General features: G+C 69.6%; 50 protein-coding genes (1 of these 50 only partly in view). 30 read left to right on the top strand and 20 right to left on the bottom strand.

Translation table 11 applies throughout. From position 1 onward, the window contains the following. Positions 1-758, bottom strand: partial view of a phosphoribosylaminoimidazolesuccinocarboxamide synthase gene (locus F6A08_RS16385; protein WP_151460045.1) — the 5' portion only. The gene continues 121 nt to the left of window position 1, outside the view; the window shows 758 of its 879 coding nt (coding positions 1-758); the start codon lies at positions 756-758; the stop codon falls past the left edge of the window. Here F6A08_RS16385 and F6A08_RS16380 point away from each other — a divergent pair. From F6A08_RS16380 to F6A08_RS16355, 6 genes are all read left to right on the top strand, one after another. Next, complete coding sequence (locus F6A08_RS16380; protein WP_225855872.1) at positions 736-1023, top strand: GNAT family N-acetyltransferase; 288 nt, start codon at positions 736-738, stop codon at positions 1021-1023. The two genes, F6A08_RS16385 and F6A08_RS16380, sit on opposite strands and share 23 nt — an antisense overlap. A gap of 175 nt (positions 1024-1198) precedes the next feature. Then, positions 1199-1846: a PadR family transcriptional regulator gene (locus F6A08_RS16375; protein WP_420846045.1), complete on the top strand. Its 648-nt coding sequence runs from the start codon at positions 1199-1201 to the stop codon at positions 1844-1846. After that, positions 1843-3423, top strand: coding sequence for an MFS transporter (locus F6A08_RS16370; RefSeq protein WP_225855871.1), 1581 nt, complete (start codon positions 1843-1845; stop codon positions 3421-3423). The genes F6A08_RS16375 and F6A08_RS16370 overlap by 4 nt, the downstream gene beginning before the upstream one ends. 125 nt (positions 3424-3548) lie before the next feature. Further along, positions 3549-4088: a GNAT family N-acetyltransferase gene (locus F6A08_RS16365; protein ID WP_151460044.1), complete on the top strand. Its 540-nt coding sequence runs from the start codon at positions 3549-3551 to the stop codon at positions 4086-4088. A 135-nt stretch (positions 4089-4223) separates the two neighbouring features. Beyond that, on the top strand, positions 4224-5708 hold the full coding sequence (locus F6A08_RS16360; RefSeq protein ID WP_151460043.1) for an amino acid ABC transporter substrate-binding protein/permease: 1485 nt from the start codon (positions 4224-4226) through the stop codon (positions 5706-5708). Further along, entirely contained in the window at positions 5705-6433 is a 729-nt protein-coding gene (locus F6A08_RS16355; protein WP_017204278.1) for an amino acid ABC transporter ATP-binding protein, read from the top strand. Before F6A08_RS16360 ends, F6A08_RS16355 begins: the two co-directional genes overlap by 4 nt. Positions 6434-6666: 233 nt before the next feature. On the opposite strand, the gene purD is transcribed toward F6A08_RS16355, so the two are convergent. Further along, positions 6667-7944: a phosphoribosylamine--glycine ligase gene (gene purD, locus F6A08_RS16350; protein ID WP_151460042.1), complete on the bottom strand. Its 1278-nt coding sequence runs from the start codon at positions 7942-7944 to the stop codon at positions 6667-6669. 46 nt (positions 7945-7990) lie between these two features. Next, positions 7991-8665 (bottom strand): NUDIX hydrolase, encoded by a 675-nt coding sequence (locus F6A08_RS16345; protein ID WP_151460041.1) that lies wholly within the window; start codon positions 8663-8665, stop codon positions 7991-7993. Positions 8666-8715: 50 nt separating this feature from the next. Here F6A08_RS16345 and F6A08_RS16340 point away from each other — a divergent pair, with 50 nt between their 5' ends. Then, positions 8716-9084, top strand: coding sequence for a sterol carrier family protein (locus F6A08_RS16340; RefSeq protein ID WP_151460040.1), 369 nt, complete (start codon positions 8716-8718; stop codon positions 9082-9084). A gap of 18 nt (positions 9085-9102) precedes the next feature. On the opposite strand, the gene F6A08_RS16335 is transcribed toward F6A08_RS16340, so the two are convergent. Then, complete coding sequence (locus F6A08_RS16335; protein WP_151460039.1) at positions 9103-9471, bottom strand: VOC family protein; 369 nt, start codon at positions 9469-9471, stop codon at positions 9103-9105. Positions 9472-9534: 63 nt separating this feature from the next. Here F6A08_RS16335 and F6A08_RS16330 point away from each other — a divergent pair, with 63 nt between their 5' ends. After that, a complete protein-coding gene (locus tag F6A08_RS16330; RefSeq protein ID WP_151460038.1) occupies positions 9535-9987 on the top strand; it encodes a MarR family winged helix-turn-helix transcriptional regulator in 453 nt (150 codons plus the stop codon). A 25-nt stretch (positions 9988-10012) separates the two neighbouring features. Here the strand turns inward: F6A08_RS16330 and F6A08_RS16325 are convergent, their stop codons facing one another. From F6A08_RS16325 to F6A08_RS16315, 3 genes are read right to left on the bottom strand one after another with little or no spacing between them, the layout of a single operon-like run. Further along, a complete protein-coding gene (locus F6A08_RS16325) occupies positions 10013-10786 on the bottom strand; it encodes a heme ABC transporter ATP-binding protein (RefSeq protein WP_151460037.1) in 774 nt (257 codons plus the stop codon). Then, positions 10783-11856: a FecCD family ABC transporter permease gene (locus F6A08_RS16320; protein ID WP_151460036.1), complete on the bottom strand. Its 1074-nt coding sequence runs from the start codon at positions 11854-11856 to the stop codon at positions 10783-10785. The genes F6A08_RS16325 and F6A08_RS16320 overlap by 4 nt, the downstream gene beginning before the upstream one ends. After that, on the bottom strand, positions 11853-12965 hold the full coding sequence (locus F6A08_RS16315; protein WP_151460035.1) for a heme/hemin ABC transporter substrate-binding protein: 1113 nt from the start codon (positions 12963-12965) through the stop codon (positions 11853-11855). Before F6A08_RS16315 ends, F6A08_RS16320 begins: the two co-directional genes overlap by 4 nt. A 156-nt stretch (positions 12966-13121) precedes the next feature. Here F6A08_RS16315 and F6A08_RS17720 point away from each other — a divergent pair, with 156 nt between their 5' ends. Both F6A08_RS17720 and F6A08_RS16295 read left to right on the top strand, forming a co-directional pair. After that, positions 13122-16619: an HtaA domain-containing protein gene (locus tag F6A08_RS17720; protein WP_192576801.1), complete on the top strand. Its 3498-nt coding sequence runs from the start codon at positions 13122-13124 to the stop codon at positions 16617-16619. 280 nt (positions 16620-16899) lie between these two features. Then, positions 16900-17211 carry a potassium transporter Trk gene (locus F6A08_RS16295; protein WP_151460034.1) on the top strand — a complete coding sequence of 104 codons (312 nt, stop codon included), beginning with the start codon at positions 16900-16902 and terminating at the stop codon, positions 17209-17211. Positions 17212-17335: 124 nt separating this feature from the next. On the opposite strand, the gene F6A08_RS16290 is transcribed toward F6A08_RS16295, so the two are convergent. Next, a complete protein-coding gene (locus F6A08_RS16290) occupies positions 17336-17941 on the bottom strand; it encodes a hypothetical protein (RefSeq protein WP_017204287.1) in 606 nt (201 codons plus the stop codon). Between the two features lie 86 nt (positions 17942-18027). Here F6A08_RS16290 and purM point away from each other — a divergent pair, with 86 nt between their 5' ends. Genes purM through F6A08_RS16275 form a run of 3 tightly spaced genes read left to right on the top strand, consistent with a single transcriptional unit; the run spans position 18028 to position 22019 of the window. Continuing rightward, on the top strand, positions 18028-19215 hold the full coding sequence (gene purM, locus F6A08_RS16285; RefSeq protein ID WP_192576800.1) for a phosphoribosylformylglycinamidine cyclo-ligase: 1188 nt from the start codon (positions 18028-18030) through the stop codon (positions 19213-19215). 6 nt (positions 19216-19221) lie between these two features. After that, positions 19222-20694, top strand: coding sequence for an amidophosphoribosyltransferase (purF, locus tag F6A08_RS16280; RefSeq protein ID WP_017204288.1), 1473 nt, complete (start codon positions 19222-19224; stop codon positions 20692-20694). After that, positions 20694-22019, top strand: coding sequence for an MFS transporter (locus F6A08_RS16275; protein WP_124894730.1), 1326 nt, complete (start codon positions 20694-20696; stop codon positions 22017-22019). The genes purF and F6A08_RS16275 overlap by 1 nt, the downstream gene beginning before the upstream one ends. 6 nt (positions 22020-22025) lie before the next feature. On the opposite strand, the gene F6A08_RS16270 is transcribed toward F6A08_RS16275, so the two are convergent. Then, on the bottom strand, positions 22026-23060 hold the full coding sequence (locus tag F6A08_RS16270) for a LacI family DNA-binding transcriptional regulator (RefSeq protein ID WP_017204290.1): 1035 nt from the start codon (positions 23058-23060) through the stop codon (positions 22026-22028). A 94-nt stretch (positions 23061-23154) separates the two neighbouring features. Here F6A08_RS16270 and F6A08_RS16265 point away from each other — a divergent pair, with 94 nt between their 5' ends. Both F6A08_RS16265 and F6A08_RS16260 read left to right on the top strand, forming a co-directional pair. Continuing rightward, positions 23155-24966 carry a glycoside hydrolase family 35 protein gene (locus tag F6A08_RS16265; protein ID WP_151460032.1) on the top strand — a complete coding sequence of 604 codons (1812 nt, stop codon included), beginning with the start codon at positions 23155-23157 and terminating at the stop codon, positions 24964-24966. 227 nt (positions 24967-25193) lie between these two features. Continuing rightward, the gene (locus tag F6A08_RS16260; RefSeq protein WP_151460031.1) at positions 25194-30395 is read left to right on the top strand and encodes an endo-alpha-N-acetylgalactosaminidase family protein; all 5202 of its coding nucleotides are present in this window, start codon (positions 25194-25196) and stop codon (positions 30393-30395) included. 255 nt (positions 30396-30650) lie between these two features. Here the strand turns inward: F6A08_RS16260 and F6A08_RS16255 are convergent, their stop codons facing one another. From F6A08_RS16255 to F6A08_RS16240, 4 genes are all read right to left on the bottom strand, one after another. Further along, positions 30651-31574, bottom strand: coding sequence for a carbohydrate ABC transporter permease (locus F6A08_RS16255; protein WP_017204293.1), 924 nt, complete (start codon positions 31572-31574; stop codon positions 30651-30653). After that, positions 31571-32545, bottom strand: a complete 975-nt coding sequence (locus F6A08_RS16250; protein WP_124894733.1) for a carbohydrate ABC transporter permease — start codon at positions 32543-32545, stop codon at positions 31571-31573. The genes F6A08_RS16255 and F6A08_RS16250 overlap by 4 nt, the downstream gene beginning before the upstream one ends. Positions 32546-32635: 90 nt before the next feature. Next, positions 32636-33949, bottom strand: a complete 1314-nt coding sequence (locus F6A08_RS16245) for an ABC transporter substrate-binding protein (RefSeq protein ID WP_017204295.1) — start codon at positions 33947-33949, stop codon at positions 32636-32638. 336 nt (positions 33950-34285) lie between these two features. After that, positions 34286-34471, bottom strand: coding sequence for a DUF3073 domain-containing protein (locus F6A08_RS16240; protein WP_017204296.1), 186 nt, complete (start codon positions 34469-34471; stop codon positions 34286-34288). Positions 34472-34622: 151 nt separating this feature from the next. On the opposite strand from F6A08_RS16240, the gene F6A08_RS16235 reads away from it, so the two are divergent. Further along, positions 34623-35165: a universal stress protein gene (locus F6A08_RS16235; RefSeq protein ID WP_017204297.1), complete on the top strand. Its 543-nt coding sequence runs from the start codon at positions 34623-34625 to the stop codon at positions 35163-35165. An 82-nt stretch (positions 35166-35247) separates the two neighbouring features. Here F6A08_RS16235 and F6A08_RS16230 read toward each other — a convergent pair whose 3' ends face one another. Beyond that, positions 35248-35874: a PadR family transcriptional regulator gene (locus F6A08_RS16230; protein ID WP_017204298.1), complete on the bottom strand. Its 627-nt coding sequence runs from the start codon at positions 35872-35874 to the stop codon at positions 35248-35250. Beyond that, a complete protein-coding gene (locus tag F6A08_RS16225) occupies positions 35871-36710 on the bottom strand; it encodes a DUF4097 family beta strand repeat-containing protein (RefSeq protein ID WP_124894735.1) in 840 nt (279 codons plus the stop codon). The genes F6A08_RS16230 and F6A08_RS16225 overlap by 4 nt, the downstream gene beginning before the upstream one ends. Before the next feature lie 234 nt (positions 36711-36944). Between F6A08_RS16225 and F6A08_RS16220 the strand changes: the two genes are divergently transcribed. The 3 genes from F6A08_RS16220 (at position 36945) to F6A08_RS16210 (ending at position 39085) form a co-directional block, all read left to right on the top strand. Next, positions 36945-37766 (top strand): MerR family transcriptional regulator, encoded by an 822-nt coding sequence (locus F6A08_RS16220; RefSeq protein WP_151460030.1) that lies wholly within the window; start codon positions 36945-36947, stop codon positions 37764-37766. A gap of 142 nt (positions 37767-37908) precedes the next feature. Then, the gene (locus F6A08_RS16215; protein WP_151460029.1) at positions 37909-38280 is read left to right on the top strand and encodes a hypothetical protein; all 372 of its coding nucleotides are present in this window, start codon (positions 37909-37911) and stop codon (positions 38278-38280) included. 4 nt (positions 38281-38284) lie between these two features. Further along, entirely contained in the window at positions 38285-39085 is an 801-nt protein-coding gene (locus tag F6A08_RS16210) for a nitroreductase family protein (RefSeq protein ID WP_151460028.1), read from the top strand. Between the two features lie 17 nt (positions 39086-39102). Here the strand turns inward: F6A08_RS16210 and F6A08_RS16205 are convergent, their stop codons facing one another. Beyond that, positions 39103-40629 carry an FAD-dependent oxidoreductase gene (locus tag F6A08_RS16205; protein WP_151460027.1) on the bottom strand — a complete coding sequence of 509 codons (1527 nt, stop codon included), beginning with the start codon at positions 40627-40629 and terminating at the stop codon, positions 39103-39105. Between the two features lie 86 nt (positions 40630-40715). Here F6A08_RS16205 and F6A08_RS16200 point away from each other — a divergent pair, with 86 nt between their 5' ends. From F6A08_RS16200 to F6A08_RS16170, 7 genes are all read left to right on the top strand, one after another. Then, positions 40716-41090, top strand: a complete 375-nt coding sequence (locus F6A08_RS16200; protein WP_225855870.1) for a fluoride efflux transporter FluC — start codon at positions 40716-40718, stop codon at positions 41088-41090. Then, positions 41087-41446: a fluoride efflux transporter FluC gene (locus tag F6A08_RS16195; protein ID WP_151460025.1), complete on the top strand. Its 360-nt coding sequence runs from the start codon at positions 41087-41089 to the stop codon at positions 41444-41446. Before F6A08_RS16200 ends, F6A08_RS16195 begins: the two co-directional genes overlap by 4 nt. Positions 41447-41557: 111 nt before the next feature. Further along, positions 41558-42826: an ABC transporter substrate-binding protein gene (locus F6A08_RS16190; RefSeq protein ID WP_151460024.1), complete on the top strand. Its 1269-nt coding sequence runs from the start codon at positions 41558-41560 to the stop codon at positions 42824-42826. A gap of 4 nt (positions 42827-42830) precedes the next feature. Continuing rightward, positions 42831-43790 (top strand): carbohydrate ABC transporter permease, encoded by a 960-nt coding sequence (locus F6A08_RS16185; protein ID WP_151460023.1) that lies wholly within the window; start codon positions 42831-42833, stop codon positions 43788-43790. Continuing rightward, positions 43783-44670 carry a carbohydrate ABC transporter permease gene (locus tag F6A08_RS16180; protein WP_017204308.1) on the top strand — a complete coding sequence of 296 codons (888 nt, stop codon included), beginning with the start codon at positions 43783-43785 and terminating at the stop codon, positions 44668-44670. Before F6A08_RS16185 ends, F6A08_RS16180 begins: the two co-directional genes overlap by 8 nt. A gap of 3 nt (positions 44671-44673) precedes the next feature. Next, complete coding sequence (locus F6A08_RS16175; RefSeq protein ID WP_151460022.1) at positions 44674-45729, top strand: LacI family DNA-binding transcriptional regulator; 1056 nt, start codon at positions 44674-44676, stop codon at positions 45727-45729. Positions 45730-45770: 41 nt separating this feature from the next. Beyond that, a complete protein-coding gene (locus tag F6A08_RS16170) occupies positions 45771-46952 on the top strand; it encodes a Gfo/Idh/MocA family protein (RefSeq protein ID WP_192576799.1) in 1182 nt (393 codons plus the stop codon). Between the two features lie 47 nt (positions 46953-46999). On the opposite strand, the gene F6A08_RS16165 is transcribed toward F6A08_RS16170, so the two are convergent. Continuing rightward, complete coding sequence (locus F6A08_RS16165) at positions 47000-47251, bottom strand: hypothetical protein (RefSeq protein WP_151460021.1); 252 nt, start codon at positions 47249-47251, stop codon at positions 47000-47002. Positions 47252-47406: 155 nt separating this feature from the next. On the opposite strand from F6A08_RS16165, the gene F6A08_RS16160 reads away from it, so the two are divergent. Both F6A08_RS16160 and F6A08_RS16155 read left to right on the top strand, forming a co-directional pair. Continuing rightward, positions 47407-47994, top strand: coding sequence for a TetR/AcrR family transcriptional regulator (locus F6A08_RS16160; RefSeq protein WP_124894745.1), 588 nt, complete (start codon positions 47407-47409; stop codon positions 47992-47994). A gap of 16 nt (positions 47995-48010) precedes the next feature. Then, complete coding sequence (locus F6A08_RS16155) at positions 48011-51211, top strand: efflux RND transporter permease subunit (protein WP_151460020.1); 3201 nt, start codon at positions 48011-48013, stop codon at positions 51209-51211. A gap of 131 nt (positions 51212-51342) precedes the next feature. On the opposite strand, the gene F6A08_RS16150 is transcribed toward F6A08_RS16155, so the two are convergent. Further along, positions 51343-52239 (bottom strand): aldose 1-epimerase family protein, encoded by an 897-nt coding sequence (locus F6A08_RS16150; RefSeq protein ID WP_151460019.1) that lies wholly within the window; start codon positions 52237-52239, stop codon positions 51343-51345. 284 nt (positions 52240-52523) lie between these two features. Here F6A08_RS16150 and F6A08_RS16145 point away from each other — a divergent pair, with 284 nt between their 5' ends. Further along, a complete protein-coding gene (locus tag F6A08_RS16145; RefSeq protein ID WP_124894747.1) occupies positions 52524-54755 on the top strand; it encodes a DEAD/DEAH box helicase in 2232 nt (743 codons plus the stop codon). Between the two features lie 169 nt (positions 54756-54924). Here F6A08_RS16145 and F6A08_RS16140 read toward each other — a convergent pair whose 3' ends face one another. Continuing rightward, complete coding sequence (locus F6A08_RS16140) at positions 54925-55464, bottom strand: YaeQ family protein (protein WP_151460018.1); 540 nt, start codon at positions 55462-55464, stop codon at positions 54925-54927. Positions 55465-55506: 42 nt separating this feature from the next. Next, entirely contained in the window at positions 55507-56598 is a 1092-nt protein-coding gene (locus F6A08_RS16135) for an Rv2578c family radical SAM protein (protein ID WP_151460017.1), read from the bottom strand. A 74-nt stretch (positions 56599-56672) separates the two neighbouring features. Here F6A08_RS16135 and F6A08_RS16130 point away from each other — a divergent pair, with 74 nt between their 5' ends. Continuing rightward, on the top strand, positions 56673-57602 hold the full coding sequence (locus F6A08_RS16130; protein WP_151460016.1) for a M15 family metallopeptidase: 930 nt from the start codon (positions 56673-56675) through the stop codon (positions 57600-57602). The last annotated feature ends 69 nt before the right edge of the window (positions 57603-57671 follow it).

The following is a 57671-nucleotide window of genomic DNA, read 5'->3' as shown; positions in this document are numbered from 1 at the left end:
ATCTGCTTGTCGAAGCTCGCCATCCGCTCGCCGGGAGTCGTGCCGGTGCGCCAGGCCTCGGCATCCCAGTAGCGGGACGAATCGCTCGTGAGCACCTCGTCGGCCAGGCGCAGGGTTCCGTCGGCGTCCGTGCCGAACTCGAACTTGGTGTCGGCGAGGATCAGGCCCTTCTCCTCGGCGATGGCTGCGGCCTTGGCGTAGATCGCGAGGGAGGCGTCGCGCAGCTCGGCCGCGCGCTCGGCGCCGACGAGCTCGACGACACGGTCGAACGTGATGTTCTCGTCGTGCTCGCCCATCGGCGCCTTGTAGGCCGGGGTGAACAGGGGCTCGGGCAGCCGGTCGCCGTTGTTCAGTCCGGCGGGCAGCGGGATTCCGCACACCGTCCCGCTCTCCTGGTACTCGACCCATCCGGAGCCGGTGATGTAGCCGCGCACGACGCACTCGATCGGCAGCATCTCCAGCGACTGCGCGAGCATGGCGCGGTCGGCGACGACGTCGGGCAGCTCCCCCTCGGCGACGTGGTTCGGGAAGTCGGAGAGCTGCGTGAACCACCAGCGGCTGAGCCGCGTGAGCAGCGCCCCCTTGTCGGTGATGCCGGGCTCGAGCACGAAGTCGAAGGCGCTCACGCGGTCGGACGCCACGACGAGGATGCGCGTGTCTGCGGGATCCTCCGAGGCGTACAGGTCGCGGACCTTGCCGGAGTAGAGGTGTCGCCACCCGGGGATGCTCTGTGCCGTGCCTTCGGAAGGAGTGCTCACCCGCCCATTATCCCGGTTCCGGGCGGTCGCGCCCGCCGAGATGTCCGTCGCCCCCGCGCCGTCGGGCGAGCTGATCGGCAACGGCGGTTGCACGCTGCTGGGTGGCGAGGTGTGGAACCTCGGGTACCGGCTGTCGGCCGATCATCACGGCAACGGCTACGCCACCGAGCTCGCCTCGGCCGCGGTCGAACGCGCGCACGCGGTCGACCCCGCCCGTCCGGTGATCGCGTATCTCGTCGAGCACAATCGCGCCTCGGCCGAGTAGCCGAGAAGGCGGGGCTCGCTCTCGTGCATCGGACCGCGGACGCGGGCAATCCCGATCCGTCGGTCCAGTTCCTCTTCTCTGCGGACCGTCCGCTCACCGGAGCGCAGCTCGCGGCTGCAGCCGGATAGGCCGCTGCGGGGTCTGGCCTGTCGTCGGAAAAGAGCGTATAGTCCACATGGACTATTTGAGGTGGAACATGAAGAAGGATGCCGTCGATCGGCTCACTCCCATGGGAGTGATGGTTCTCGCGCTGCTGCGAGAAGGCGACATGCACCCTTACGAGATGGTGCGGCTCATGCGTGCCCGGCACGATGATCGGCTGATCACGATCACCAACGGGACGCTCTATCACACGGTCTCCCGCCTGCATCGGGCCGGACTGATCGAGGAGCTGGGGATCGATCGCGAGGGCAACCGACCCGAACGCACGACCTACACGTTGGCCGACGCAGGACGCGACGCCGTGGTCGCCTGGGTGCGACGCGAACTGCCGCGCATCGACCGCCCCGCCGACTTCCGGATCGCGCTCGCCGAGGCGCACAACCTCGAGCGCGACGAGACCGTCGACCTGCTGCGCGCCCGGAGGAGCGCACTCGTCGAGGATCATGCCCGCCACCGTGACGGTCTCCGCGGGGCGCGGGAGAAGAGCGTGCCGGAGCAGGTCCTCGTCGAGATCGAGCGGCAGGAGGCCCTCCTGCACGCCGAGCTCCGCTGGCTCGACTCCCTTCTCGACCGTCTCGAAGCCCAAGCCGTGCCGTGGGGTCCCACGGCATTCCCGAACTCAGACCGCTACCGCGCTCAGCGAAAGGCCGCACAGCAATGACCGATTCCCCTCGCGACGGAGACCGCCCGCCGGTGTCCGCGCCCTCGACCTCCGGTCCGTCGACCGGCACCTACTCCGTCGGGCACAAGCCCACCAGTCCCTGGCCCGCCCTCTGGGCGCTGGTCATCGGCTTCTTCATGATCCTCGTCGACACGACGATCGTCTCGGTCGCGAACCCGGCCATCAAGGCGGCGCTCGACCCGAACACCAACAACCTCGACAACGTCGTGTGGGTCACGAGCGCCTACCTGCTCGCCTACGCCGTGCCGCTGCTGATCACCGGACGCCTGGGCGACCGCTTCGGGCCGAAGAACATCTACCTGATCGGGCTCGCGGTCTTCACGCTCGCCTCGCTCTGGTGCGGTCTGTCCGATTCGCTCGGCATGCTGATCGCCGCCCGCGCCGTGCAGGGCCTGGGTGCCGCCTTCATGACGCCGCAGACGATGGCCGTGATCACGCGCACCTTCCCGCCCGAGCGTCGGGGCGCTGCGATGGGCCTCTGGGGTGCGACGGCCGGTGTCGCGACCCTGGTCGGTCCGCTCGTCGGCGGACTGCTCGTCGACGGCTTCGGCTGGGAGTGGATCTTCTTCGTGAACATCCCGGTCGGCATCGTCGCGTTCGTGCTCGCCTGGCGCCTGGTGCCGAAGCTCGCGACGCACCCGCACCGCTTCGACGTCGTGGGCGTGATCCTGAGCGCCGTGGCCCTGTTCCTCATCGTGTTCGGGCTGCAGGAGGGCGAGAAGTACGACTGGGGTGTGATCTGGGGTCCCGTCTCCGTGTGGAGCCTGATCATCGTCGGTCTCGTTGTGCTCGGGCTGTTCATCTTCCAGCAGGCGAAGACCCGCAGTGAACCTCTCGTCCCGCTCGAGCTCTTCCGTGATCGGAACTTCTCCGGGGCGAACGTCGCGATCGCCGCGGTCGGCTTCACGGTGACGAGCATGTCGCTGCCGATGATGTTCTTCCTGCAGACGGCCCGTGGACTCACCCCCACGCAGGCGGCGCTGCTCCTCATCCCGATGGCCGTGCTGTCCGGCGTCCTGGCTCCCGTCGCCGGAAAGATCCTGGATCGCGTCGACCCGCGCATCATCCTGATCCCGGGTCTGCTCTGCGTCGCCGGTGCGCTGGTCTGGTACTCGGCCCTGATCAACATGGAGACCGAGATCTGGATGTTCCTGCTGCCGTCCGCGCTGATGGGAATCGGCAACGCGGGCATGTGGGGTCCGCTGGCCACGACGGCGACCCGCAAGCTGCCGCCGCGTCAGGCGGGCGCGGGCGCGGGCATCTACAACACGACACGGACGATCGGATCCGTCATCGGCTCGGCCTCCATTGCCGCGTTCATGCAGTCGCGGCTCGAGGCGAACCTGCCGGGGCTGTCCGACGCGCCGGCAGGCATCGGCGGAGGTTCGCTGCCCCCGCAGGTGGCCGATGGGTTCGCGGCCGGTATGGCGCAGTCGATCCTGCTGCCCGCGTGCGTGATCCTGGTCGCCCTGATCGCCTCGCTGTTCCTCGGCCGGTACGACAGGGCGGATGCTTCGGCTCCGGACGCGCGCGCCGTGCAGCCGTCCGCCGAGTAGTCGCTCGGCATCACGTCGCAGATCCGCACCGGGTCGCAGGGAATCTCCGGATCCGCTGCGACCTCGGTGCGGATCTGCGCCGTCGCGGTTTGCGGACGGGCCCGGGCATCTGGTCTGCTGAGGCGATGACGATCGCACTCACCCGACCGACCATCGACCTCCTCGACTCCTGGGCCTCCGCCGTGGGCGAGTTCGAGGGCGGACATGTGGATGGCGGCGGTCTGGAGGAGGGCTTCGTCCCCGACCGGGCTGCGGGCGAGGCGTTCGTCGCGCGGGCCGAGCTGTATGCGACGCCCGGTGCGGAACTTCCCGATGGTCACGTCCCCTGCGACTACTTCTGGATCACCGACGACGATCAGGTGGTGGGCTTCCTCTCCTTCCGTCGCGAGCTCAACGACTTTCTGCGCCGGTTCGGCGGACACATCGGCTATTCCGTGATCCCGTCCCGCCGACGCGAGGGGATCGTGCGCGAGGCTCTCCGCCTCGCCCTGCGCCGCGCCGCGGCCGAGGGGTACGACCGTGTGCTGCTCACGTGCGACGACGACAACGTCGGGTCCATCCGCACGATCGAGGGCGCTGGAGGCGTGCTCGAGGATGTGAGCGACGCCCCGGAGCCCGGGCAGCCGCAGGTGCGTCGGTACTGGATCGAGCTCGCCGACAGCTGATCTCGAAGGCTCCGGAAGGCCGGGATCCGCACGGCCACGGGCCTCACCGGAATTCCGGTCGTCCGTCCGCGCAGGGTTAGGGTGGATGGTCGGCGACCGCCGGGTCGCCCCTTTTCGAACCACGAGGAGCTCGACGTGAGCCGAAATCCATCCTCCGCGCCCGGCCGCCTGCGCCGCCTGACCCGCACCGTCGGTGCGACCGCGCTCGCGGCCTTCGTCGCCGTCGGCGCCGTGCTCGCCGGGGTCGCGCCGGCCAACGCCGCGGACGACGGCGAGAAGTACGTGATCGGCACCGACACCACGTTCGCACCCTTCGAGTTCACGAACGCGGACGGCGATCTCGTCGGCATCGACATGGACCTGCTCCGCGCGATCGCGAAGGATCAGGGCTTCGAGGTCGAGATCCGCCAGCTCGGGTTCGACGCCGCCGTGCAGGCGCTGCAGTCGAACCAGGTCGACGCGGTGATGGCGGGGATGTCGATCACCGACGCTCGTCAGCAGACCTTCGACTTCAGTGACCCGTACTTCACGAGCGGCGTGCAGCTGGGCGTGCTGGAGTCCAGCGACATCGAGTCCCTGGACGACCTCGACGGCAAGACCGTCGCCGTCAAGACGGGAACGCAGGGGCAGACCTTCGCCGAGGAGAACGCCGACGAGTACGGCTTCCGCGTCACGCCCTACCAGGACACGACCGACATGGTCGACGCCGTGAAGGCCGGCCAGGCCGTCGGCTACTTCGAGGACTTCCCGGTGCTCGCCTACGGCATCCAGCAGGGGTCGGGCTTCCGTCTCGTCGGCGAGCCCGCGCTCGGCGGCGAGTACGGCTTCGCGGTCAACAAGGGCGAGAACGCCGAGCTCCTGGAGATGTTCAACGCCGGCCTCGCCGACCTGCAGGACTCCGGCGAGTACGACGAGATCGTGGACACCTACCTCGCGTCGGGTGACGACGCGCAGGAGGCGCAGCCCACCGACATCATCTCCGTCGCGGTGACCTACTGGCCCGCGCTCATGCAGGGTCTGTGGCTCACGATCCTCGCCACGATCGTCGCGGTGATCGCGGCGTTCATCCTCGGCGTCATCTTCGGGTTCGGGCGCATCTCCAAGATCGCGCCGTTCCGCTGGATCGCGACCGCCTACGTCTACGTCTTCCGCGGGACGCCGATCCTGATCCAGGCCTTCTTCGTGTTCTTCGCGATCCCGCAGCTGATCCCCGACCTCAAGTTCGACCCGTTCGTGGCCGGTGCGATCACCCTGTCGCTGAACACCGGTGCGTACATGACGGAGATCATCCGCGGCGGTATCCAGGCGGTCGACCCCGGCCAGGCGGAGGCGTCGCGCTCACTGGGCCTGAGCCACTGGAAGACCATGCAGAAGGTCGTGCTCCCGCAGGCGTTCCGCATCATGGTGCCGTCGTTCGTGAACCAGGGCATCATCACCCTCAAGGACACCTCGCTGATCAGCGTCATCGGCCTCGCCGAACTCACCTTCGTGTCGCGCCAGATCATCGCCTCGACGTACCTGTCGGCCCAGGTGCTGACGGTCGTCGCCATCATCTACTTCGTCGTGATCACGCTGCTGACGCTGCTCGCGAATCGCCTGGAGAGGACGTTCAACGCATGAGCAAGATCGAGGTCAGAGACCTGCACAAGTCCTTCGGCGACAACGAGGTGCTCAAGGGCATCGACCTCGCGGTGGCGGACGGGGAGGTCGTCGCGGTGATCGGCCCGTCCGGTTCGGGCAAGTCGACCCTCCTGCGGTGCCTGAACAAGCTGGAAGAGCCCACGTCCGGACACGTCATCATCGACGGCGTCGACCTCACCGACAAGAGCGTCAAGCTCGACGAGGTCCGCCAGCGCATCGGCATGGTGTTCCAGCACTTCAACCTGTTCCCGCACATGACCGTGCTGGAGAACATCACGCTCGCCCCCGTCGAGTGCGGGAAGCTGTCGAAGGCGCAGGCGCGCGAACGGGCGCTGTCGCTCCTGGAGCGGGTGGGGCTGTCGGAGAAGGCCGATGCCAAGCCGGCGTCGCTCTCCGGCGGACAGAAGCAGCGCGTGGCGATCGCCAGGGCGCTGGCGATGGATCCCGAGATCATGCTGTTCGACGAGGCGACGAGCGCTCTCGACCCGGAGATGGTCGGCGAGGTGCTGCAGGTCATCCGCGACCTGGCCGATGGCGGCATGACGATGGTGCTCGTGACGCACGAAATGGGCTTCGCCCGTGAGGTGTCCGATCGGACCGTCTTCATGGACGGCGGCGTCGTCGTCGAAGAGGCCGCCCCCGCCGAGCTCTTCGGATCCCCCAAGAACGAGCGGTTGCAGGACTTCCTCTCCAAGGTCCTCTGACCCGGCGCGCACAACTTCGGAGCTGCACAACTTCGGAGCCGCACGACTTCGGAGATCCGACGCGACACGCCGACGATCCGTTCGGTCTGACGGCGTGTCGGCTGCGATCTCCGAAGTTGTGCCAGCGGTCTGCCGGCGGACGGCTGCGATCTCCGAAGTTGTGCCGGCGATGTGCCAGCGGTCTGCCGGCGGACGCGCTCGGCGGCGGTGGTGCGGCTGTGCCGGAGGGCGGGTTACTCGGCGACGCGGGCGGCGATGTCGGTGCGGTAGTGGGAGCCGTCGAGGCGGATGCGGCCGATCGCCTCGTAGGCGCGGTCGCGCGCGGTGCGGAAGTCCGCGGCCACGGCCACCACGTTCAGCACGCGGCCGCCCGTCGCGATGAGCGATCCGCCCGGGGCATCGGGGCTCGCGGTCGCCGCGTGGACGAGGCGGACGCCCTCGACGGACGCGGCATCCTCCAGGCCCTCGATCGGACGACCGGTCTGCGGCGACTCGGGGTAGCCTTCGCTCGCCAGCACGACCGTGATCGCGACGTCGTCGCTGAACACCGGGTCCGGCTGGTCCTCGAGCGTGCCTGATGCCGCGGCGAACAGCAGCTGCGACAGGGGCGTGACCAGTCGGGGGAGGACGATCTGCGTCTCGGGGTCGCCGAAGCGGGCGTTGAACTCAATCACGCGCACGCCGGCCGGGGTCAGGATCAGCCCGGCGTAGAGGAGTCCGATGAACGGGGTGCCCTCGGCGTCGAGCTGGCGCACCACGGGAAGAGCGACGTCGCGGGTGACCTCCTCGACGAAGGCCTGCTCGCTGCCGAACTGCTCGGCGAGCCAGGGCAGCGGGGAGTAGGCGCCCATGCCGCCGGTGTTCGGCCCGGCGTCGCTGTCGAGGGCGCGCTTGAAGTCCTGCGCGGGGCTGAGCGCGCGCACGGTGTCGCCGTCGCTCAGGAAGAACAGCGAGACCTCGGGGCCGGAGAGGAACTCCTCGATCAGCACCGGACCCGCGGGAAGGTACTGCTCGGCGTGGGCCAGCGCCTCGGCGCGGTCGGAGGTGACGATCACGCCCTTGCCTGCGGCCAGACCGTCGGCCTTGACCACGAAAGGGGCACCCAGCTGATCGAAGGCGGCGTCGACCTCTGCGGTGGTCGCGGCACGCACGGCGCGCCCGGTCGGAACCCCGGCGGCATCCATGACCCGCTTGGCGAAGGACTTCGAGCCCTCCAGCTGCGCGGCCGCCTTGCCCGGTCCGAACACCGGGATACCGCGCACACGCAGGGCATCGGCGACTCCCGCGACGAGCGGAGCCTCCGGGCCGATCACGACCAGGTCGATCGCGTGCTCGTGCGCGAAGGCGGTGACCGCGGCCCCGTCGAGAGGGTCGAGCGAGACGGGGGTGGCATCCTGCGCGATGCCGGCGTTGCCCGGAGCGACGAAGATCTCGTGCTCCGTCTGCTCTGCCCGCAGGGCGAGGATGATCGCGTGCTCACGGGCACCGGAACCGAGGACGAGGATCTTCACCCGTCCAGACTACCGAGGCTCACCTGCCGCGTTTCGGTGCGTGGCGTCAGAGCTCGATCGGCCGCTCGGTCGTCGCGTCCCACGGCACGGTCCAGCCCGCCGCGTCGAAGAGGGCGTCGAGCACCATCGCGGTGAAGCCCCACACGATGGTTCCGTCGACGTCGAACGCCGGTCCGCGGAACGTGCGCCCCATCCGTGTCAGGGTCGAGGTGAAACGGGTGGCGGGATCCAGCAGTTGCGCGACCGGAACGCGGAACACCTCGACGGTCTCGGCATGGTCCACGGCGACCACGCGCGACGGCGACTGCCACCATGCGAGCACGGGAGTCACGAGGTGGTTGCTCGCGGCGAGCGGGATCACGGGCAGGGTGGCGAGCACCTCGACGCCGGCGGGATCGAGGCCCGTCTCCTCCTCGGCCTCGCGGAGCGCGGTGGCGACGAGGTCGGCGTCTTCCGGCTCGGCGCGTCCGCCGGGGAACGACACCTGTCCGGGGTGCGAGGACAGGGTGGGAGCCCTGCGCTGGAGCAGAACGTCGAGGTCGCGTGCGACCGCGGCCTCGACCGTCGGCGCCGGGACGTGGTCGAGCACCCCGAACAGGATGAGCACGGCGGCGTCGTGCGCGCTGCCCGGATCGGCGAGCGGCGGGATCGGCACGCTCCAGGAGTGATCCTCCGCGGCGGCGAGCAAGTCCGCTCTGGCGCCCTGCGGATGCATGCTCATGCCTCCGAGCTTATGACCAGGGTGCGGGGTCGCGGTTCTATGGTGGGGGAATGGCCAAGAAGATCGACATCGTCGACGGGCGGTCCGCCCTCGATGCCGTGCGGGCAGCGGACGCCGCCGGTGCCAAGCCCGCTCGCACCGATCTCGCCACCGCGGTGCGCTACCTGCTGCAGCTGCTCGACGAGAAGGCACCGGGCAACAGCGTCGAGGTGCGGGTGCCGCCGTTCGGGGCGGTGCAGGTCATCCAGGGTCCGCGCCACACCCGCGGCACGCCGCCGAACGTCGTCGAGATGGATGCCGCGACCTGGATCGCCGTGTCGACCGGAGCGGAGGCGTGGGCGGATGCCGCGTCCTCGGGACGCATCCAGGCCTCCGGCACGCGGGCCGACCTCGCCGGCGTGCTTCCGCTCCGGCCGTAGCGGGGCAGGGCCGCGGGATCAGGCGCGGTCGTGGAGGGTGATCCGGTAGCCGTCCGGGTCGGCGAACGTGAAGGTCCGCCCGAAGGGGCCGTCGATCAAGTCCATGACGATCGTGTGGCCGTCGGCGACGAGGGCGTCGTGGATGGCCTGCACGTCGGTCGCATGGAGCCAGATGGCTGCGCCGATGCCCGGCTGGTCGACGCCGGCGAGGTCGGTGCCCGGAGCGATGTCCCGCAGGGCGAAGGCGATCGGGGTCGTCGCGAAGACCACCGCGTGCGGAGGCCCGGAAGGGGAGCGGACGAGTCCGAGGTAGCGCTCGTAGAACGCCTGGGAGGCGGCGAGGTCGCGTGCCTGCAGGGAGAGGAAGTCGGGGCCGGTGACGGGCATGGGTGGCATCCTTTGCTTCGTGTCAGTTTTCTGACACAAACCAGCGTATGTCAGAATACTGACATGAGTCAAGATCGCGCCGGCATCGACCTCGAAACCTCGCTCGGCTATCTGCTGAAGGAGGCGTCCAGCGCTCTGCGTGTCGCGATGGAGGAGGTGCTGCGCCCGCTCGGGATGACCATCACGCACTATTCCTGCCTGGAGCTGCTCGCGCAGCGGCCCGGCCTGTCGAACTCCGAGCTCGCCCGCGGAGCCTTCGTGACACGGCAGTCCATGAACGTGCTGCTCCAGGCGCTCGAGCGAGACGGTTACGTCACCCGTCCGGAGGCGGCGCCCGTCGGTAAGGCCCTCCCGGCCCGGCTCACCCCTCGCGGCCGGCAGAGCCTGGAGCAGGCGAGCGCGGCGGTGCGCTCGGTCGAGGTCAGGATGCTGTCGGGGATGACCGAGGCGGAGCGGACGGGAGCGCTGAAGATCCTGCGGAGCATGATCCGCTCCCTGCGCGACGGGGACGCGTAGGGCCCGACCGTCGCCTGCGGGCGGGTCAGCGGCGCGCCACCACGAGCGGCACCCCGGTCGCGGGGTGCGGGAACACGTCGACCGCCTGCCCGTAGACCTGCTCGATCCGCGCGGCGGTGAGCACCTCGGCCGCGGTGCCGGTCGCCGTGACCCGGCCGTCGGCGAGCAGCGTGACGCGATCGGCGTGGGCGAGTGCCGCGTTGAGGTCGTGCAGCACGATCGCGACGGCCACGCCGGTGTCCGCCCGACTCCGGATCAGCCGCATGACGTCCTCGTGGTGCTTCAGGTCGAGCGCGGCCGTCGGCTCGTCGAGCAGCAGGATGCCGGTGCTCTGCGCGATCACCCGAGCCAGCGCGACGCGGGAGCGTTCGCCGCCGGACAGCGACGGCACCGCTCGGGTCCGGAGCCCGGTCACCTCCGTCTCCGCCATCGCCGCCGCCACGACCCCGTCATCCTCCTCGGCCGCGGGGGTGCGCGCCCAGGGCGTCCGTCCCATGCGCACGACCTGCTCGGCGCTGAACGGGAACGTGACGGTGTTCTCCTGCAGGAGGACCGCGCGCTGCTGGGCGAGCGTGCGCGGCCTGATCCGGTCGATCGACCGCCCGTCGAGCTCCACGGTTCCGGCCTGCGCCATGACATCACCGGCGAGCACCCCGAACAGGGTCGACTTGCCCGCGCCGTTCGGGCCGACGAGCGCGTGCACCTCCCCGGCGTGGATCTCGATGGAGGCGTCGTCGAGGATCCTCCGTCCGTCGCCGACCTGCACGGTGAGCCCCGTCCCGCGGAGCCGCACGGTCATGCCCACCCTCCGGAGCGACGGCGTGTGCGCACGAGCAGCCACAGGAAGAACGGCCCGCCCACGAGAGAGGTGATCATGCCGATCGGCAGATCCGCGAGCGGCACGGCGGTGCGCGCGACGAGGTCGGCGACCCCGATGAGCAGCGCACCCCCGAGAGCCGAGGCGATCACGAGGGGCAGATGAGCCGGACCGATCATCATGCGCATCAGGTGCGGCACGACGAGCCCCGCGAAGCCGATGATGCCGGCGAACGCGACCGCGGCGCACACCAGCAGCGCGACCGTGACGATGACCGTGACGCGCAGCAGCTCGACGCGGACGCCCAGGTGGCGGGCGGTGCGCTCGCCGAGGGCGAAGAGGTCGAGGCTGGGTGCCACGATCAGTGCGACGCCGATCCCGATCAGCACGAGCGGTGCGACGAGCTGGATGTTCGACCACAGAGCGCCGTTCAGCGAACCCAGCTGCCAGAACACGATCTGCTCGCGCGTGGACGTGGTGCCGAGGAAGGTGAGGAACGCCATCCCCGCGCCGGCGATCGCGTTGATCGCGATGCCCGTGAGCAGGAGGGTCACGACCTCGGTGCGTCCGCCGGAACGACTGATGAAGTACACCGAGAACACCGCGATCAGACCGCCGAGGAACGCGAAGGCAGGTGTGGTCCACATCCCGAAGGTCGCGAGGCCGAACGTGATGCTGGCGGCCGCTCCGAGCGCGGCGCCCGAGGAGACACCGACCACGCCGGCGTCCGCGAGCGGGTTGCCGAAGATCGCCTGCATCAGCACACCGGAGACGGCCAGGGCTGCGCCGACGAGGAGCCCGAGCACGATGCGCGGCATCCGCAGGTTGAAGATCACGCCGTGGTCGGTGGCTGCCTCCGGCGCCCAGGCCGTGTCGATGCCGATGCCGCGCAGGAGGACCCCGAGGAGAGATGCGGGGGAGAGGTCGTACTGTCCGCTCGTGATCGACACGACACCGGTGATCCCGAGAGCGATGATCAGACCGACCGTGACGAGTCCGAAGCGCAGCCCGCGGTGTCGCGCCGGAGTGGGGGTGACGACCTCGCGGGTCACGGCGCCGACTCGGGGGCGTACAGCGCTCGGGCCAGCGCGCCGATCACATCGGCGGTGCGCGGACCGAAGCTGAGGATCTCGCTGTCCGCCATGTCGATCACCCGGCGGTTGGCTCCGGCAGGGGTCTCGGCCACGGCGGGGATCCGCTCGATGAGTCCGTCGATCCCGCCGACCGACTCGAGGCCGTCGGTCATCATCACCAGGACATCGGGTCGTGCGGCGACGAGGGCCTCGGCGGTCATGGGCTTCATGCCCTCCCAGCCGATCTCCGCCGCGACGTCGATCCCGCCGACCGCGTCGATCAGCGAGTCGGCGCCGGAGTCCTCCCCGAAGATGTAATAGACGTTCGCACTGCCGCGCACGTAGAGGAACAGCATCCGCGCCCGGTCGGCCGCATCCGCGGGGGTGACCGCTGCGATCTCGGCGAGGGTCTCGTCGACGGAGGCATCGAGGCGCGCGATGAGGGCCTCGCCCCGCGACGGCACGCCGAGGGCCGTGGCGATCTCGGTCACCAGCTCGTCCGTGGTGTCGAGGCGGCGGTCGCTGGAGATCACGACCACCGCGATCCCCGCGTCACGCAGCTGCTGCCGGACCTCCTTCGGGCCGATCGTGGTGTCGGTGAGGACCACGGTCGGGGCGAGCTCGAGGATGGCCTCCGCATTCAGCGTGTGCCCCGCCTGGGTGACGACGGGCAGGTCCTCGGTTCCCGTGAAGGTCGTCGACGCATCGCGGCCCACGACCTGATCCCCGAGCCCGAGGGCGAAGACGGTCGAGGCGATGGTGCCGGAGATGTCGATCGGCAGGATGCGGTCGACGTCGTCGATCTCGACGTCGTGGCCCTCGCTGTCGATCAGCGTCACCGGGAGCTGCGGAGCGGATTCGTCGTTGACGGGCTCGATCGCGTGGCTGGACAGGCATGCGGTGGATGGACCCGTGTGAGCGCGCACGTCCGCCACCAGGGGCAGCGCGGCGAGCGGGACCGACGCCTGCGGGCAGATGTCGTCGGCGGACGCGGAAGCGGGTGCTGTGTCGCTCGGACCCGCATCGGCGCACGCGGCGAGTCCGAGGGCGAGAGCGGCGACGGAGAGAAGAGCGAGGACGCGACGCATTAGGCAAGGCTATCCTAAAACTTGACGCGCACCAGCTTGCCGCCCTACGCTCGGGATCGGCGGCTTGCTTAGCCAAGCCTAACTTTCCCTGTCGTTCGACCGCATTGCGGCACCGCGGCACGCGTGCCTTCTGCGTGCCCGGAGCCGTGGAGAATCGTGAATCCCACTGCCACAGCATCGTCCGCAAGCTCACGCATACGCGTGCTGCTCGCCGCCCTCGTCTCGTTCCTCCTGATCGCCGCCGGAGCGGTGATCGTGCCGCCCGCGCGTGCCGACGGGGCCACCGTCGCGGCGACCGTCTCCTCGTCCGACGCCGCCGGCCTGAGCGTGCAGGTGCAGTCGGCGGGGCTGCCGGAGGTCGCAGGGGCCTATGCGGCGCTCATCGTGAAGGGCACCGAGGCGGGGCTCAGCGGCGGCGGCGGATACGCGGCGTTCATCATGCCGACCGTCGCCGGAGGGGAGAGCTCGTTCGCGCTGGTCGCCCCCGCCGGGTCTCTGGATCGGACGAAGACCTACGAGGTGCTCGTGTGGCAGAAGCACTCGAACCCGAGTGAGGCCACGATCTACGGTCGCGGTGACGTCTCCGTCTCGGCGCAGCAGTGGGACGCGGTGTTCGGCCCGGCACCGACCGATCCTGGCACGGAGCCGGGAACGGATCCCGGCACGGAGCCGGGGACCGAGCCGGGTACGGAGCCGGGAACGGATCCTGGCACGGAGCCGGGAACGGATCCCGGTACCGATCCCGGCACCGACCCCGGCACCGACCCCGGCACGGACCCGGGCACGGACCCCGGCACGGAGCCGGGCACTGAGCCGGGGACCGAGCCGGGCACGGACCCGGGCGAGCCCGAACCGGCATCCGCGAAGCTCGACGTGTTCCTGGCCGACGGCACGACGCCGGCAGCGGGTGTCGCGCTGACAGCGGGAGACGAGGTCGTCGTGAAGGGCTCGGGCTATGACCCGACGGCGAACGTCGGCGGCCGCGGTGCGCCGATCCCGAAGCATCTGCCGCAGGGCACGTACGTGGTGTTCGGCAACTTCGCCTCCGTGTGGCAGCCGTCCGCAGGTGCCGCGTCGTCGAGCCGAGCCGTCGGCGCTCAGGTGTGGGCGCTCGCCGAGGGCGTGCTCGATCAGGTCCCGGCGCAGTACCAGGCTGCGATTCGCGCGCAGTGGGTCGACATCGCCGCCGACGGCACGTTCCAGACCACGCTGACGCTCAAGGACACCACGGCGACGCCCGGCTCCTACGGCGTCTATACCTACGCGGCAGGAGGAGTCGTCAACGCCGCACAGGAGCGCAGCGTCGCCCTGAACTACGGCGAGCACTCCGCCGTGACAGCCACGGTCAAGAGCGCGAACGCGAAGGACGGCCTGAGCATCACGGCATCCGCGTCGAACCTCGGAGCGATCCCCGGCGCCTACGTCGCGCTGATCGAGAAGGGCACGGAGGCCCAGGTCACCACCGGCAGCGGATTCCTCGCGATGGAGTACGTGCGGCCGATCACCGGCGGCGCGCTGAGCGTCGACCTGACGGCTGCCGCGCAGACACTGGACCGGACCAAGGCGTACGAGGTCATCGTCTGGAAGCAGCACACGATGCCGGGCGCGGAGACCATCTACGCCCGCACCACCGTCGTCCTCACGGATGCGCACTGGGAAGCGCTGCAGCCGGCGGCTCCCGGCCCCGCCGTCGCAGTCGCCGTGAAGTCCGCGACCGCGAAGGACGGTCTGACCGTCACGGCATCCGCATCCGGCCTCGCGGATGTCTCCGGCGTCTACGTCGCGCTGATCGAGGCGGGCACGGAGGCGGATGTCACCGCCGGTGGCGGGTTCCTCGCGATGCAGTACGTGCGCGACATCGGTTTCGGCGTCTTCTCCGTCGACCTCACCGCGGCGGCGAAGAGCCTCGACACCGCGAAGTCCTACGAGGTGATCGTGTGGCAGCAGCACACGATGCCGACGGCGGACACCATCCACGCGCGGGGCGCCGTAACGATCACGGACGCCCACTGGAAGGCGCTGCGCGGCGAGACGCCGACGGAGCCCGAGAAGCCCACCGAGCCCACGAAGCCGACGACCCCGGCGAAGCCCGCCACCCCGCCGGCGAGCGTGCCAGGCGGCTCGCTGCGCTGGGCGATCTCCTCGTCGTTCGCGAACTACGTCACGGGCCCGATCGCGCAGGGCGCCATCGAGGTGTCGAACGGAGCCACGCGCTCTGGCGGTCAGTTCCAGTTCGGGCAGACCGTCGGCGGCGACTTCGACCCGGGCACGGGTCTCGGCAGCGTCGTGTATCGCGGCTCCGTGCGCTTCACCGGACACCACGGCGTCCTCGACGTGACGGTGTCGAACCCCCAGATCCGCATCACCTCCGCGGGCTCCGCGACCCTGACCGTCACCAACGGCGGAGAGCAGATCCCGTTCGCGACGCTCGACCTCACCCGTGCCGTGCGCACCACGGCGAACGGCGCGGTCTCCTACGCCGCGGCTCCGGCGACGCTGACGGCCGCGGGACGCGATCGCGTGCTCTCGGGCTACAGCACGACGCTGAACCCCGTGTCGTTCACGATCGGCTCCGTCGCCGCGGCGCCGACCGGCACCACGGGCACCGTCGCCGTCGCCGCCGTCGCGGTGAAGAAGACCCTTCCGGCCGCGGCACCCGCGGCGGCCGGGATCGACATCGACGAGGAGAACCTCGCGGCCCTCGCTGCCGGCCGGCAGGCCGTCGTGTCGGCATCCGGATTCCAGGCGGGCGAGAAGGGCATCCAGGTCGTCGTGTACTCCTCGCCGGTGCTGCTCGACACGGTGACCGCGGATGCCGACGGCGTGGCGACCTGGACGGGGTCGCTCCCCGCCGGTCTCGAGGACGGCGAGCACACCCTGACCTTCCAGGGGTCGGTCGACCGCGGGCTCGTCTTCACCCTGGCCAGAGCCACGACCGTGATGGGTGCGTGCACGGTCGACGGTGCCTCGCTCACCTGGGGATACAAGGAGTCGTTCCGCACCTACATCGAGGGCATCGCCCGCGGAGGGTGGACGCTCACGGACGTCTCCTACGAGTACCCCGCCTACGCGTGGGGCGCTGGCACGGGCTCGTTCGACGACGAGACACTCACCGGGCAGATCTCCTACGGCGGCAGCATCACCTTCACCGGCCATGACGGAGCGCTGAACACGACCCTCGCGAACGCACGGCTCGAACTCGCCGGCGACACCGGGTACATCGTGTTCGACGTGACCGGCACCACCCAGGGCGGGGACAGCGTCGATCAGAAGGGCGTCCGCCTCGCGGAGTTCCCCCTCGGCGACGCAGCGGTCGCAGACGGGGCGCTCTCGCTCGACGCGCTCCCGACGACGCTGACCGAGGCGGGGGCCGCGGCCTTCGGCACGTACGCCGCCGGTGAGGCCCTCGATCCGGTCTCCGCCGTGATCCCGGTGAACGCGGACTGCGGCATCGCCACAGAGGAGCAGGTCGACGCCGAGGCCGAGACGACGGCGACCGTCACCGCCGCGACCGAACCCGCCACGGCGGAGGGCGCGCCGGTGTGGCCGTGGATCGTCGGAGGGCTCGTCGTCGTCGCGCTCGCCGCGACCGGGGGAGTGCTGATCGCCCGCCGCAACCGCGCGGACGACTCCAAGGCGACCCCCACCGCCTGACCCCGAGGGCCCTCCACCCGGAGGGCCCTCCCACCCGCTCCCGTCCCGTCCCCCGTTCCCCGTCCCCCGTCTCGTCCATCCGGCACGTCCGCTCGCGGCTCTGCACGGATGTCGGGCCGATGTCCGGATGTCGGACGGATCAGCCGCGTCCTGCCCTGCATCCGTGAAACCGTCCGACAGATGCACGGGCGGGCACGGGCGGGAGCGGGCGGGAGCGGGCGGGGCGGGGGCGAGGGGGAGACCGGTGCGCGCTCCGGCCCGACGGTGGGACAATGGATGCATGGCCCCCACCGATTCCCACCAGACCGTCGAAGCGACCGTGCGCCGCGTGCCGCGGTACGGCGTGCTCATGGGCATCGGCGTCGTGGTCGGCATCATCGCCGCCGCCATCCTCACCTGGACGGGCAGCTTCGAGGAATCGCAGGCGCTCGACGTCGTCTACCCTCCCGGTCAGGTCTTCGGCTTCCTGCTGCTGTGGACCGTGCCGATCGGCCTCGCCCTGGGCGGGGTCGTCGGCCTCGTCCTCGAGCGCGTCGCCCGGCGCCACGACCGCGTCGTGCAGGTCGACCGCGAGACGGTCATCGACGACTGATCCCCGCGCCGCCCGGCGCCGCCGAGCGCACGGCTTCCCGCCGAGCGCACGGCTTTCGCGCGCCTGCATCCCGTGCACTCGGCGGGTTCCCGTGCACTCGCGCGGATCGCGCGGGGCGCCGGAGCTAGGCCAACTCGGCGATCACGGGGCGGATGGCGGCATCGAAGGCCACGACGTCGCGGCGAAGGCCGTCGGTCACTGCGACCGTCAGGGCGCCGACCCACCAGATGCCCCGCTGAGAGAAGGGGAGCACCTGGACGTTGAGCTCGAACGAGTGGGCGCGGCGGCCGATCTCGCGCTCGAACTCCGCGATGGCGCTGGCGTACGCGCGGTAGGCGTCTCCTCCGGTGTGGCTCTTCATCGAGGAGACGTACCGGTCGTGCGCGGCGCGCGCGTAGCGGAGAGCGGATTCCGCGTGGGGGGCGATCGCCGCGGCGAGTTCCTCCGCGCCGGTCGCCGGCAGCGCGACGAGGGTGTCGAATCCGTCGATGAGCTCGAGCGGAACGCCCGACGGATGCGCCCGGGGCTCGACCGTCATGTCCCAGTAGTCGCGCCACTGCGCCTCGACCGCCGGCGAGGCGTCCGGGGCATCCGGAGCCCTGACCCCCAGCTCGCGGAGCGTGGGAAGGTCGTCCGGCACCCTGATCCCCAGCGCCTGCCGCAGCGCGAGCGCGACGAGCACCGGGACGCTCGCATCTTCGCGGATGAGCCACTGCGGCTTGTCGGACATGGCCCCATCGTAGGCGGGGAAGACCCTCGGATCCGAGGTCCGTCCGTGCGGAGAGTCGGACCGGCTGCGGACGGTAGGCTGTGAGGGTGGCTGCCTCCCCCACCAACCCCTATTCCGAAGCCGGCGTCGACACCGCTGCCGGTGATCTCGCCGTCGAGCTGATGAAGTCGTCCGTGCGGGCGACGCACGGCCCTGAAGTGCTCGGCGGCGTCGGCGGTTTCGCCGGGCTGTTCGACGCCAGCGCGCTGCGTGACTTCCGCCGCCCGCTGCTGGCGACCAGCACCGACGGCGTCGGCACGAAGGTCGCGATCGCGCAGGCGATCGACAAGCACGACACGATCGGGCAGGACCTGGTCGGCATGGTCGTCGACGACATCGTGGTGGTGGGCGCGAAGCCGCTGTTCATGACCGACTACATCGCCTGCGGCAAGGTCGTCCCGGAGCGCATCGCCGACATCGTGCGCGGCATCGCCGAGGCGTGCGCGGCGACGGGCACGGCGCTGGTCGGCGGCGAGACCGCGGAGCACCCGGGTCTGCTGGGTCCGCGCGACTACGACGTCGCGGGCGCGGCGACCGGAGTCGTCGAGGCGGATGCGGTCCTCGGCGCCGAGCTCGTGCAGGACGGTGACGCGGTGATCGCCGTCGCCTCCAGCGGACTGCACTCCAACGGCTACTCGCTCGTCCGCCACATCATCACCCGTGCCGGCATCTCGTACGCCGACAACGCGGCCGACTTCGGCACCACCTGGGGCGAGGCTCTCCTCGAACCCACGCGGCTGTACACGCTCCCGCTGCTGCGGCTGATCGACCAGCTCGCCTCGACCCCTTCGACCCCTTCGACCCCTTCGACAGGCTCAGGGGCCCACGGGGCCGGAGGGGCCCACGGCGTCGGAGGAGTCCACGCGCTCACCCACGTCACCGGCGGCGGCATCGCGGCGAACCTCGCGCGCGTCCTCCCGCAGGGCAGCTGGGTCGAGGTCGATCGCAGCACGTGGTCGCCCAGCCCGGTCTTCCGCGTGCTCAGCGACATCGCCGGCTCCACCCTGGAATCCGCGGAGGGCACCTGGAACCTCGGCATCGGCTTCCTCGCCGTGGTCGCCGCCGACAAGAAGGATGCCGCGATCGCGGCGTTGAACGCCGAGGGCATGCCCTCGTGGCAGGTCGGGAACGTCGGCTTCGGCCCGCGTCCTTCCGGCGAATTCGAACAGGGCGCCAAGGGCGTCGACGGTGGAGCGGTGCGCCTGGTCGGCGCCTACGCGGACGGAGCGAAGTAGAAGCCCATGTGCGGCATCGTCGGAATGGTGGGCTCTGCCCCCGTCAATCAGGACATCTACGACGCACTCCTGCTGCTGCAGCACCGCGGCCAGGATGCGACGGGCATCGCGACCGCCGAGGCGAACGGCGTGATGCACAACGCCAAGGCGCAGGGCATGGTCCGCGAGGCCTTCCGCACCCGCGACATGCGCGCGCTGCTCGGCAACGTGGGTCTGGGTCACGTGCGCTACGCCACCAAGGGCACGGCGTCGAACGAGGAGGAGATGCAGCCGTTCTACGTGAACGCGCCGTACGGCATCATCCTCATCCACAACGGCAACCTCACCAACACGCGTGAACTCACGGCCGACATGGCCAAGCGCGACCGCCGTCACCTCAACTCCTCGAGCGACACCGAGCTGCTGCTCAACGTGCTCGCCGGCGAACTGCAGAACACGACCTCGACCGTCGACCTCGACCCCGAGCGCATCTTCGAAGCAGTAGCCCGCACGCACGAGCGCATCGAGGGCGCCTACGCCGTGATCGCCGTGATCGCCGGCTACGGTCTGCTCGCGTTCCGTGACCCGTTCGGCATCCGCCCCCTGATCCTCGGTCGCCGTCCCTCCACCGTCCCCGGTGCGGAAGGGCGCGACGAGTGGGTCGTCGCGAGCGAGTCGCTCGTGCTGGAGAACGGCGACTACGAGGTCGTCCGCGAGGTCGAGCCCGGCGAAGCCGTGTTCATCACGAACGACGGCGAGCTGTTCACCAAGCAGTGCGCGACGGAGACGCACCTGGCTCCGTGCGCGTTCGAGTACGTCTACCTCGCCCGACCCGACTCCGTGATGAACGGCATCTCGGTCTACGAGTCGCGTCTGCGGATGGGCGACAAGCTCGCGGACACGATCGCGAAGCACGTCCCGATGGACAAGATCGACGTGGTCATGCCGATCCCGGACTCGTCCCGTCCGGCAGCCATGGAGGTCGCCCGCAAGCTCGGCATCGAGTACCGCGAGGGCTTCTACAAGAACCGCTACGTCGGCCGGACCTTCATCATGCCGGGGCAGGCGGTGCGCAAGAAGAGCGTGCGCCAGAAGCTCAACGCCATGTCCACGGAGTTCCAGGGCAAGAACGTGCTGCTGATCGACGACTCGATCGTGCGCGGGACGACCTCGAAGGAGATCATCCAGATGGCGCGGGACGCCGGGGCCGCCTCGGTGACCTTCGCCTCCGCGGCTCCGCCCGTGCGCCACCCGCACGTCTACGGGATCAACATGCCCTCGCGCCACGAGCTCATCGCGCACGGGCGGACCATTCCGGAGATCGCGGAGGAGCTCGGCTGCGACCACCTCGTCTACCAGGAGGTCGAGGACCTCAAGGCCGCGATCACCGAGGGCTCCGTTCTGGAGGACCTCGACATGAGCTGCTTCGACGGCCGCTACGTCACCGGCACCGTGTCCGACGAGTACCTGGCGTGGGTGGAGGGGTCGCAGACCTCTTGATGTCCGGGTCCCCGAACTCGTCGATGGGGCGCCCGCTCTGGCAGGGGCGGGCTCTCGCGCTGATCGGGATCGTGCTCGTCGCGTTCTCCCTGCGGTCTGCGGTGGCCTCGTTGTCCCCTGTGCTCGATCACGTGGCCGCCGACTTCCCCGTGTCGCCGGTGGTCGTCGGCCTGATCGGAGCGGCGCCGCCGGTCTGCTTCGCCCTGTTCGGCCTGCTCACTCCGCTGTTCGAGCGGCGGTTCGGCCTCGAGCGGATGGCCGTCTCGGCGATCGTGCTCATGGCGGCCGGGATGCTGTTGCGCGGTCTCGCGCCGGACTCCTGGACGCTGCTCGCGGCGACTGCAGTGGTGTTCGCGGGCGTCGGGTCGGGCAACGTGCTGCTGCCGCCCCTGGTGAAGAAGTACTTCCCCGACCGTCTCGGCGTCATGATGACCGCGTACTCGACCACGCTGGCCGCTTCGACGTTCCTGCCGCCGCTGGTCGCCGTCCCGGTCGCCGACTCGCTGGGCTGGCGGGTCTCGCTCGGCATGTGGGGAGTGGTCGCGGCGCTGGCCCTGGTGCCGTGGGTCACGCTCCTCATCCGCAGCCGCTCCGCGGACGACCGGCCGATGCCGACCGAGCTCCTGGTGCCGGATCCGACCGACGGGGTCGACGACGTGCGCGACGCGGTCGCCGCCTCCACCGGTCCGATCACGACGCAGTCGGCCAGCCCGCAGGTGTTCCGTCGGCTCTGGCGACTTCCGCTCGCCTGGGCGCTGGCTCTGGTCTTCGGCACGTCATCGACCATGGCCTATGTGTCGTTCGCCTGGCTTCCCACGATGCTCGTCGACATCGGCGGGGTCACTCCCGCGACGGCCGGGTTCCTGCTGTCGCTGTTCGCGCTGATCGGGCTGCCGTGCTCGATGCTGGTGCCGATCCTGGTCGTGCGGTTCCAGGCCACCCGGCCGCTGTTCTTCGTCGCGGTCGGCGCGGGACTGGTCGGTCTTCTCGGGCTCCTGTTCGCACCGACCGTGGCGCTGCCGCTCTGGGTCAGCATCTTCGGTCTCACCGCCATCATGTTCCCGCTCAGTCTCGTGCTGCTCAGCATCCGAGCGCGCACCCCCGAGAGCGCGGTCGCCCTCAGCGGCTTCGTGCAGAGCTTCGGCTACGCGATCGCGGCGGTCTTCCCGCTGCTGGTCGGGATGCTCCACGAGACCACGGGAGGGTGGCAGGTGCCGCTCCTCGTCGTCGGCGCGGTGCTCGTGGTGTCGATCCCTGCCGGGATCGTCGCGGGTCGTCGGCGCACGGTCGAGGACGAGTGGGAGCGCCGGCACGGGCGCTGGTGAACTCCGTCAGCGACGGGCGCGCGGCGGCGCGGTGGACGACCGGACGATGAGCTGCGGATCGGTCGAGGGCACCTCGCCGAGCGCCTCATGACCCTCGATCTGGGCGATGAGGCGCAGGGCGGCCGCGCGGCCCATCGCCTCGAAGGGCTGACGGACGGTCGTCAGGGCGGGTGAGGCGTAGGCGGCGAGGGCGATGTCGTCGACGCTCACCACCGAGACGTCCTCCGGCACGCTGCGGCCGGCCTCGTGCAGCGCGCGGATGAGTCCGAAGGCCATCTCGTCGCTGCTGACGAACACGGCCGTCACCTCCGGGATCGCCGCGATCGTGCGCCCTGCGCGGTACCCCGATTCGGGAGTCCAGTCGCCCGGGATGACCGGCGGGGGTGCGATGCCGCGATCGCGCAGCGTCTGCTCCCAGGCCTCGCTGCGCTGCTGGGTCTCTGTCCAGTAGTCGTCTCCCGAGACATGCCACACGGTCTCGTGCCCCAGGTCGAGCAGATGCTCGACGGCCAGTCGCGCGATCGCCCTCTGGTCGACCGCGAGCGGGGCGTTCTCGTCGAGTGAGGTGCGCTCGCTCCGGGTCGCGGGGGTCCGTTCGGTGCGGGTCTTCATCGCCGGACTCTCCAGCTCGACCGGCACACCGAGGATGATGCCCTCCGCTCCCTGGCGTTCCAGGCGATCGAACGCTTCCAGGAACGACTCCGCTGAGGCGTGGTCGGCGACGGCCGCGGTGGTCACCGTGTAGCCGTTCGCTGCCGCGGCCTGCTGGATGCCGACGCCGAGCGCGGCGGAGGAGTACCGGTCGGTGGACACCACGATGACGCCGAGCACCCGCGTGCGCCCGGAGGCGAGCGATGCGGCGGCGGCGTGCACCCGATAGCCGAGCTCCTCGACGGCGGCGAGCACGCGCTTGGCGGTGTCCGGCCGCACGTTGTCCTGCCCGGACATGACGCGCGAGACCGTCTGGGTCGAGACTCCGGCGAGCTGGGCGACGTCGACCTGGCTGGGGGCGCGGTCGTCTCTCGGGCGACGAGGTGACATGTGCCCAATGGTAGCGATCAATCGGCGGAAAATCGGGAGGCGAGCACATCGGCGATGCGATAATGTGAACGCAAACACTCGTGCTTGGAGCGCTATGCCTGACCTTCTCGCCTCGGCTCACGACGGCTCTTCCCTCGCTGTCGTCGCCCCGGCCTCCGCGGCGCCGATCGGCGCGCCGGCCCTGTCCTGGCGCGACGGGGAGATCCTTCGCGACGGCGTCGCTCATCGCATCCTCGCGGGCTCCATCCACTACTTCCGCGTGCACCCCGACCTCTGGGAGGACCGGCTCCGGCGACTCGCGGCGATGGGCGCGAACACGGTCGACACCTACGTCGCCTGGAACTTCCACGAGCGCGTCGAGGGTGACATCCGCTTCGATGGATGGCGCGATGTCGAGCGATTCATCCGGCTCGCCGGCGAGGTCGGACTCGACGTCTTCCTGCGCCCCAGCCCGTACATCTGCGCGGAATGGTCGAACGGCGGGATCCCCTTCTGGGTGTCCGGTCGGGTGGCCGCCCTCCGCACCAGCGATGCCGACTTCCTCGCCGCGGTCGATGCGTGGTATGACGAGCTCATCCCGCGGCTCGTCCCGCTCCAGGCGTCGCACGGGGGACCGATCGTCGCGGTCCAGGTCGAGAACGAGTACGGCTCGTTCGGCAGCGATGCGGCGTACCTGGCCCACCTGAGCGAGGGACTGCGTCGGCGCGGCATGGTGGAGATGCTCACGACCGCCGACGGCATCACCCCCGACATGATCGCGCACGGCAGTGTCCCCGGGGCGATGACGACGTTCACCTTCGGAACCGGCGTCCCGGTCGCCGCAGCTCTGCGTCGTGAGGGCGAGGCTCTGATGTGCAGCGAACTCTGGGGCGGCTGGTTCGATCACTGGGGCGAGCGGCATCACGTCCGGTCCGCCGACAGCATGGGCGGCACCGTCCGCGAGCTGCTCGACGAGGGCGGTTCGGTCAGCCTGTACATGGCGCACGGCGGCACGAACTTCGGGCTGTGGAACGGCGCCAATCACGACGAGGTGCTGCAGCCGACCGTCACGAGCTACGACTCGGATGCGCCGATCGGGGAGGACGGCACGCTGGGCGAGAAGTTCCATGCGCTGCGTGCGCTGTTCGCGCCCTTCCATTCCGGAGAACTCCCGCCCGTGCCGCCGCAGCCCCGACGTCAGCGTGCTGCTTCGACCGCGCTGGAGCCCGTGGCCTCGCTGCTCGATGTCGTCCGCGCGACCCCTGCCGTCGGAGAGCCGTCGCCTCGGCCGCTGACCTTCGAGCAGCTCGGCGCGGAGGACGGGCTGGCGGCCTACGAGACCGAGGTGTCCTTCCCGGAGGACGCGACGCTCACAGTAGACGGCCTGCACGATCGCGCCGTCGTCTTCCTCGACGACCGGCGCCTCGGCGTGCTCGAACGAGACGGTCAGACGACCCTCGCTCTTCCCGTCGAGGGCGGCGGCGGGCGGCTCACGCTCCTGGTGGAGAGCCTCGGGCGCATCAACTACGGCCCGTACACCGGTGAAGGCAAGGGCATCATGGGCGGCGTGATGATCGGACGGCGCTTCGTGAACGGCTGGACGCATCGCGCCATCCCCCAGACGGCTCCTGACCTCGTCGGATCGGGCGGAGACGACGGCGCCGCCGTCGCGTCGTTCGACATCGCCGAGCCGCTCGACGCGTGGCTCGCCTTCCCCGACGGCAGCAAGGGCATGGTCTGGCTGAACGGCTTCCTGCTCGGGCGCTATTGGAGCGTCGGCCCGCAGGAGACGCTGTACGCCCCGGCGCCGCTGTGGCGCGAGGGGCGGAACGAGGTCGTGGTGCTCGACACCGACGGGCTCGGCTCGCGGGTCGAGATCCGCGAGCGTCCCTCGTTCGGGGAGACCGAGGAGTTCATCGGCTCCTGAGGCCGTCCCGTCCAGAGCCGCTCCGCACATCGTGCGCGAGCGGCTCCGACGTCTCAGCGGGCATGACCTTCGGCCAATGTTTGCGCTTCCGCGCACCGATCTCTTGTCTTAAGCGACTGTCTCGCTCTACGGTGATAGCGCAAACATCGATTCGTATCGATGACACCCACCTGCGGCGCATCGGGGCGTCCCCTCTCCCGACCGTCGCTCCGATCGAGAGGCAAGACGTGTCGAAATCCCCCCGACCGCCCCGGACGGCGGTCGCTGTCAGCTCCCTGCTGGCGACGGCCCTCGCCTTCGGCGGCGTGCTCGTCCAGGCGCCGGCGGCGCAGGCAGCCGAACTGATCCCCGTTCCCAAGGCGGACTACCGCCTGCACGCGGTGTCGAGCGAATCCGACCCGTGGCCGGCGCCACCAGCGCTCGACGGCACGGCCCTCGGCGCCTTCGACGGCGACTTCACCACGCAATGGACCTCGAGGTACGCGGCCAGCGCGCCGTTCCCGCACTGGATCGCCGTCGACCTGCAGCGGTCGCTCTCGGTGAAGGCCCTCGACTACTCCGTCAAGCGCGGACAGAGCGTGGCGGCGAAGACCGTGGGGGTCTACGTCACCGACGATGCGGAGGCCGCTCGCACGTCACCGGCCGACGGCGGCTGGGGATCCGCAGCCGCGACCGCGACTCTGCACGCGCCCACTGCCGACGGCGAGAAGCAGCGCATCGAACTCGGCACCGCGAAGGACGGCCGCTTCGTCGCCCTCCTGATCATCGACGCACAGGGAACCACCGGCGGAGGAGCCGGCGAGATCGAGATCCTGTCCGATGAACAGCTGCCTCCGATCGTCACGGAGCCGGAGAACCCCGGCCCCGGAGAGACGGTGGACACGGTCGAGATCGCGAACGGCGGCACGACCGCCGTGGTCGCCACCGGGTTCCCGCAGATCACCGGCTACCGGATCGGGACGGAGAGCATCGACGGACAGCGCACGTCCGCGAAGACGTGGGCGGTGAACGGCAAGGCCTACGCGGCAACGACCACGTCGACGCCGACTGCGACGGGCATCGACTACGTCTCCCAGCTGACCGGCATCGATGTCACGGTGCGCAGCAGCATCCGTGTGGCGGAAGACGGCACGGTGGCCTTCGAGGTCACTGCCATCGAGGGAACGGCCGTCGTCAATACGCTCGGCCTTCCGGACAACGCGTTCCTCTCCGGATCGGCCGGTGCCGGCGCCGTGCTCGACCGCACGGTCATCAGCCCCGACAGCACCAAGAACGCCGACGAGCACATCGCCGTGAACGCCGCGACGCCGACGGGCCAGAAGGGGGCGGCCTTCGCCTTCCTCGGCACCGGCGCCCTCGTCGGCAGCGTCATCACCAACGCGACGACGCAGGCCTCCGGCGGCACAGCCTCCTGGAACACGCGTCTGACCACGCGCGTGACCGAGACGGCGGGTCGCACCGCCGAGATCGGATCCAGCGCCTGGCTCATCCACCCCACGACCGCCGTCGACAGCCGGGTCACGACCTACGCGCTTCCGCGGGTGACCGTGCTGTTCGCCGCCGACCGCAACGGTGACGCCGAGGTCGACTGGCAGGACGCTGCGATCCGGTACCGCGAGGTCGACACTCCGCGGCTCGGTGCCGACCGGGTCGCGGAGCGCGTCGTCAGCAGGATCCCGTTCAACTTCGCCTCCAGTGCGACGAACTACTTCGACCTCACGCTGGACAACACCAAACGGATCGCGAACCAGACCGACGGTCTCGGGCAGTGGGTGCTCAACAAGGGGTTCGGCAGCGAGGGCCACGACTCGGCGAACACCGACTACGGCGGGAACTACAACGAGCGTGCCGGCGGACTCGCCGACGTCAACACCCTCGTCGACGAGGGTGCGAAGCTCAACGCCGACATGAGCGTGCACGTCAACGCCACGGAGATCTACCCCCAGGCGAACGCGTTCGACTCCGCGATCCTCGACGGTACGGCGCCCTACAAACCGGGCTGGAACTGGCTCGACCAGTCGTACTACATCAACCAGCAGACGGATCTCGGAACGGGGCGGGTCCTCGACCGCTTCCAGCGGCTGCGCGACGAGGTGCCCGGCCTCAGCGGCGTCTACATCGACGTGTACTACTCCAACGGCTGGGTCGCGGAGGAGCTCGCGGACGAGCTCAATGCCATGGATCTCGAGGTCGCGACCGAGTGGGGCGACAAGTTCGTCGACAGCACGGTCTGGTCCCACTGGCCGAACGATCTGGGCTACGGCGGCGTGACCAACAAGGGCATCAACTCGACCATGGTCCGCTTCATCCAGAACGGGCAGGCCGACGTCTGGAACGACGACGCCCTGCTCGGCCAACAGCGCCTTGTCGACGCCGAGGGCTGGGTCGGCAACCGAAACTGGGACGGTTTCGTCGACAACATCTGGACGCAGAGCCTGCCGACCAAGTTCCTGCAGCACTTCGACCTGTTGACGTATGACGCAGGTGCGCAGGCGACGTTCACGGATGACGTGGCGGTGCGCATCGACGGCGACACCAGGGTCGTCACGATGGACGGCGCGACCGTGCTGCGCGGCGACTCCTACCTGCTCCCGTGGCAGTCGCTCGCGTCGAATCAGGACTCCGGCTCGCCCGTCGACGCGGACAAGATGTACTTCTACAGCGCGTCCGGTGGGGAGAAGACCTTCGACCTCACGGCGGCGTTCCAGGGGAACACGGCTTTCGACGTGTTCGAGCTCGGTGATCAGGGGCGAGTGAAGGTCGGCACGGTCGACGCCGTGAACGGCACGCTCACCGTCCAGGGCGAGCAGGGCACCGCGTACGTGGTCGTTCCGCAGGGTGGAGCGCAGCGCGCGGCCGTCGAATACCACGATGCGGGCCTCGACGATCCCGGCTTCAACGCAGGCTCGCTGGATGTGTGGCATCCGCAGGGTGATGTGACGCTCGAGCGCACCGACGTGGGCGCCGCGAAGAACGAGTCCCGGGGCGACAACATCGCCGTCCTCGGAGCCTCCGCCTCCTCGATATCCCAGACGGTGACCGGGCTCACGCCGGGACAGCGGTACGCGTTCTCGGCGCAGGTGCAGATCGATCCGACCGCCACGCGTGACGTCACCGTCGCGGTCGACACCGGCGCCGGCGTAGTCGACCGAACGTGGAACCTCTCGCCGACGTACAACTACATGCGCGCCGACTCCAAGGCCGGGCAGTACTACCAGCGCGGCGCGGTGTCCTTCCTCGCCCCCGCGTCGGGCGAAGTGAGCGTGTCCGTCGCGGCGGCGGCCGGAGAGGCGAAGGTGCGGATCGACAACGCCCGCGTCTCCGCCGACACCACGGCGCCGTTCGCGGCAGGAACGGTGTACTCGAACGACTTCGAGGGCAACGCGGCGGGCTGGGGGCCGTTCGTGAAGGGCGACGCCAACGGCATCGACGATCCGCGCACGAGCATCTCCCGTCGACACGACCCCTACACGAGCAGCGACTGGCGCAACACGGCGAAGCCGTATGACGCCGGCGCCCTCGCCGGGATGGCCGTCGACACGACGTTGAACGGCGAGCACTCGCTGATGTCGCACTCCGAGAACAGCGGCGTCGTCTACCGCACCGACCCGACGCTCGTCTCGTTGCAGCCCGGGCACACCTATCGGATCGGATTCGACTACCAGGTCGGCGCGAGCGGCGCCTACCGCTGGCTCACCGGCACGGACGCGGTCGCGGGCGGGAAGGTCACCTCGACCACGCTCAGTCGCACCGGCCTCACGCAGGCGCTGCAGACGACGGAGTTCTCCCAGGACGTGATCGTCGGATGCGGCGACTACACCTGGGTGGGACTCGAGCGGGTGGGTGGTCCGGACGTGGACTTCGTGCTCGACGACTTCACGGTCACCGACCTCGGCGAGACGCCAGGAGGAACGCCCTGCGCGACGGTGTCCGGCGAGGCCGCCGTGCTCAGCCCCGGCACGCAGACCGCTTTCACCACGACCTTCACCAACAGCGAGTCGATCGCCGTGGACAACATCGGCGTGCAGCTCGAGGTGCCCGAAGGCTACGTGGTCGAGGTCGCCGATGACTCATCGAACCTGTTTGACGAGGTCGCGGCCGGCGACAGCGTGGAGACCACCTGGCTGATCACGGCGCCCGCGGACGCCGCAGGCACGACGGTCGGCATCGGGATCGCGGCGACGTACCTCGCTGACTGTGATGTGCGCACGGTCGGGACGACGCAGGAGGTGTCGGTGTCTTCGCGGGCCCGCATCCCCAACGCGCAGATCACCGCGACGGCGAGCTCGGAGGAGACCTCGGGCGAAGACGGCGCTGCCGCGAACATGCTCGACGGCAACGCCGGCACGTTCTGGCACAGCCGGTGGAGCTCGGCGGCCACCTCGTACCCGCACGTGCTGACGTTCGACCTCGGTGCTGCCGAGCAGGTCGACGGCATCTCGTACCTGCGCCGAGGTGCGAACCAGAACGGGCCCATCAAGGGATACGAGGTCGCGGTGTCGACGGACGGACAGGCGTACACACCCGTGGCCTCGGGGGAGTGGAAGAACGTGGCCGAGTGGCAGGACGTGGACTTCGCGGAGACCACGGCCCGCTACCTCCGCGTGACGGCGCTCTCTTCGATCTCGGGGACACAGTTCGCCGCGGTCGCCGAGATGGCCGTCTACGGCTCCTCCGCACCGCGGGCCGGACACGCTCCGGCGACCCGTCCTGCGGATGACCTGAGCGCGTGCAACCCGGTGATCGACCCGAAGCTCGGGCTCGACACCGACACGGTGCGTGCCGGAGAGACGGTGGGCATGGCGCTCACGGGCTTCGCGCCGCGGTCGACGGTGTCGGTCTGGCTCGACGGCACCAGACTGACGGATGCCACGGTCGATGCGGAGGGCGCGTTGACGACGCGGCTGCTGATCCCCGCGAACGCCGAGGTCGGGAAGCACAGGGTCATCGTGCGGGATGCGGCAGGCGCCGAAGTCGCAAGCGCACCGTTGAAGGTCAAGAAGGCGAAGCCGGGGAAGAAGGCGACCGTCACGGCCTCCATCGGCTCTGTCGTCGCGGGATCGAGCGTGACCGTGCAGCTGAGCGGCTTCGAGGCCGATGCGCTGGTGCAGCTGTGGCTGCACTCCGAGCCCGTGCGGATCGGGGAGGTGACCGTGTCAGCAGAAGGCGCCGCGGTGGCGACCGTCACGATTCCGGCGTCGACCCCGGCCGGCGCGCACGCGCTGGTCGCGACCGATGCCCAGGGTGTCGAGCTGGCTCGGGGCGACCTCGCCGTCACGGCTGCGACGGGTAGCGGCAGTGGCGGCAGCGGGGGAAGCCTCGCGACGACGGGTGCCGACGGCGCGATCTGGACCGGTGCGGCTCTCGCCGCGCTTCTCACGATGGGCCTCGGCCTGACCCTGTGGCTGCGGAGACGTCGCCTGAGCTGACCAGCTGGCGCACGAACGGCCCGGAGGCATCCCGCCTCCGGGCCTTTCGTGTGCCGCTCCCTCCCCGTCGAGTGCACGGCTTCTCGTCGAGCGCACGGCTTGTCCACGTGGATGTCCCGTGCGTTCGCGGGCTTCCCGTGCACTCGTCATGCCCGCGCGCGGGAATCGCGAGGCTCCTGCAACGCAGAAGTCCGCCCTCGGCAGGGGCCGAGGGCGGACACGTGGGGCGGGTGGGGGGTGGGGAGAGCGGGGAGGTCAGCCCTTGACGGCGCCGGCGGCGAGGCCGGAACGCCAGTACTTCTGCAGAGTGAAGAAGAGCAGGACGAGGGGGATGACGCCCAGCAGCGCTCCGAGCATGACGGCGCCCTTGTCCGGGGAGAAGTAGCTCACCATGCCGTAGAGGCCGAGGGTGACGGGCTTCAGATCCTGACTCGAGATCATCATCAGCGGGAGGAGGAAGTTGTTCCACGTCGCGACGAAGATGAACAGGAAGATCGTCACCATCGCCGGGCCGAGAAGCCGCAGCACGATCGTGAAGAAGATCCTCGCCTCCCCCGCTCCGTCGATGCGGGCAGCTTCCAGCAGTTCGGTCGGCACCGACGACTGCGCGTAGACCATGCCGAGGAACACACCGAACGGAGACACCGCCGAGGGGATGATGATCGCCCAGATCGTGTTCGTCAGTCCGAGGGCGTGGAACTCGATGTACAGCGGCACGGTCAGCAGCGCGACGGGGAGCAGGAGTCCGGCCATGATCACCCCCACCGCGATGCGCTTGCCCGGAAAGGCGAACTTCGCGATCGCATAGCCGGCCATGACAGCGAACAGGGTGCCGATCACGCCGGCGCTCACGGAGTACAGCATCGAGTTGCCGACCCACCGCCAGAACAGCCCCTGCGTCCAGCTCATCAGGCTGTCGTAGTTGGTGTCGAGGTTCCAGTCCGCGAACCAGAAGCCGAAGGTCGAGGTGAGGTCGGCGTTGTTCTTCGTCGCCGCGACGATGAGCCAGTACACCGGGACCAGGAAATACAGCGTGGCGACGACGAGCGCGATGATGCCGAACGCGCGAGCCGCTGGTCCCGGAGCGATCGAGGGCGGCGGAGCGTCCGCATCGCGGGGGCGTCGCGGTCGACGCACGGATGCGGGTGGGGCTGTGGTGACGAGGCGCGTGGTGGTCATGCGTCGCCCTTCCGGCGCTGCAGCAGCGCGTACACGATCGCGAGCACTCCCGCGATCAGAGCCATGAGCAGGGAGTAGGCGGACGCCGGGCCGCTGCCGGAGGGCGAGAGCTCGCCCATCATCGTGTTGTAGGTGAGCATCATGGGCGTGAAGTCCTTGCCCATCCACGAGTTCGCCGCCTGCAGGACCACGGGCTCGTTGAACAGCTGGATCGTGCCGATGATGGACAGCAGCACGGCGAGCAGAGCGGCACCGCGCACGAGCGGCACCTTGATGCGCATCGCGATCTGGAAGCCGGATGCTCCGTCCAGGCGCGCCGCCTCGTACAGGTCGCGCGGCACGGCCTGCAGCGCCGACAGGAAGATGAGCATGTTGTAGCCCGTGTAGGTCCACGTGGTCATGTTCGCCATCGAGAACAGGATGGTCCCCGGCGCCATGAAGTCCGTCCCCTCGGGGAGGTAGGGGAGGAAGGGCGACACCTCCGGCGTGTAGAGATAGAGCCACATCATCGCGGCGATGATCCCCGGCACGGCGTACGGCAGGAAGAAGGAGAGCCGGAACAGGGTCGGTCGACGCACGATGAACGAGTCCAGCAGCAGAGCGAGCGCGAGCGCGGCGATGATCATGACCGGGATCTGCAGGGCGGCGTAGAGGATGACCCGACCCATGCCGGTCCAGAAGGCTCCATTCGTCGCGGCCGTGACGAAGTTCTCGAGGCCGACGAAGGTGTCGACCAGCTCGCCGCCCCCGTAAAGCCCCCCACCGGAGGGGACCTGCGCGAAGAACGCCGACCGCACGGAGACGATGATCGGCACCAGGAAGACGACGAGGAACAGCAGGGCGAACGGCGTCATGAACAGCCAGCCCGTCAGGCCCTCGCGTCGTGTGCCGAAGCCGCGTCGGCGCGCGGGGGCTGAGGGAGTGCGGGGTGCCGGAGCCGGTGTCGTCCGCGTCTCGGTCACTGTGACCATGGTGTCGCCTCTCGATCTCGAGACGACGGCGGAGTGCACGATTGCGCGTGCACTCCGCCGTCGATCATCCGATGATGCCTTCTCGGTCGCTCACTCCGCGACCGGGAGGCCGAGGTCCTTCAGCGACGCGACGGCCGTGTCCTGCGCGGTGGTGAAGATGTCCGCGACCTTTGCCGTGCCGGCCACGGCGGCCGCGGCGGTCTCGTTCATCTTCGAGAGGGTCGAGAAGCCGGGCGCGTACGGGAAGTCCGGGTTCAGGTTCTCGGTCGCGGTGGCGAGCTCGGCGAGGACGTCCTGTCCGCCGAACTGGCGCAGCATCTTCTCCGGGGTCTCGACGCTGCCCTTCGCGGCGACGACGAGGCCCTGCGACGCGAGGTCGTCGACCTGCGTGTTGAACCAGTCGTTGAACTCCATGGCCTCCGCCGGGTGCTCGCAGCCCTTCATGACCGAGACGCCGGAGCCGCCGTCGGGGCCGCTCATCGCGCCGGCTCCGAAGTCGGGGAGCTGGGCGACGCGCCACTGGCCCTCGGCGGGAGTGCCGTCGAGCGAGTCGAGGAGGAAGCCGGCCTCCCATGCGGCGCCGATGTGGCCGATGAGGCTGCCGTCGTTCAGTGCGGCGGTGAAGCCCTCGCCCCAGCGCTCGGTCGCCAGGGTCTGCTTGCTGTCGAGCAGCCCCTGCCAGAATGCGGCGACGCGCTCGGAGCCCGCGCCCTGGGCGTCGACCTTCCACTCGTCGCCGGCGGTGCTGAACCAGGTGTCGCCGGCCGCTGCCGACTGGCCGGCGAGCCAGTTCTGTGCCTCGTCGGACGTGAAGGCGGTGACGTACTTGCCGGCCGCGGTGGCCGTGGCCGAGTCGGCCGTCAGATCGTCGAGCGTCTTCGGAGCGTCGAGCCCGAGCGCCGTGAATTCGGCCTCGTTGTAGAAGTACACCAGGGGGCCGGTGTCCTGGGGGAGGCCCACGATGGCGTCGCCGACCTTCATCGCGCTGAACGCTCCGGCCGAGAAGTCGTCCTCGTACTTCGTGGCTTCGTCGGCCACGTCCTGCAGCAGCCCCTTGACGAACAGCTGCGGCACCTCGGAGTATCCCGTCTGCGCGAGGCACGGGCCGTTGCCGGCCTTCACGTCGGTCTCGAGCTTCAGGATCATGTCGCTCGACTTGCCGTCGAACTTCGTCGCCTTCACCTGGATGTCGGGGTGATCGGCGTTCCAGCGGGCGACGATCTCGGAGGTGGGCGTCATGCCCTCGCCGTCGGGGAGGCGGTGCAGGTACTCGATCGTGACGGGCTCGCCGTCGGCGGAGCCGCCACCGGAGTCGCCGGACGAGCAGGCTGCGAGGCCGAAGGCCGACACCGCGCCGACAGCGACGATCGCGGCGGTGCGGGTGAAGCGAGGGGTGATTGCCATGCTGTTCTCCTCTTTGAGGTCATGTTCTTCGGACCGCCCGGTGCGGGGGCTGACGCCGGAGCGTCGTCGATCACATGCACATCAAATCAGAAAATGTTTGCGCTCACAAGCGCTGGAGCACCACGAAATCGGGGGATCTTCTGGAATGCTGGAGAGCGCTGACATTCGCGCTCCGACGACCTGGCGCGGTGACGCTCTGCGCGCGTGCGTCGCCGGGGCGCGATTCGCCAGGGCGGGCCGGCGCGCCCTGCGTTCCGCTCGCGGCCGGAACGGAAACCGCGTGCAGACACGAAGAAACACCCGCACAGCGTGCGGGTGTTTCTTCCAGATCGGCTGTCAGGCCTTCTCTAGTTCGTCCTCGTCTTCGTCGGCATAGTCGTCCGCCCACTTGTCGACGTAAGCGTCTTCGTCCGTCGGGTGAGCCAGCTCGCGCTCGAGCGCGGAGTAGTTCACCGACGGACTGTACGCCTTGAGTTCGCGGGCGATCTTGGTGTGTTTCGCCTTCTGACGGCCACGGCCCATGCGCGAGACCCCCTCACGAGTCAAGCCGCGGGCGGATGAGGCCCGGGGCATTATTCACGACACCGGCTCGAGGCCGGTAAGAGTAGCATTCAGAATAGCACGCGGGTAAGACCCTCTGGCTGACGCCAGGCTGGTGAAGGGAACGATCTTCATGACCGACAGCACCTCCACTCCCTCCGAAGAGGCCGCACAGAACGCGGCGCTGCAGCGGGCCGTCATTGTCGGCATGCAGCTGGATCAGGACCCGCATGTGATCCACGAGGCCGTGCGCTACGCGCGACTGCTCGGCGCGCCCCTCGTGATCGCGCACGTCGACGTGACGCGGTTCGTCACCTACGAGGACCCCGACGGCTACGTGCACTCCGCTCCCATCGACATCAACTTCGACGCGGGGGCGGCCGAGTTCGAGGCCGTGGAGGCCGCGGCGGCGAAGATGCTCGCGGGGACGGATGTCACCTGGACGGCGCGACAGCTGGTCGGAGACCCGGCGCTCGCCATCAAGCAGCTCGCCAACAAGCTCGACGCGCAGCTCATCGTGGTCGGCACGCGCAAACGCGGCATCGGCGAGTCGATCAGGGAGTTCTTCACCGGCTCCGTCGCCGCGCGGCTCGCGCATCGACAGCATCGCTCGATCCTCGTCGTCCCGCTCGGAGAGTCCGTTCCGGACGAGCAGAAGGAGATCTGGCCCGAGTAGCACTCGCCCGTCGGCGTCCCTTCCCGAAGGTGTCGGTGACCCTCACGGGTACCGACACCTTCTGCGACGGGAGCGGCTCGGGTCAGTGGCCGGGTGAGCTCAGAGCGACCGTCACGCCCCGCGCAGCCTCGTCGAGCGCGGACTCGAGGTCCGTCACCACGGAAGCGGGCAGCGATCCGCCCTTCGCGACATGCGTGCGCAGGTCGGTGCGCACACGGGCGCGGAACGCGTTGATGATCGCGTCCGCCCGATGCATCTCCTCGCGGCTCAGGAGCCGGGAGTCGTCGGATGCCGTGCGGGGGCGGCTCTTCGCCGCGGTCCGGTCGTCCTTCTCCGCAGCGGCGAGATCCGCCCGAAGGCTCTTCATCGCGTCCTGGACGCTCTGGCGCACCTCCGTCGCGATCAGTCGCACCGAATCCGTGAGACCAGCCTCGATGCCGGCGAGGTCGTTCTCCCGCGCGGCCAGTTCCGCGCGCCCGGCTTCCGTGATCGCGTAGATCGTGGTGCGGCCGTCGACGGTCTTGGTGACCAGACCGTCCTCCTCGAGCTTCGCGAGCCGAGGGTAGATGGTGCCGGCGCTGGGGGTGTACGTGCCGCCCGTGCGATCGGTCAGTGACTGGATGATGCCGTAGCCGTGCTGGGGCGACTCGGCGAGCAAGGACAGCAGGTACAGGCGCAGGTCGCCGTGGGAGAAGACTGCGGGGCTCATGCTTCCCACTCCGCGTCGTCCTCGATGGATGCCGGGGTGCGGCGGAGCACCGTGACCCCGCCGGAGACGGAGTTCGCGCGCAGGTCGACGAAGCGTCCCGCGAGCTCGCCCGTCGTCCCGGTGAAGTTGCTGGGGCCGGAGGAGCTGCGCTCCACGCCGTCGATCAGGAGGCGTCCGCTGAGCGTGCGGATCACGTAGTTCGCCGCGAGCGACTCGTCGAGACGGACGGTGGTTCCGCCGGAGACCGAGTTCACGGTGATCGTGTTCACGTCGCCCGCGGCGTCGACAAGGGTGGCTCCCGAGACGATGTCGATCGTGGCCTTGCGCACGGCACCCGTGACGGCCACGTCACCCGAGACGCTGTTCGCGCTGATCGAGCCGGTGAGGCCGCGCACCTGCACGTCTCCCGAGACGGAGTTCACCGTCAGGTCGCCGATGAGCGTGTCGACGATGATGTCACCCGACACGGTGTTGAGGCGCGTGTCGTTGCGGAGTCCGGACACGAGCGCGCCGGCGCTGACGACGCCGAGGTTCAGGGCGACGGACCGGGGGACGGCGACGCTCACCTCGGCACGGGGGCCGCCGGATCCGAAGTTCCGGAACACCTCGAGGAAGTTGTCCCATCCCAGCTGCGGGTGGTCGATCTCCACCTCGCCGTCGTGGGCTTCGATGCGGAGGTCTTTGGTGGTGACGCCGTGCACCTCGATGCGGATGCCCGGTTCGTCGTGGGCGATGACATCGACCTGCCCGCCGACCAGACCCACTTTGAGGCGGGTGACGGACTCGATGTCGATGACGCGTTCTTCGCCGGGGGCGATGAGCCACTTCTCGGTCATGTGCTTCTCCTGGTTTCGAGGGTCACGATATATCGTGTTCTCCGACAATAACACGATATATCTCGTCTGTGTCAACCCCATCCCCGTTCCCGTCGCGATATTCCAGCCATAGGCGCGGCTTTTGGCTGGAATATCGCGACCGGAGCGGCCTGATGTTCGAGCTTGACCTTGACGCAACGTCAACAAATAGAGTCGGCGGCAGAGAGAAGCACAGGTGAGGGAAGGGAGGCGGGGATGAGACGGGACTGGTCGATCCAGGAGATCGCACGACTCGCGGGCACCACGAGCAGGACGCTGCGTCACTACGACGACATCGGACTGCTGCCGCCCTCGCGCATCGCGCACAACGGCTACCGGCACTACGACAGCGCGGCGCTCGTGCGCCTGCAGCGGATCCTGCTGCTGCGGGAGCTCGGACTCGGACTGACCCAGATCGCCGACGTCCTCGGCCCGGCGACGGGCTCGGTCACGCAGGGTGCAGAGCAGCGCGAGGCGAGAGCACTCGAAACGCATCTCGCGCTGCTGCGCGAGGAACAGACCCGGCTGGCGCGGCAGATCGCGTCGGTCGAGACCACCATCACAGCACTGAGAGGAGGTGAGAACCTCATGGCAGAGAACATGTTCGACGGCTTCGACCACACCCGGCATCGGGAGGAGGTGGAGGAGCGTTGGGGCGCGAAGGCCTACGCCGACAGCGACAGCTGGTGGCGCGGGATGACCGACGCCGAGCGCGCGGACTGGCAGCAGCGCGTATCCGACCTCGGGCGAGACTGGGTCGCAGCCGCGGAGAGCGGCATCGACCCTGCGTCGACCGAGGCGCAGGAGCTCGCGCGACGCCACGTCGAGTGGCTGACCGGGATCCCGGGCACCCCCGCGGCCGCCGCTCGGCGGGCGCAGGGTCCGGATGCATCGGTCAAGGCGTACGTCATCGGACTCGGCGAGATGTACGTCGCTGATCCGCGCTTCGGCGCCAACTACGCCACGTCGTCCGGTGGGACGCACGGGGCGGAGTTCGTCCGCGACGCCCTCCGCGTGTATGCGGAGGGAAACCTCTGAGCCGACCCCGCTCCGGTCGCGATATGCCAGCCATCGGCGCCGATTTGGCTGTCATATCGCGACCGGAACCGGGGTGGTACCGAACCGGCGGGCGGGGCGCAAGGGGGGCGATCGGGGGGTGGGCGAGGCGTAGGGTCGGGGCATGGCTCACGGACACCGGCGCAGGGACGCAGCGCCGCTGTTCGTCGCCGCGGCCACCGCCTATGGAGCGAACTGCGCTCTCGGCGCAGCCGTCGCCGCCCGGGTCGTGGACACCCGGAACTTCCGGTGGCTGCATCACCTGCTGTACATCGCCACGTGCCTCACGACCGCTGTGGCGCTGAGCGCCGGCCTCTGGGGGGCGCCGCGCCGATCGAGCCGCCGCGCCGCACTCGCGCTCCTGCCCGCCGCCGCACCCCTCGCCGCGATCCCGTACCTCGGCACGCACACGCGCCGCCATCCGCTCGTCGCCCTCGCGGCGGCGCCCTTCGTCCTCGCGGGACTCGTGCTCTCGCGCTCCGCCGACCGGAAGTGAACACATGGAACTGCTCGACGCCATCCGCCGCCGCAAGACCACGAACGGCGCCTTCCTGCCCGACCCGGTCTCCGAGGAGCATCAGCGCATCCTCCTGGAAGCGGCCGGTCGCGCGCCGTCGCAGCTGAACAGCCAGCCGTGGCGGTTCGTCGTGGTCGAGAGCCGCGACACGATCGACGAGATCGCGCGCATCTCCGGTGAGAGCATGACCGAGGCGATGTCGAACGGCACGTTCTTCGAACGGTACAAGCCGTACTTCCGCTTCAGCGAGGCGGAGATGGAGGAGAAGCGCAGCGGCATGCTGTTCGACAAGCTCCCCGCACCGCTTCGGCCGTTCACGTCGCAGGTCTTCACCAAACGCGGCCAGACCCTGATGAACACCTTCGGGGTGCCCAAGACGCTGGGGTCGGAGAACCGGAAGCTCGTCGCCGGATCGCCGCTGCTGCTGGGCGTCATGCTCGACCGCAGCGAGTACCGACCGGGGCAGCTGTCGTCGTTCTACTCCGTGTTCAGCATGGGCGCGGCCATGGAGAACGTGTGGCTCACGACGGTCGAGCTGGGCATGGGCATCCAGTTCATCTCGTTCCCGATGGAGGCGCCGGGGCGCTGGGACGAGATCGTGCGGCTGCTGCGGGTGCCGGATGACCTCGAGCTCATGGCCGTCTACCGGCTCGGCTACCTGCCGCCGGAGCAGAGGCGCCCCGCGATCGACTGGTCGAGCAGCCAGCGCAAGCTCGTCTCGCAGTACGTGTTCCGCGAGGACTGCGACACCCCGCAGCAGGGCTGGGACGAGCCGCTCCGCTAGCGCGCGCCGTCTAGGTCTCACCCCTCGGCGACGCGAGGGATCTCGTCCAGATCGCGGAGCGCGGGGCCCTCGATCCTGGTGCCGTCCGCTGCGAAGCGGGAGGCGTGCAGCGGGCAGTCCCACGTGCATTCGGCGTCGTTCCAGTCGAGCACGCCGCCGAGGTGGGTGCAGACGGCGCTGACCGCGCGCGTGACCCCGTCGACGGTGGAGATCGCGACCGGGCGACCGCCGCGGTTCGCGACGACGCCCTCGCCCTCGTCGGGCTGCCGGACGGGGACCGGCCGGCTCTCCGCCTCGACCCAGCCCTTCGTCGCCGCCGCTGCGACCTTGCCGCCCTCCACGGCCCCGCGCGCGAGGTCGGCAGGGACCGTGAGGCGCGTGCCGATGCGGATCATCCACGACGGCCGCTCGCTCCGTCGCGTGCCGATGATCTCCTCGGTGAGGCGCAGCGCTGCGGCGGGCGCGTTCGACAGCCCCCACTTGGCGTACCCGGTCGCGAGCCGGATGTGCCCGAGCCCGCGGGGCAGTGCGCCGACGAAGGGGATCAGGTTGTGGGACTGGTAGTCCTGCGCGGACCAGCGGTGCGTCTCCTCCGCGTCGGGGAAGTGCAGGCGCGTCCAGGAGATGAGGTCCTCGATCGCGGCGGTCTCGCCGTCCGAGCGGCCCACCGGGTGGCCGTTGCCTCCCACGACCAGCTGCGCCGTGCGCCCGGGGCCGTCGGCGGTGGAGACCGGCCGGATCGAGCGGGTCGGACTGTCGGCCGAGATGAAGGTGCCCTCCGGGACGCCTCCGGAGACCTGGAAGGAGACGCAGTAGGACCGCATCCCCTGCACTTTGGAGAAGTAGAGTCCGCGATCGAGGATCGGGGTCCCCGTGGCGAGCACGATGTGCTCGGCGAACATCGGCCCCGCCGTGGTCTCGACCCGCGGGTCGGGCAGGGCGTGCGCGCCGGTGACGCGGATGCCGGTGTGCAGCGTTCCGCCGCTCGCAAGGAGCTCCGCTGCCAGGGCATGTGCCACGGCGACGGGGTCGATCGTCACCTGGTCGTCGAGAGCCACGGCGCCGGCGGCCGGGAAGGGCGTCGAGAGCTCGTGCTGGTGGAGCAGCCGTGTCGACAGTCCGGCCTCGCGGGCGGCGGCGTGCTGGTCGTTGACCGCGGTCATGCCGTCCGCCCCCTGCGCATACGTGTGGTCGGTGCGCCGGGTGTACGGGACGCCGGCCGAGTCGGCGAATCCGAGGAGCCAGTCCATGCCGGCGCGGTTGGCGTCGACATACGCCTGCACGAGCGATGCCGAATGATGCCGGCGGATCGTGGCGAGCTGCTTGCCCTGCAGGAGGGAGAGCTTGCCGGTGTTGCCGCCGGATGCGAGTTCGGCGACCTCACCGGATTCGATCACCGCGACGTCCAGGCCGGCACGGGCGAGCATCACTGCCGTGGACAGGCCGGTGAGCCCTGCGCCGACGATCACGACGTCGTGTCGGGTGCCGGGGTCGAACGGGGATCCGGCTGGCAGGGTCTGGTCGAGCTTCCACAGAGGCCTCATGGCAGCAGTCAACGGCGGGTGGTGCGGCGACTCCACGGCCTTGACATCGCGCCGCTCGGCTGTCAGGCGCGACTACAGTGGCGAACGTGAAAGTCCGCCGCCTGCTCCTGGTCGCCCTCGGCGGTACGGTCGGCACCGCGGCACGACTCGGCCTGAGCCTCGCGCTTCCCGACGGTGGAGGCTTCCCGGTCGCCGTGCTGCTCGCCAACATCGTCGGCGCCTTCCTGATCGGGGTGCTCGCGGCACGACTTCCCGCAGCGGCAGACCTGCGGCTGCTGCTCGGGACCGGCGTGCTGGGAGGGTTCACGACCTACAGCGCCTTCATGACGGGCACGCTCGCGCTGTGGACGCAGGCGCCGCTGCTCGCCTTCGCGTATGCCGCCGGGAGCCTCGTGCTGGGGCTCGCCGCTGCAGCGCTGGGACTTCGCCTCGGCAGACCGCGGGCACGGAGGGCGGCATGAACCCCGTGCTCTTCCTCGGGGCGGCGCTCGCCGGAGGAGTCGGAGCGGTGCTGCGGTACCTCGTGGATCTGGGCATCGCCCGGCTCGCGGGCCGTCGCTTCCCGTGGGGCATCTTCCTGGTGAATCTCAGCGGCTCGTTCGCGCTCGGACTCGTCACCGCCGCACTGCCCGGGGCCGCGGTCCTCCTGGGCGCGGGGCTGCTGGGCGGGTACACGACCTTCAGCACGGCCATGCTCGACGCGGTGGCGCTGTGGCGCGACGGCGAGCGACCGGCGGCGGCGTTCGACGCGGTGGGGATGCTGCTGCTCGGCCTGCTCGCGGCAGGGCTCGGGCTGGTTCTCGGCTCCGTTCTGTAATCGAGGTTGCGGTGCTCGTGCGCCTCCGGGTACTCTCCTTGCTAATCGTTTAACGCTAAACGGTTAACACGTCCGGTCCCCGCTGTTCCGCACCTGTCGAAGGAGACATCGATGCCCCGCACGACCCGCCGCGCCCTGGGCGCCCTCGCCGCATCCGCGGTCGCCGTCCTCGCCCTCAGCGCCTGCTCCTCCGGGTCGGCCGGTGCCGAATCCGGCGGAGACGTCACTCTGAGCTACGCCATCTGGGACGAGAACCAGAAGCCCGCGATGGAGGACATCGCCGCCGCGTTCACCAAGGAGCACCCGAACGTCACGATCGACATCCAGGTCACGCCGTACAAGGAGTACTTCACCAAGCTGCAGACCGCCGCGACCGGTGGTTCCGCGGCGGACGTCTTCTGGATGAACGGCCCGAACTTCCAGCTCTACGCCTCGAACGGACAGCTCGCACCGCTCGATGACGGCAGCATCGACGCCGGCGACTACCCGGAGGGACTGATCGACCTCTACACCTACGACGGCAAGCTGTACGGAGCGCCGAAGGACTTCGACACCGTCGCGCTCTGGTACAACAAGGCGCTGTTCGACGCGGCCGGCGTGGAGTATCCCTCCGCCGACTGGACGTGGGAGGACTTCACGGCCGCAGCGGCGAAGCTCACCGACCCCGCGAAGGGGCAGTTCGGCGTGGCCGCCAGCCAGTACGGCCAGGAGAACTTCTACAACTCGATCGCGCAGGCCGGCGGCGAGGTGATCTCCGCCGACGGCACGAAGAGCGGCTACGGGTCGCCGGAGGCGCTCGCCGGCATCGAGCTGTGGACCGACCTGATCGCCGCGGGCTCCTCGCCCACGGCGCAGCAGATGACCGACACCAACCCCGAGGACTTCTTCCTCTCCGGCAAGGTCGCCATGTTCCAGAACGGATCGTGGGCGGCCATCGCCTATGCGGACAACGCCGACATCGGCGGCAGCGTCGACGTCGCTCCGCTTCCCTCCGGAGCGGAGGGCAACCAGAGCGTGATCCACGGCGTCGGCAACGTCGCCAACGCCAAGAGCGCACACCTCGCCGAGGCCAAGCAGTTCGCAGCCTTCGCCTCCGGGGAGCAGGCCGCGAAGATCCAGGCCGAGACCGGCACCGTGATCCCCGCGTTCGACGGGACGCAGCAGGCCTGGGTCGACGCCCTGCCGCAGTACGACCTGCAGGTCTACATCGACGCGCTCGAGAACGCCGTGCCCTACCCGGTGTCGAAGAACACCTCGGCGTGGACGAGCATCGAGAGCGAGGTGCTCTCGCAGGTCTGGTCGGGTGCGGTCTCGCCGAAGGAGGGTCTCCAGGACCTCGCCGCCCAGATGCAGGCGGCCCTGGACGCCGAGCAGGAGTGACCTCATGACCGTCATCGCGCCACGCGCGGTCGAGAGTGCGGAGCGGATGCCGGCGCCCCCGGCATCCGCCCCCCGCCGCCGTCGACGGAGTCCCGGAGCGTCACCCTGGTGGGCACTGGTCTTCCTCGGACCCACGGCGCTGGGCATCGCGGCCTTCTACCTCTGGCCGACCGTCCGCACGCTCATCATCTCGTTCACGAAGTCGGGTCCGTTCGGCGGATCCGAATGGGTGGGCATCGAGAACTACACGCGCCTGTTCCAGGACCCCGAACTGATCGGGGCACTGCGCAACACCGCGATCTACACCGCCATCGCTCTGATCGGCATCCCGCTCGCGGTCGGTATCGCCGCGCTGCTGAACACCACAGGACTCAAGGGCCGCAGCGCCTATCGCACGCTGTACTTCATCCCCGTCGTCACCATGCCCGCGGCGATCGCGCTCGTCTGGCGAATGATCTACAACGGCGACTACGGCGTGCTGAATGCCGCGCTCGCCGCCGTCGGCATCGAGGGGCGCAGCTGGCTCACCGATCCGAACACGGCCTTGATCGCGATCGCTGTCGTCGGCATCTGGGCGGGCCTCGGCACGAACATCGTCATCTTCCTCGCCGGGCTCCAGGGCATCCCCGACACGATCATGGAGGCGGCCGACCTCGACGGCGCAGGACCCGTGCGCAAATTCTTCTCCATCACGATCCCGCTGCTGTCGCCGTCGATCTTCTTCGTCAGCGTCATCAGCGTGATCGGGGCGCTGCAGGTGTTCGACCTCATCTACATGATGCTCGGCCGCAGCAACCCGGCTATGCCGAACACCCGCACCGTCGTCTACCTCTTCTACGAGGCGGGCTTCCTCGACAACGACCGCGGTTACGCGGCTGCCGTCGCCTTCCTGCTGCTGGTGATCATCCTGATCCTCACGATCGTGCAGTTCCGTCTGCAGAAGAAGTGGGTGCACTATGAGTGACGTCTCGCTCGACACGCGCGCCATCGTGGGCGCGAAGCCCGCGCGCTCCGGGGCAGGGAAGCCCAAGAACCGCGGTCTCTGGATCGTGCACCTCGTGCTCCTCGTCGGCGCGGTGCTGATGGTCTTCCCCTTCGTCTGGCAGCTGCTCACCTCGTTCAAGACGCTGTCCGACTCGGTGCAGGTGCCCCCGTCGTTCCTGCCGCGCGAGTGGGTGTTCACCAACTTCGCCGAGGTGTTCGATTCGATGCCGTTCGCGCAGATGTTCCTGAACTCGGTGTGGCTCACGGTCGGGCGCACAGTGGGTCAGGTGGTGCTCTGCACCATGGCTGGCTACGCGTTCGCACGCATCCCGTTCCCCGGCCGCAACGCCCTGTTCGTGGTGTTCCTGTCGGTGCTCATGGTGCCGTCGCAGCTCTATCTGCTGCCGCAGTACGAGATCATCCAGTCGCTCGGCTGGCTCAACACGCTGCAGGCGCTCATCGTGCCCGGCATCTTCAGCGCTTTCGGGACCTTCCTGATGCGGCAGTTCTTCATGTCGATGCCCGCCGAGCTCGAGGAGGCCGCTCGCATCGACGGCGCGAATCCGTGGCAGACCTTCTGGCGGATCATGGTTCCGCTCGCGAAGCCTGGCATCATCGCACTTGTGGTGTTCACTGTGCTGTGGTCCTGGAACGATCTGCTCTGGCCGTTGATCGTGACGACCGATCCCGCCAAGATGCCGCTGTCGGTCGGCCTGTCGCAGCTCGTCGGCATCCACGGCACGGACTATCCGGTGCTGATGGCGGGCGCGCTGCTGGCGACGCTGCCCATGCTGGTGACCTTCATGGTGCTGCAGCGACAGTTCATCCAGGGCATCGCGTTCAGCGGATCGAAGGGCTGAGACATGGCCAAGAGCGAGCATCAGGTGCCGCGTCGTCCGACCCTGAGGATGGTCGCCGAGCGGGCGGGAGTGTCGACGGCGACGGTGTCCTACGTGTTCTCCGGTCGCTCAGGGGCGAACGGGGCCGGCGTCGCCGAAGCCACGGCGGCGCGGGTGATGGCTGCCGCCGAGGAGCTGAACTACCGACCGAACAGCGCGGCGCGGGCGATCCGCACCGGTCGCAGCGGCATGGTGCAGTTGTCGCTGCACATGCTGAGCGACCCCTGGTCCCTGGCCGTGGCCGATGCCGTGAACGCCGAGGCGAACAGGCACGGGCTCACCACGCTGATCCTCGCGGACGGCGACTGGCACGCGGCCCTCGACCGGGTCGAGAGCGACGTGGCCTACCTCGACGGTGTCGGGCTCGACGACGCGGCGCGGAAGGACCTCGCCGACCTCGTACGCCGCGGACAGCGCCTGGTGGTGTTCTCCGAGCATCTGGAACCGGACGGCTTCGACGTCATCCGCTCCGACGCGATCCCCGGTTGCGAGATCGCGATGGATCATCTGCTGGAGCGGCACACCGCGATCGGATGCATCGCCGCGGAGGGGGCCGTGCGCCTCGCCGAGGAGCAGGTGACCCGCTACACGCCGTATGTCGAGAAGCTCGCTGCCGCCGGCATCGTGCCTGACCCTGCGTGGACGGTGACCTACGCGGACACCCAGGCGAGCGCCTTCACCGCCGCGGTCGAACTGCTGTCGGGTGAGAACCGTCCGCACGCCGTGTACGCCACGACCGACTTTGCCGCGATCGCCACCATCAACGCCGCGCACATGCTCGGCCTCCGCGTGCCGCACGACGTCGCGGTGGTGGGCGTCGGCAACACCCCGGACGCCCGCCTGATCGCGCCCACCCTCACGACCGTCGGCCCGACCGACTTCTACGAGCGGCAGGCGCGCATCATCGTCGACCGCGCCCTCGAGACCGACCCGACATCCGGGCGTCTGCATGAGTTCGCATGGACGCTCTTCCCCGGCGGATCCACCGACCTCGACGCCCCCGCACCGCGGGCCCGTTGACCTCGGTATCCCGCACAGACTCATCACACAGAAGGACCATCGTGGATCTCCAGATCGGCATCATCGGCTTCGGCGCGCGCTCGACCCTCCAGGAGGAGGTGCATCGGCCAGGGCACGGCTCGCGCATCACCGCCGTGTGCGACCTCGCCCTGCGCGCTCGTGAGGACGCCCGTCTCCTCGTGCCGGACGCGCTCATCACCGACTCGCTCGACGAACTGCTCTCCTCGGGCGTCGACGCCGTGATGGTGCTCACCCCCGACGACACGCACGCCGCGCTCAGCATCCGCGCCCTCGAAGCCGGGGTGCCGGTGTTCTGCGAGAAGCCCCTCGCGATCGACCTCGCCGACGCCGACCGGATGCTCGAGACCGCACGCCGCACCGGCACCGGACTCTACATCGGACACAACATGCGTCACATGCCGGTGATCACGCTGATGCGAGGGCTGATCCAGAGCGGACGCATCGGACAGGTCAAGGCCGTGTGGGTGCGGCACTTCGTCGGGCACGGCGGCGACTTCTACTTCAAGGACTGGCACGCCGATCGCCGCCGCACGACGGGACTGCTGCTGCAGAAGGGCGCCCACGACATCGACATCATCCACTGGCTCGCCGGCGCCTACAGCGAGCGGGTCTCCGCGATGGGCGCGCTGAGCGTCTACGGCGAGATCACCGACCGCCGTGACCGCACGGGCGAGCGGATGCCGGACTGGTTCAGCATGGACAACTGGCCGCCGACCGCGCTGACGGGCCTGCACCCCGTCGTGGACGTCGAGGACATCTCGATGGTGAACATGCAGTTGGAGGGCGGCATCTTCGCGTCGTACCAGCAGTGCCACTTCACGCCCGACTACTGGCGCAACTACACGGTGATCGGCACCGAGGGCCGCATCGAGAACTTCGGCGACGTGGCCGGCAGCGAGGTCAAGCTGTGGAATCGGCGGCATGCCGGGGCAGCGGCGGCCGACGAGACCTTCATCGTCCCCGAGGTGCCAGACGCCGGGCACGACGGTGCGGATGCGCTGCTCGTCGCGGAGTTCCTGCGGTTCGTCCGGCACGGCGGGCTCACCGAGACCTCGCCCGTCGCCGCGCGCGAGGCCGTGGCGGCGGGGATCCTCGCGACCGCGTCGCTGCGGGGTGACGGCTCCGCGATCGAGATTCCGCCGCTGGACCCCGAGCTCGTCGCCTACTTCGAGCGCGGGCAGGTCGACGCCGTGCGGGCGTGACGGGGTGAGCGAAGCCGCTGTCGCCGGATCGGATATCCCTGCGGCGTTCAGCGTGGATCAGGCCTGCGGCGGGCTTCGAGCGCGAGAGCGAGGTTTCGGAAGAACAGGGAGAGGGTCACGATCAGCGCTGCCGTGAGCAGCGCAAACGCGATCCAGAGAACCACGCCAGACCCCGGCGCGCCTCGTCCCTGATCCGATTCGATCACCGCATCACCGAACGCGGATTGTACGAACAGGATGCCCGCGAACAGCAGCGCGGATGCCGCTCCCCAGATCGTGGCTCTGAGTGATCTGCTCAACATGATCCTCCCTGGCTCCGCATCACGGTCGCACGGTTTCGCGTATCCCCCGCCTTCCCGGGCTGCTTCATCGCGGAATTCCGGAATGGGCTCTCAGCGTCCTCACATCGGAGCGAATGTACAAACGTACATGTACGGATGTCCAAGGGGGCGGGATGAAGCACGGGGAGCGGCGTCGTCGCGACCCTGAAGCGCGCCGTCGGGAGATCGTCACCGCCGCGGCAGAACTCATCGTCGAGGTGGGCGCCGACGCCGTGACGCACCGTATGGTCGCCGCCCGCGCCGCCGTGCCCCTCGGGGCGACGACCCAGTACTTCGCCACGCTCGACGACCTCAGGGCGGCGGCGTTCCGGGCACTCGCGGAAGAGGTGGACGCGCGTCTCGACGGCGTCCGGCAGACGATCGCCGAGCGGGGCGACAGTCCCGACGTGATCGCTGCGCTCGTCTTCGAGAGCATGGATGACCACCGCGCCGTCCAGGCCGACCGCGCCGTGGTCACGGCAGCCGTGCACGACCCTCGGCTCCGCGAGCTCGCGAGGCACCTGTCGGATCGGCTCGTCGAACTGCTCGAGCCGACCTATGGCGAAGACCGGGCCCGAGCGGCGATGATCTTCATCGACGGTGTCATGTGGAGCATGCAGGTCCGCGACGCCCGGCTCGAACAGTCCTTCATCGAGACCGCACTGGCGCGGATCCTCGGAGATCCCCTCTCCACCCCCTCCGCAGCGACAGCCACACCCTGACACCGAGGAAGCCGCCTTGTCGAAACTCGCCATCCTGAGCCTGAAGAACCGCGCTCTCATCGCCCTCATCACGATCGTCGCGGCCGTGTTCGGCGGGCTCGCGCTCACCAACCTCAAGCAGGAGCTCATCCCCTCGCTCGAGCTTCCGGCGCTCGTGGTCATGACCACGTACCCGGGAGCCTCGCCCGAGGTGGTTGAGAACGACATCTCCACGCCGATCGAAGCCGCGATCCAGGGCGTGCCCGACCTCGAGTCGACGACCGCGACCAGCACGACCAACGCGTCGATCGTGCAGGCCATGTTCTCCTACGGCACGAATCTCGCCACCGCCGAGCAGAAGATCCAGCAGGCGATCAACCGGATCTCCTCGACCCTGCCGGAAGACGTGAGCCCGCAGGTGCTGTCGGTGTCGATCGACGACTTCCCCGTGATCCAGGTCGCGGTGACCGGATTCGAGGACGCGGACAACGCGCAGGCGCAGCTCGAGAACGTCGCGATCCCCGAGCTCGAAGACGTCGACGGGGTGAACGCGGCCGAGATCGTCGGCGGCGTCGGCCAGCGCGTCACCATCACTCCGGACATGGCGAAGCTCGCGGCATCCGGCCAGAGCACGCAGGCGATCAGCTCCGCGCTCGAGCAGAACGGGACCCTGTTCCCCGGCGGTGACATCACCCAGGACGGACAGACGCTCACGGTGCAGACCGGCGCGAAGATCACCTCGGTGGAGGAGATCGCGGCGCTCCCGCTCGTCGGTTCGGCGCTCACCATCGGAGACGTCGCGACCGTCGTGCAGGAGTCCGACCCGGTGACCTCGATCTCGCGCGTCGACGGCAAGGACGCGCTGTCGATCTCGATCACCAAGCTCCCCGCCGCCAACACGGTCGAGGTCTCCAACGGCGTGATCGCGGCGCTCGACGAGATCGGGGACGCCTTCCCCGACGCCGAGTTCACGGTCATCTTCGACCAGGCGCCGTTCATCGTGCAGTCGATCGAGACCCTCGCGACCGAGGGTCTGCTCGGCCTGGTCTTCGCCGTGCTGGTCATCCTCGTCTTCCTGATGTCGATCCGGTCGACCCTCGTCACCGCCATCTCGATCCCGACCAGCGTGCTCATCACGTTCATCGGGCTGCAGGCGTTCGGATACTCGCTCAACGTGCTGACGCTCGGCGCCCTCACGATCGCGATCGGGCGCGTGGTCGACGACTCGATCGTGGTGATCGAGAACATCAAGCGCCACTACGTCGGCGATGCGGACAAGGGCGACGCCATCCGGCTCGCCGTGCGCGAGGTCGCGATGGCCATCACCGCGTCGACCATCACGACCGTCGCCGTGTTCCTGCCGATCGTGTTCGTCGGCGACATGGTCGGCGAACTGTTCCGTCCGTTCGCCATGACCGTCACCATCGCCATGGTCGCGTCGCTCCTGGTGGCGCTGACGATCGTCCCTGTGCTCGCCTACTGGTTCCTCAAGCCGGGCAAGCCCCTGCTCGACGAGCACGGCAATGCGATCGACCCCGAGCACCCGGACGCACCGCCCACGCAGCTGCAGCGCGTCTACCGGCCGATCCTGGGCTGGACGCTCAAGCACTCCGGCATCACGGTGATCCTCGCGGTCGTGGTGCTCGGCGCCACGCTCGCCGCCGCCCCGCTGATGAAGATCAACTTCCTCAGCGACTCGGGCCAGAACACCATGACCGTGACGCAGGATCTCGGCCCGACCGCGAGCCTGCAGGCGAAGTCCGACGCCGCGGTGTCCGTCGAGGATGCGCTTCTCGACATCGACGGCATCGAGCACGTGCAGGCGTCGATCGGATCCAGCGGATCCGCCCTGCGCGACGCGTTCTCCGGCGGTGCCGGCATCACCTACTCGGTGCTCACCGACGGCGACGCCGACCAGGAGAAGCTGCGCGCCGAGGTGCAGGACGCGATCGACGGACTCGGCGACGAGGTCGGCGAGGTCAGCGTCGCGGCCTCCGCGGGCTTCGGCTCGAGCGATATCGAGATCACGGTGTCGGCCTCGACCGGCGACGACCTGACGACCGCGACCTCCGCGGTCGTGGACGAGCTCGACGGACGCGACGGCATCGGTCAGGTCACCGACAACCTCGCCGCCGCCCTGCCCTACATCGCGGTGGTCGTCGATCGCGAGGCGGCTGCCCAGGTCGGCCTCTCCGAGGTCGCCGTCGGCTCCATCGTGTCCAACACGATGCGCCCGCAGCAGGCCGGATCGGTCGAGATCGACGACACGGCGCTCACCGTGTACATCGTCAACCCCGAGCCGCCGACCACGATCGAGGCGCTGCAGCAGCTCGCCATCCCGACCGCTGCCGGCATCGTGCAGCTGCAGGACATCGCGACCGTCGAGCAGCGCAACGGACCCACGTCCATCACGACGGAGCAGGGTCGCCGGACCGCGACGATCACCGTGCCGCCGGCATCCGACAACCTCGCCACCGCGACCCAGTCCGTGACCGAGGCGCTCGCCGCGGCGGAGCTTCCGGACGGTGCATCCGCAGAGGTCGGCGGCGTCGCCTCGCAGCAGGCCGATTCGTTCTCGCAGCTCGGACTCGCGATGCTCGCGGCCATCCTGATCGTCTACGTGGTGATGGTCGCGACGTTCAAGTCGCTGCGTCAGCCGCTGCTGCTGCTCGTGTCGGTGCCGTTCGCGGCGACCGGTGCGATCCTGCTGCAGATCGTCACGGGCGTTCCCCTGGGCGTCGCTTCGCTGATCGGTGTGCTGATGCTCATCGGCATCGTGGTCACCAACGCGATCGTGCTGGTCGACCTCGTCAACCAGTACCGCGAGAAGGGGCTGTCGACCGTCGAGGCGGTGAAGGCCGGTGGGGAGAAGCGTCTGCGGCCGATCCTCATGACCGCGCTGGCGACGATCTTCGCGCTGACGCCGATGGCGCTCGGCATCACCGGCCACGGCGGATTCATCTCGCAGCCGCTCGCGATCGTCGTGATCGGCGGCCTGATCTCCTCCACGGTGCTGACGCTGATCGTGCTGCCCACCCTCTACAACCTCGTCGAGGGGGCGAAGGAGCGACGGGCCGCACGCCGCACCGGAGGCTCCGGGGACGCGGGCACGCCGAGCCCGGATGCTCCGGTGGGTCCCGCAGCGCCCGGGGCGAGCGACGCCGTCCTGATCGACGCGTCCGGTCTGCCCCACGCCCCGCAGATCACGCGACGCGAGCTCCGCGAGCGCGGCGAGTAGCCCGCGCGCCGGAGGGCCCTGCGTGGGGCCTCCGGCGCCGAGTGCACGGCTTCGCGCCGAGTGCACGGGTTCCGCACGCACCGATCCCGTGCACTCGGCGTCGAGCCGTGCACTCGCCGAGTGGGGCGGCGTCAGCTCAGGGCGATGCCCCAGTGGAGCGTCCAGGTCTCGTCGGGAGCGAGGCGACGGATGCCGAGACCGCTGTTGAACGCATCGGCGGGAGCCGTCATCGGCTCGATCGCGACAGCGAGCGGAGTGCCGGGATAGTTCGTCGCCGTGTACACCTGCACGTAGTCGAAACCTTCGCCCTGCCACAGCGTCACGCGGCGGCCGTCGGGGGCGGTGAGGGAGTGGCGCACGCGTCCGTCCGCGTCGCGCGCGAGGTCGGTGAAGCCGGTGTCCAGGAACACATCGCCGACGCGGACTCCGTCTCGCAGAGCCGCCTCAGCCGGGCGCGTGCCTGTGGGCAGCATGCGGTCGTCCGTCACGAAGGCCGTCTGTGCCGGAACGCGCAGCACCAGATCATGCGGATCCACGTCGCCGATCGTCACGAACGGATGGGTGCCGAGCGCGACGGGAGCCGGGGAATCGGACCGGTTCGTGAGCGTGTGCGTCACCTCGATGCCGTCGGGGGCCACCGTGTACACGACCTCCGTCTCGATCAGGTACGGGTACCCGGTCTGCGGCACGATCGTCGCGCGCAGGACGGCCTCGGACGCGGTCTGCGAGATCTCGTACGCCGTGAAGCGGAGAAGGCCGTGGCTGGCGTTGTTCAGCTTCGGCTCGGTGATGGCGAGGGCGCGCGCCGTGCCGTCGTCGTCCCACCGCCCGTCCCGCACCCGGTTCGGCCACGGAACCAGGACCACTCCGGAGCACGACGGCGTCGGACGATCGAGGGGATACGGCGAGATGAGGTCGACCCCGCCGATCTGCAGCGCACGGAGGGATGCCCCGACCTGCGCGATCTGCGCGGTCACGTCGCCGAGGCGAAGGTCGATCTGGGTGCCGGTGGGAGATGCGGAGTTCACTTCGACATCGTATGACCACACGCCCGGTCGGCACTCTCCCAGGCGCACCGGCTACACTTGTACGGTCGGCTTCGGACACCCGCGCGTTGGCGCGGACGTTTTCTGTGTATGAAGTGTGAGTCCAGGGGCCGATGGTGAGCGTCGCTCGACGCTAATCAACCATCACATGAATGGCCCCGGCCGCTGACAGTCCGGAACCCCGCTGGTCGACCATCGATCCTGCGCAGGGTGCTTGCGCGTGCGCGCGGCGCTGTTCTCGTGCGAGAACACAGAAAGACACCGCAATGCCGAAGAACAAGAAGCCCCGCGGCGGGCGTCCGTCCGCCAACTTCGAACCGCGCTACGGCGCGAAGAAGACCTCCTTCCACGAGCGCCACAACGGCGGTCCCGCACGCGACGAGCGCGGCGGACGCGCGGATGCCGGCGACCGCCGCTCCGCACCTGCGGCGGGCGGCTACGACCGTCGACCGGGCAGCCGCAGTGCCGGTCACCGCGGATACCGTCCCGAAGAGGCAGAGTCCGGCGCCCCCAAGCGTCGCTGGAGCGCCTCGGAGCGTGCCGGTCGCGACGAGGCCCGCGGCATCCGCAATCGGGCCGAGTCCGGCCGTCGGGACGCGCCGCACCGCCGCGACGAGCGCCCCCGTTTCGACGAGCGCGCGGAGCGTCCCCGGTTCGGCGACCGTGCCGGTTCCGGACGCTTCGACGACCGCGCACGCCGGGATGACCGCGCCGGGCAGCGCCCGACCGGCCCCGGGACCTACCGCGACGACCGTGGCGGCGACCGCCCCCGGTTCGATCGTGACGACCGTCCGCGTCGCGATGACCGCTCCGGCGGATCCCAGCGCCAGGGCTTCCGCGACAACGACCACCGCGATGGCGGGCGTCCTCGGTTCAACGACCGCGGCAACGACCGGCCGCGCTTCGACAGCGAGCGTGGCGGCGACCGCCCCCGGTACAACGACCGCGGGAACGACCGGCCGCGCTTCGACCGTGACGACCGTCCGCGCCGCGATGACCGCTCCGGCGACCGTGGCAGGACGAACGACCGCGCCGGCGAGCGCCCCGAGCGCTCCTACGACGCCGACCGTGCACGCCGTGCCTTCGACCGCGACCGCACCCAGCGTTCGTTCGAGGGTGGGCGCGAGCGTCCCTCGACCGGCGGCGCCTACCGCACCGAGCGTCCGCGCCGTGACGAGCGTCCGCGCCGTGACGAGCGTCCCACCCGCAACGACTGGAACGCCAAGCCCAAGGCCGCGTTCGAGCCGACGGACGACGTGGTGCACGAGCGCCTCGAGGCCAAGTCCGTGGCGGCCGTCGAGGTCGACGGTGTGACCTTCGGCGACCTCGGGCTCGGTTCCAACATCGTGGAGACCCTCGCGAACATGGGGGCGGCGACTCCGTTCCCCATCCAGGCGGCCAGCATCCCTGCCGTGCTCGGTGGACGCGACGTGCTCGCCCGCGGCCGCACCGGATCCGGCAAGACCATCGCCTTCGGCGCACCGCTCGTCGAGCGCGTGCTGCAGTCGCAGGCCGGCAAGCGTCGCGAGTTCGGACGGTCGCCGCGCGCGATCATCCTCGCTCCGACGCGCGAGCTCGCCCTGCAGATCGACCGCACCATCCAGCCGATCGCCCGCAGCGTCGGCCTGTTCACCACGCAGATCTACGGTGGCGTGCCGCAGGGCCGCCAGGTGGGTGCGCTGAAGAAGGGCGTCGACATCGTGATCGGTACCCCCGGCCGCGTCGAGGACCTCATCAACCAGGGCAAGCTCGACCTCTCGGACTGCCGCATCGCGGTGCTCGACGAGGCCGACCACATGTGCGAGCTCGGCTTCGTCGAGCCGGTGCAGCGCATCCTGCGTCACACGGCGGAGGGCAGCCAGAAGCTGCTCTTCTCGGCGACGCTGGACCGCGAGGTCGCGGCTCTCGTCGACGAGTTCCTCGTCGACCCGGCCGTGTACGAAGTTGCCGGTGAAGACCAGGAGTCCAGCACGATCGAGCACCGCGTGCTCGTGATCGAGCACCGCGACAAGGCCGACATCCTCACGTCGCTCGTCGACCGTGACGGCAAGACGCTCGTCTTCGCCCGCACCCGCGCCTACGCCGACATGCTCGCCGAGCAGTTCGACGACGCCGGCATCCCGGCCGTCTCGCTGCACGGAGACCTGAACCAGGCCAAGCGCACGCGCAACCTCGAGCGTCTGACCTCCGGTCGCGTGAACGTGCTCGTCGCCACCGATGTCGCCGCCCGCGGCATCCACGTCGACGACATCGACCTGGTCGTCCAGGCCGACGCCCCCGACGAGTACAAGACGTACCTGCACCGCTCGGGTCGCACCGGTCGCGCCGGTCGTTCGGGACGCGTCGTCACGCTGATCACGCGCCAGCGCCAGCGCCGCATGACCGAGCTGCTCGACCGCGCCGAGATCGACGCCCCGTTCGAGAACGCCCGTCTGGACGACGACGTGATCGAGGAGATCGCGGGTCGCGTGCCGACCGCCGCCACCCTGACCGCCTGACCCTCCTCTCCGAAGGCCCCGTCCCGCTCGCTCGCGGGGCGGGGCCTTCGTCGTGCGCGCGGCCAGCCGGCCGCGAGTGCACGGGATGCCGTCGAGCGCACGGGATGTGCGCGTGAAGAAGCCGTGCGCTCGGCGAGAACGCGTGCACTCGGCGATGGAACGGGGGGCGTCAGGGGAGCTCGTGCACGTGCACCGCGGAGGTCAGACTCGTGCCGTTGAGGTCGAGGTACAGGACGCCCTCGGTCACAGTGAGGGTCATGGTGTTGCGGCGCTCGATCAGAGCGGCGGCGGTGTCGATGAAGCCGGGATCGAAACTGCGGACGCGGAGGTCCTCGCGGCGGTGGATGCGCTTATCCGTCCAGGGGGCCATCACCTTCGAAGGGTCGCGGTGGGTGTACACCACGGTCCGTTCCGCCAGACGGCTCCCGTGATGGAGCCGTTCGGCGTCCGGCGCTCCGATCTCCACCCAGACGGTGATCAGCCCGGTCATGTCCCGCACGAGGACGGCCGGCTCCTCGGTCGACGAGATGCTCCCACCGAACGCGATGCCCTCCGCGAACTCGAGACCGTAGGCGAGCACGCGCGTCAGCATGTAGGCGTCGGTCTCGGACGGATGGCGCGCCACGCGCAGCGAATAGTCCTCGTAGACGCCTCGATCCGTGTCGGCGAGCTGCACCTCGAACGTGTGGACTGTGGAACCGATGGCCATGGTCATCGAGCCTACGCGGCCGAGAGGACGGTGCCGGACGGGTCAGAACAGCATCGGCTGGGCGGGGGAGGCCGCGGCCCGCGCGCTCGGTGTGAAGATCACCGGGCCCGCCGTGGGAGCACTCGTCTGCACGTGCCCCTGCCCCGGCCGGAACCCGCGCCGGGGATAGTCGTCTTCGTGCCGGCCGTCGAGCCCGTGCATGCGGATGAGAGGACGCGCACGCTTGGCGAGCCACTGCCGATACCCCTTCGGCGCCTCGGCCGAAGCACCCGGGTACAGTCCGCGGTACGAGGAGACCAGGTCGGGGCGGTGCGCTCCGAGCCACTCGAAGAACCACGGCTTCACGCCAGGGCGCAGGTGCAGCGCCCCGTAGATCACCGAGCGCGCTCCGGCCTCCTTGATGCGGACCAGGGCACTGTCGATCGCGGCCAGCGAGTCGGTCATGTGCGGCATGATCGGCATGAGGAACACCGTCACGGGAAAGCCCGCGTCGGCCAGCGCACGCACCGTGTCGAGCCGAGCCTGCGTCGTCGGGGCTCCGGGTTCGATCGCCTTCTGCAGCTCGTCGTCGTACATCGCGATCGACATCTGCACATCCACCGGTACCCGCTGCGCGGCCTTCACCAGCAGCGGGATGTCGCGGCGGATGAGCGTGCCCTTGGTGAGGATCGACATCGGGGTGCCGGAGGCGGCGAGCGTCTCGATGATCCCCGGCATGAGCTTGTAGCGGCCCTCCGCCCGCTGGTACGGGTCGGTGTTCGTTCCGAGCGCCACGGTCTCATGAGCCCAGCTGCCCTTGCGCAGCTCACGCTCGAGCACCTCGACCACGTTGACCTTGACGACGATCTGCGAGTCGAAGTCCGCGCCGCCGTCGAGGTCGAGATACTCGTGGGTTCCGCGGGCGAAGCAGTAGACGCAGGCATGGGAGCAGCCGCGGTACGGGTTGATGGTCCACGCGAAGGGCATACGAGACGCGCCGGGCACGTGGTTCAGCGCCGACTTCGACAGCACCTCGTGGAACGTCATCCCCGCGAACTCGGGCGTGGTCACCGATCGCAGGACGCTCGACCGGTCTTCGAGGCCGGGGAGCGCCGCGGCATCCGTCTCTCCGACCTTCTGTCCCTGCCAGCGCATTCCTCCATTCGAACAGAAGATCGAAGAGACTGCAAGCCATGATGCGACATAGTTTCGAATGAAAGAATGAGGCAATGCCCACCCCGCCGCTTGCTCAGCACGCGGTTCCGCGCTCTCCGATCCGCGGCCCCGCGCTGCCCATCGGCGTGGCCGTGACCGCGATCGGGATGCTGCTGTCGCTCGTGACGGCGCCCCTCGAGCCGGCCGACGCGGGGGCGATGCCGGAGCCGGCCGCTGTCCTGCAGGTTCCTCCCGTCGACGTCGCGGCGACGACCGCCGCAGATCCCTGCTCCGACCCCGGCGTGCAGGACGCCATCGCACACGGCGACGACGCGGCCACCATCGCGGAATTCGGTGGTGGTGCCCGCTTCCGCGAGGCGGTCGTCGCCGGGAACGCGCCCTGCGTCTCGCTCACCGACCCCGCACGCGTCTGGGTGGTCGTGAACAAGAGCCTGCCGCTGGATCCGCCCGACTACGAGCCCGCGCCGCTGGATTCGGTGCCTCTGCAGATGACGACGCTCTCCGGTCGCGTGCGCGCGGACGTCGCGGGTGCAGTGGGGCGGATGGCGGAGGACGCGGCAGCCGCGGGTGCCGGACGTATCGGAGCGAACAACGGATACCGCTCATACGGGCTGCAGGTGACGACCTACGATGCGCACGTGCGGGCCCAGGGTCAGTCGACTGCGGATGCCGGATCAGCCCGTCCGGGGCACAGCGAGCATCAGACCGGGCTCGCGCTGGACGTGGTCGCCTGCGATTCGGCGTGCGGGGGTCTCGACGGATTCGGTGGCACTCCCCAGAGCGACTGGGTGGCGGCGCATGCATGGGAGTACGGGTTCATCGTCCGGTACGAACAGGTGGGGACACCCGTCACCGGCTATGCCCCGGAGCCGTGGCACCTTCGATACGTCGGAGTCGACCTCGCAGCGGCCTATCACGACGGTGGCTTCCACACGCTCGAGGAGTTCTTCGGGCTGCCTCCCGCCCCCGATTACGCGCACTGAGCACGGCCACCGGGGCGCGTTGCGGCTTTCCACAACGACGGTACCGAGTGTCACCACTCGTGAGATGCA

The organism is Microbacterium algeriense (assembly GCF_008868005.1).
Lineage (GTDB): Bacteria > Actinomycetota > Actinomycetes > Actinomycetales > Microbacteriaceae > Microbacterium > Microbacterium algeriense.
The sequence above is the reverse complement of the archived record's forward strand: the minus strand, read 5'-3'. Positions and strand labels throughout refer to the sequence as shown.

Bases quoted from the DNA above. Each gene is read 5' to 3' on its own strand.
- F6A08_RS16240 (WP_017204296.1), bottom strand. From the start codon at position 34,471: ATGGGCCGTGGCCGTCAGAAGGCGAAACACACCAAGATCGCCCGCGAA.
- F6A08_RS16180 (WP_017204308.1), top strand. From the start codon at position 43,783: ATGAGTGACGTCTCGCTCGACACGCGCGCCATCGTGGGCGCGAAGCCC.
- F6A08_RS16345 (WP_151460041.1), bottom strand. From the start codon at position 8,665: ATGAGCATGCATCCGCAGGGCGCCAGAGCGGACTTGCTCGCCGCCGCG.
- F6A08_RS16160 (WP_124894745.1), top strand. From the start codon at position 47,407: ATGAAGCACGGGGAGCGGCGTCGTCGCGACCCTGAAGCGCGCCGTCGG.
- F6A08_RS16235 (WP_017204297.1), top strand. From the start codon at position 34,623: ATGACCGACAGCACCTCCACTCCCTCCGAAGAGGCCGCACAGAACGCG.
- F6A08_RS16275 (WP_124894730.1), top strand. From the start codon at position 20,694: ATGTCCGGGTCCCCGAACTCGTCGATGGGGCGCCCGCTCTGGCAGGGG.
- F6A08_RS16265 (WP_151460032.1), top strand. From the start codon at position 23,155: ATGCCTGACCTTCTCGCCTCGGCTCACGACGGCTCTTCCCTCGCTGTC.
- F6A08_RS16330 (WP_151460038.1), top strand. From the start codon at position 9,535: ATGAGTCAAGATCGCGCCGGCATCGACCTCGAAACCTCGCTCGGCTAT.
- F6A08_RS16190 (WP_151460024.1), top strand. From the start codon at position 41,558: ATGCCCCGCACGACCCGCCGCGCCCTGGGCGCCCTCGCCGCATCCGCG.
- F6A08_RS16315 (WP_151460035.1), bottom strand. From the start codon at position 12,965: ATGCGTCGCGTCCTCGCTCTTCTCTCCGTCGCCGCTCTCGCCCTCGGA.
- F6A08_RS16250 (WP_124894733.1), bottom strand. From the start codon at position 32,545: ATGGTCACAGTGACCGAGACGCGGACGACACCGGCTCCGGCACCCCGC.
- F6A08_RS16270 (WP_017204290.1), bottom strand. From the start codon at position 23,060: ATGTCACCTCGTCGCCCGAGAGACGACCGCGCCCCCAGCCAGGTCGAC.
- F6A08_RS16295 (WP_151460034.1), top strand. From the start codon at position 16,900: ATGGCCCCCACCGATTCCCACCAGACCGTCGAAGCGACCGTGCGCCGC.
- F6A08_RS16365 (WP_151460044.1), top strand. From the start codon at position 3,549: ATGACGATCGCACTCACCCGACCGACCATCGACCTCCTCGACTCCTGG.
- F6A08_RS16335 (WP_151460039.1), bottom strand. From the start codon at position 9,471: ATGCCCGTCACCGGCCCCGACTTCCTCTCCCTGCAGGCACGCGACCTC.
- F6A08_RS16210 (WP_151460028.1), top strand. From the start codon at position 38,285: ATGGAACTGCTCGACGCCATCCGCCGCCGCAAGACCACGAACGGCGCC.
- F6A08_RS16355 (WP_017204278.1), top strand. From the start codon at position 5,705: ATGAGCAAGATCGAGGTCAGAGACCTGCACAAGTCCTTCGGCGACAAC.
- F6A08_RS16225 (WP_124894735.1), bottom strand. From the start codon at position 36,710: ATGACCGAGAAGTGGCTCATCGCCCCCGGCGAAGAACGCGTCATCGAC.
- F6A08_RS16195 (WP_151460025.1), top strand. From the start codon at position 41,087: ATGAACCCCGTGCTCTTCCTCGGGGCGGCGCTCGCCGGAGGAGTCGGA.
- F6A08_RS16290 (WP_017204287.1), bottom strand. From the start codon at position 17,941: ATGTCCGACAAGCCGCAGTGGCTCATCCGCGAAGATGCGAGCGTCCCG.
- F6A08_RS16375 (WP_420846045.1), top strand. From the start codon at position 1,199: ATGGACTATTTGAGGTGGAACATGAAGAAGGATGCCGTCGATCGGCTC.
- F6A08_RS16140 (WP_151460018.1), bottom strand. From the start codon at position 55,464: ATGGCCATCGGTTCCACAGTCCACACGTTCGAGGTGCAGCTCGCCGAC.
- F6A08_RS16230 (WP_017204298.1), bottom strand. From the start codon at position 35,874: ATGAGCCCCGCAGTCTTCTCCCACGGCGACCTGCGCCTGTACCTGCTG.
- purF (WP_017204288.1), top strand. From the start codon at position 19,222: ATGTGCGGCATCGTCGGAATGGTGGGCTCTGCCCCCGTCAATCAGGAC.
- F6A08_RS16135 (WP_151460017.1), bottom strand. From the start codon at position 56,598: ATGCGCTGGCAGGGACAGAAGGTCGGAGAGACGGATGCCGCGGCGCTC.
- F6A08_RS16325 (WP_151460037.1), bottom strand. From the start codon at position 10,786: ATGACCGTGCGGCTCCGCGGGACGGGGCTCACCGTGCAGGTCGGCGAC.
- F6A08_RS16145 (WP_124894747.1), top strand. From the start codon at position 52,524: ATGCCGAAGAACAAGAAGCCCCGCGGCGGGCGTCCGTCCGCCAACTTC.
- F6A08_RS16185 (WP_151460023.1), top strand. From the start codon at position 42,831: ATGACCGTCATCGCGCCACGCGCGGTCGAGAGTGCGGAGCGGATGCCG.
- F6A08_RS16175 (WP_151460022.1), top strand. From the start codon at position 44,674: ATGGCCAAGAGCGAGCATCAGGTGCCGCGTCGTCCGACCCTGAGGATG.
- F6A08_RS16215 (WP_151460029.1), top strand. From the start codon at position 37,909: ATGGCTCACGGACACCGGCGCAGGGACGCAGCGCCGCTGTTCGTCGCC.
- F6A08_RS16245 (WP_017204295.1), bottom strand. From the start codon at position 33,949: ATGGCAATCACCCCTCGCTTCACCCGCACCGCCGCGATCGTCGCTGTC.
- F6A08_RS16220 (WP_151460030.1), top strand. From the start codon at position 36,945: ATGAGACGGGACTGGTCGATCCAGGAGATCGCACGACTCGCGGGCACC.
- F6A08_RS16205 (WP_151460027.1), bottom strand. From the start codon at position 40,629: ATGAGGCCTCTGTGGAAGCTCGACCAGACCCTGCCAGCCGGATCCCCG.
- F6A08_RS16130 (WP_151460016.1), top strand. From the start codon at position 56,673: ATGCCCACCCCGCCGCTTGCTCAGCACGCGGTTCCGCGCTCTCCGATC.
- F6A08_RS16340 (WP_151460040.1), top strand. From the start codon at position 8,716: ATGGCCAAGAAGATCGACATCGTCGACGGGCGGTCCGCCCTCGATGCC.
- F6A08_RS16370 (WP_225855871.1), top strand. From the start codon at position 1,843: ATGACCGATTCCCCTCGCGACGGAGACCGCCCGCCGGTGTCCGCGCCC.
- F6A08_RS16255 (WP_017204293.1), bottom strand. From the start codon at position 31,574: ATGACCACCACGCGCCTCGTCACCACAGCCCCACCCGCATCCGTGCGT.